The organism is Paraburkholderia silvatlantica, assembly GCF_003096715.1.
GTDB lineage: Bacteria > Pseudomonadota > Gammaproteobacteria > Burkholderiales > Burkholderiaceae > Paraburkholderia > Paraburkholderia silvatlantica.
On the sequence record NZ_QEOL01000002.1, the window covers coordinates 396,013 to 450,991 of the forward strand.

Sequence of the window (54,979 nt, forward strand, 5' to 3'; positions counted from 1 at the left end):
ACACGAACCAGTCGCCGGGCTGGAACGCATGCGCATGAAAACGGCCCGATCCGCGCGTCGTGAACGCGAACATGCGCGACGGGTCCGGTGCCTCCCTGGCGATGAAGGCGTCCCAGTCGGCGTGCACGTGCATCTGCGCGTACTCGTGGTAATCGAGGCCCGCGCGGCGCATTTTCGCGTCGTCCAGAGGAAAGCCGAGCGGCTCGATCAGATGAAGCCGCGCACCCGTGTTCGCGCACAGGCGGATCACGTTGCCGGTGTTCGGCGGAATTTCGGGTTCGACGAGAACGACGTTGAACATGACGATGAAACTCTCTCGATGTCTTGAACAGGGTGGGGCCGATCAGTCCTTCGACGTGCGCAGCGCGACGTAATTCGTCACGCGCCGTGCGCCTGCCGCCTTGAGCGTATGCGCGAGCGCGTCGAGCGTGGCGCCCGAGGTCATCACGTCGTCGACCACGCCCACGTGCTGGCCGCTGAGCGGCCGCGTGAGTGCAAACGCCCGGCCGACATTGCGGCGGCGCGTCTCGCGATCGAGCTTCGATTGCGGCGCCGTATGCAGGATGCGTCGGACGAGCGTGGCGTCCGCGTGCGTGCCCAGCCGGCGCGCGAGCGGCCGCGCGATCTGCCAGGCCTGGTTATAGCCGCGCTCGATGAGGCGTTCGCGCGAGAGCGGCACCGGCACGACGATCTCCGGCATGCCGTGTTCATCGCACATGTCTTGTGCGGCCAGTGCGAGGCGTCGCGCAAATTCCTCGCCAAGCGCGAGGCGCGCACGAAACTTCAGGCCCCGCGCGAGCAGGTCGAGCGGCGCGCGATAATCGGCGAGCGCGAGCGTGGCGTCGAAGGCGGGCGGCGCGTCGGCGCAGGCCTCGCAGCGGTAGCGCGCGCGCCCCGCCGCACTGCGCCTGCGCGCGAGCGGCATCGCGCAGACCGTGCAGCGCAGGCGCGGCTCATTCCAGTACGCGGCGTCGCAGCACACACAGAGCGTGGCTCGCGTCAAATTGCCGCATAATGGGCACAGATTGGGCAGCACGAAGTGGGCAAGCTGTGACGGCAGCGCCCGCGCTTTTCGCCAGACGCGCGCGATGCCCGCAGGATGAGTGCGGTGCGAAGCGGGCGGCGTGATACGCGCTGCATGGCGTGCATCACGTGAAGAAGGGCGCGGTGGCATCGAAGGACGGCCCGTGCAGCGGGCTCGCGTGACTGAAAGGAAAGGAGTGAGCGAGTATACTTCGCAGACTTCGCCAATACGACCGACATGTCTCCGTCTCCCGCAAGCACTGGCCGTCCGGACTATGACACCCGGCACCTTCGGCGCATCTTCGATCGCCGTGCGGCGACTTTCGACGACGTTGCGTTCCTGCCGCGTGAAATCGCGCAGCGCATGCGCGAGCGCCTCGAGTACATCAAGGTGAATCCCGCGGCCGTGCTCGACATCGCGTGCGGCCAGGGCGACGACCTGCCCGGCTTGCGCGAGCGCTTTCCCGAAGCGCCGGTGTTCGGCACCGATCTCTCCCTCGGCATGCTTCGCCACGCCCGCGAGCACGACGCCCCCGACACGAGCTGGCGGCGTTTTCTGCCCGCCTCGGTCGGCCGCGCGCTCGGTTCGCGCGGTCCGCGTGTTGCGCAGGCCGACTTTGCCGAGCTGCCGTTCGCGCACGGCGCGTTCGAACTGCTGTGGTCGAATCTCGCACTGCACTGGCATCCGCGTCCCGACCTCGTGTTCGGCGAGTGGCAGCGCGTGCTCAGGGTCAACGGCCTGCTCATGTTCAGCACGCTCGGGCCCGACACGCTCAAGGAACTGCGCGGCGCGTTCGCCGAAGTCGAGGCCGCGCACGGCGTGCCGACGCGCGCGCACGTCATCGATTTCGTCGACATGCACGATCTGGGCGACATGCTCGTCGAGAACGGTTTCGAAATTCCGGTGATGGACCAGGAAACGCTCACCATCACCTACAAGACGCCGGAGAAACTGCTCGCCGACGTGCGCCGCTGGGGCGCGTATCCGTTCGCGCGCAACGGCGATAGCGCGGGTGAGGGTGAGAACGGCGGCGGCACGCACGGCGCGCGGCGCCTGCACCGTGCGCTCGTGGCCGCGCTCGAGGCGCGCCGCCGCACGGACGGTCCGCACGCGGGCACGATTCCGCTGACCTTCGAGATCATCTACGGTCACGCGTGGAAGGCCGTGCCGCGCACGACTGCCGAAGGCCATGGCATCGTGCGCATCGAGGACATCGGGCGGGGTCCGGCAAGGAATCGGTAACGTGGTAAGGGGGCTTTCGTTATGCCTGAAATTAGCGCCTGAAAAGCCCCGGAAAAATGCCCGGAAAATCGCTGTAAGGCCCGTCTGGCATGGGTTCGCGGGCAATTGATGCTTGCTTGTTAGGGCAGGGGATCGCGCCTATAATGCGTCAGTTTGCTGCACGGAAGGGTCCCCAAAATCCATTGTGGCAAGTCCAGATGTTCCCGTAGTTGTGCGAGGCGCGACGCGGCGATAGTCTGGCGAGGTTGCAAGTGGGGGAAGCGGGCGATGCAGGCGTCTGATCTGCTGGCGAGTCCAGAGCCGGTCCTGAAAGACTGGACCATGAAGCGCAACTGTTCGGTTTCGCCCAGGCAATTCGTGTTCTTCTATGTTTCGCTGGCGCTGGTTTCCATCGCGATCGCCGTTCTGTTGTTGATCCACGGCGCCTGGCTGGTTTTGCCGTTTACCGGTATCGATCTGTTGGTAGTAGGCGGCGCTTTTGTCATTTATGCGCGCCATGCTGTCGATTACGAACGTATCAGGCTTTATCCGAACCGGCTGGTGATCGAACAGATGAGCGCCGACGTGCTCACGCAGTTCGAATTCAATCCCCGCTGGGTCCGGGTCGAGCCGGGCGCGACCCCACGCGACCCGGTGCGTCTCGTGTCCCGCGGCCAGGCGGTCGCTGTCGGGTTGCATCTGCCGCAATATCGGCGTGCGCAGTTCGCGCGGGAACTGCGCGCCTCGCTTGCGCGCGCGCTTTGATGCGCGGTGCGTGAGCTTGCCGGTTGGCGGTATGAGCGTCCCAGGGGGCGCCCTGGTTGCAAAACCTTCCTGCGGGGTCGAGGGTTTGAATGGAAATTATGGGTAAGGAAGCTATGAAAACAATCAAGCGAGCCCTCCAGGGCGTGCTGGCGTGCAGCGGATTCCTCGTCGCCGGCGCGGCACTCGCAGTTGGAGACAGCCCAGGCGGCCCTGCGGTGAACGAGATCAATTTCCAGCCGCCCGTCACGCGCATCGCCGAAGAGCTCTACAGCCTCCACATGATGATGCTGCTCTTGTGCGCCGTGATTTTCGTCGGCGTGTTCGGCGTCATGTTCTATTCGATCTACGCGCACCGTAAATCGAAGGGCCACAAGGCCGCTCACTTCCATGAGAGCACCACGGTCGAAATCATCTGGACGGTGGTGCCGTTCATCATCGTCGTGCTGATGGCGCTGCCCGCCACCAAGGCCGTCGTCGCGATGAAGGACACCTCCAACGCCGATCTCACCGTGAAGGTCACGGGCTACCAGTGGAAATGGGGCTACGACTACGTGAAGGGGCCGGGCGAGGGCATCAACTTCCTCTCCACGCTCAGCACGCCGCGCTCCGAGGTGAACAACCGCGTGCCGATCACCGATACGTACCTGCAGGAAGTCGACAATCCGCTCGTCGTGCCGGTCAACAAGAAGATCCGCATCATCACCACGGCCAACGACGTCGTGCACTCGTGGTACGTGCCCGCGTTCGGCGTGAAGCAGGACGCGATTCCCGGCTTCGTGCGCGACACGTGGTTCAAGGCCGACAAGGTCGGCACCTATCGCGGCTTCTGTACCGAGCTGTGCGGCAAGGAGCACGCGTTCATGCCGGTCGTCGTCGAGGTGCTTTCCGACGAGGACTACGCGAAGTGGGTCGATACGCAAAAGGCGAAGATGGCCGCCGCCAGCGACGACCCGAACAAGACCTACACGCTGGCCGAGCTCAAGGAGCGCGGCGAGAAGGTCTACATGTCGAACTGCGCGGTGTGCCACCAGCCCACCGGCAAGGGCGCGGGCGCGTTCCCTGCGCTCGACGGCAGCAAGATCGCCAACGGGCCGATCGCCGGGCACGTGAACATCGTCCTGCACGGCAAGAACGCCATGCCTGCGTGGGCGCCTACGCTGAACGACGTCGAGATCGCTTCGGTCATCACGTTCGAGCGCAATTCGTGGGGCAACCATACCGACGACATTCTGCAGCCGCGTCAGGTGGCCGACGCGCGTAACGGCAAGATGCCCGAAGGCGGCGACCATACCGCCGCGGCGGGTGCGGGTGGCGCGAGCGGCGCGGCCGCCGCAAGCGGTGCGCAAGAGGCTAGCGGCGCGGCCGAAGCGAGCGCGGCAAGTGGTGCGGCCCCCGCAAGCGGCGCGGATCAGGCGCCGGGCGCAGCCGCATTGCCGGCGAGCGTCTACTTCGAAGTGGGCAAGAGCGCGCTGCCCGCCGACGCGAAGGACGCCATCCAGGCTGCAGCCGACTACGCGAAGGCGCACCCGGACGCGAAGTTCACGCTGTCGGGCTACACCGATTCGAGCGGCAATGCCAGCACGAACGCCGAGCTCGCCAGGCGCCGCGCGCAAGCGGTGCGCGACGCGATGAAGGCGGCAGGCATCGCCGAAGACCACATCATTCTGAAGAAGCCGGAAACGATCACGGGCGGCGCGAACGCGAAAGAAGCGCGCCGGGTGGAGATCAGCGCGGCGGCCTGAGCGGGCCGGTGCGGGAAGGACAGGCAGCAACGGGCGCAGGGCAGGCGCTGCGCGAGCATAGAACAAGCAGGCAAACGCTGCAGCAAGAGACACAGGCAATTCGCTTCCGCAGTTAAATTGCATGGGGCCGGAGTCAGGCGTGAAAGCGCCAACTCCGGGCCGACAGGAGATAAGTCATGTCTAGCATCGGACACGATGTAGCTGGAGGGCACGGCCACGTGCACGGCGACCACGCGCACGCCACGCCCCACGGCTGGCGCCGCTGGCTGCTGGCGACGAACCACAAGGACATCGGAACGCTGTATCTGCTCTTCTCGTTCGTGATGTTCCTCTCGGGCGGCGTCATGGCGCTCGCCATTCGTGCGGAGCTGTTCGAGCCGGGCATGCAGATCATGCGCCCCGAGTTCTTCAACCAGCTCACCACGATGCACGGTCTCATCATGGTGTTCGGCGCGATCATGCCGGCCTTCGTGGGCTTCGCGAACTGGATGATTCCGCTGCAGATCGGCGCTTCGGACATGGCGTTCGCGCGCATGAACAACTTCAGCTTCTGGCTGCTGCCCGCCGCCGCGTGTCTGCTGGTCGGCTCGTTCTTCGCACCGGGCGGCGCGACCGCCGCGGGCTGGACGCTCTACGCGCCGCTCTCCACGCAGATGGGCCCGGGCATGGACTTCGCGATCTTCGCGGTGCACATCATGGGCGCCTCGTCGATCATGGGCGGCATCAACATTGTCGTGACCATCCTGAACCTGCGCGCGCCGGGCATGACGCTCATGAAGATGCCGATGTTCGTGTGGACGTGGCTCATCACCGCCTACCTGCTGATCGCCGTGATGCCGGTGCTCGCGGGCGCGATCACGATGCTGCTGTTCGACCGCCACTTCGGCACGAGCTTCTTCAACGCTGCCGGCGGCGGCGACCCGGTCATGTACCAGCACATCTTCTGGTTCTTCGGGCACCCCGAGGTCTACATCATGATCTTGCCGGCGTTCGGGATCGTCTCGCAGGTCATTCCGGCGTTCTCGCGCAAGCCGCTGTTCGGCTATAGCTCGATGGTGTACGCCACGGCATCGATTGCGATTCTCTCGTTCATGGTCTGGGCTCACCACATGTTCGCCACCGGCATGCCGGTCACGGGCCAGCTCTTCTTCATGTACGCGACGATGCTGATCGCCGTGCCGACGGGCGTGAAGGTGTTCAACTGGGTCGCCACCATGTGGCGCGGCTCGCTCACCTTCGAAACGCCGATGCTGTTCGCGGTGGGCTTCCTCATCGTGTTCACGTTCGGCGGTCTCTCGGGCCTGATGCTCGCCATGGCGCCACTCGACATCCAGTATCACGGCACCTATTTCGTGGTCGCGCACTTCCATTACGTGCTGGTGGCGGGATCATTATTCGCGTTGTTTGCGGGCTGGTACTACTGGGCTCCAAAATGGACCGGCTGGATGTACAACGAGATGCGCGGCAAGATCCACTTCTGGTGCTCGCTCATCTTCTTCAACCTCGCGTTCCTGCCGATGCACTTCGTCGGCCTGGCCGGCATGCCGCGCCGCTACGCCGACTATCCGGCCCAGTTCACCGACTGGAACCAGGTGATCACGATCGGCGCCTTCGGCTTCGGACTTTCTCAGGTGTACTTCCTGTTTGCGGTGGCGCTGCCTGCGTATCGCGGCGGCGGCGAACTGGAGAAGGCCGGCGACAAGCCGTGGGACGGTGCAACGGGCCTCGAGTGGACCGTGCCGAGCCCGGCGCCGTTCCACACGTTCGAGAATCCGCCGACGGTCGAGTGAGCCGTTGAGTCTGTGGCGTCCGGCTGTGCGCAGCCGGGCGCAAACGAAGTCAGCGGTCTTCACGCAGTCTTCATCGGAGCACGTACGAGAGGCCATTCACGATGCAAGGAGAAGCCGCGGCCGGCCGCGCTGAACGCATGACCCGGGATCCACAAAAAAGACGCACGCCCGAGCAGATCCGCGCGGGCAATCTGCGGCTCGGCCTCATTCTGTTGGCCGTCGTAGTCGGTTTCTTTGTGGCTGCCGTCGTCAAGCAGGTGTATTTCCCCGGCCACTGACGCGCAGCGCGTTTGCCGGAAGATCGTTCGAGGAAGTCCGATGTCCACGCAAGCTGGAAATGATCGCGCGTTCAACCGGTCGATGCTCATCAAGCTCGTCGTCGTGGCGCTGCTGATGTTCGGATTCGGCTTTGCGCTCGTGCCGATGTATCGCGCGATCTGCCAGGTCACCGGCATCAACAACCTGGTGCAGCGCGACGCCACCGGGCGCGAGGCGCGCAACACGCAGGTGGACATGACGCGCACGATCTCCGTGGAGTTCGACGCGAACGCACGCGGGCTGCTCGGTTTCAAGCCGGAGCAAACGAGCCTCGACGTGCATCCGGGCGAAGTCATGACGGTGATGTACGACATTTCGAACAACGAAGGACGCACGATCGACGCGCAGGCCATTCCGAGCTACGCGCCGAAGCAGGCGACGGAGTACTTCCGCAAGATCGAGTGTTTCTGCTTCACGCAGCAGGTCCTGAAGGCGAACGAGACGAAGCGCATGCCGGTGGTGTTCGTGATCGACCCCAAGCTGCCGAAGGACGTGAAGACGATCACGCTGTCGTACACGTTCTTCGAACTGAACAAGCCGGCCGTGCCGCCGCCGAAGCAGTCGGCGGGCGCATGAGGCTTCGGAGCCGGGATCAACGAGGCCAGGAGGCGAAAGGCGCATGAGCGACGAACGCGGCGGTGCAGATGCAGGGCCGGCGAAGAAGAAGGGCGGCATCCTGCAGGTGATGAAAGCGGTGGCGTGGTCCTTTCTCGGCGTGCGCAAGCGCGCCGACCTCGAAGACGACGCCGCGAACCTGCACCCCGTGCAGTTGATCATCGCGGGCATCATCGGTGCGGTGCTGTTCATCGTCGTGCTGCTGCTGATCGTGCACGCGGTGGTGGGATGAGTTTTTCGCGCGCAACGCCGCGCGCGATGCAGTGAATAACGAGGACACACTCGGATCAATGCAGCCGGCGATGTCCGGTGCAACTGGAAACTGGAGAAACTGGCATGAGCGGCCAAAACGATAGCCCGTACTACTTCGTACCGCATCCGTCGCGGCACCCGATCAGCGCGTCCATTGGGCTTCTGGTCATGCTCGCGTCGCTCGCCTCGTGGATCAACGGCGAGTCGTGGGCGCCGATCGGCGTGCTCGTCGGCTTGCTGTGGCTGCTCTTCACGCTGTGGCACTGGTTCGGCGACGCCATCGCCGAATCCGAGGGCGGCATGTACGGCAAGCGTGTCGACGTGTCGTACCGGTGGAGCATGAGCTGGTTCATCTTCTCCGAAGTGATGTTCTTCGGCGCGTTCTTCGGCGCGCTCTTCTACGCGCGCGCGATCGCCCTGCATCAGCTCGGCAGCCTCGACTACAAGCTGATCTGGCCGGACTTCTCGGCCATCTGGCCGAACAACGGTCCCGCGGCGCTGGTCTCGCACTTCCGCTCGATGACGCCGTGGCCCGTGCCGACCATCAACACGGCGCTGCTGCTGTCCTCGGGTGCGACGCTCACGGTTTCGCACCATGCGCTGCGCGACAACCATCGCTCGAAGGCCATCGCCTGGCTCGCCGCGACGATCGTGCTGGGCGTGTGCTTCCTCTTCCTGCAGGCGTTCGAATACATCCATGCGTACAACGAACTGAACCTCACGCTCGCTTCGGGCATCTACGGTTCGACGTTCTTCCTGCTCACGGGCTTCCACGGCTTCCACGTGTTCCTGGGCGGCACGATGCTGACTGTCGTGATGATCCGGCTCATTCGCGGCCACTTCACCGCGGAGCATCACTTCGCATTCGAAGGCGCGGCATGGTACTGGCACTTCGTTGACGTGGTGTGGCTCGGCCTCTACGTCGTCGTGTACTGGCTGTGATGCGTGGTGCGCCGCGCGCGTCGCGGCGCGCGGAACGGGAATGAAACCAGGCGCCGCCCGACCTCGTCGGCGCGGCGCCTTGTGTTTTCCGCAATGAAGTTTGCGCGGCAGTGTTCGGTGAGGGCCAGCCGCGCTCAGCGACCGTAAGGAATGCCGGTGGACTGGATCCAGCCCATCCAGTGCGCGAACAGGATGAACAGGAATAGCGAAATGGAAAGGCCCACGCGCGTGGCGAGCGACCAGACCATCCGCTTGGTGCGGCCCCGGTCGTGCATCATGAAGTAGAGCGCGGAGATCATGCTCGCGATGATCAGCGCGAACGCAACGGGGACGAGTATGTGCATGAAGTTCACGGAATTTGGCATGCCTGAAAACGTCTGTCTCATTATCGCACCACGCTGCGTGGCGCGGGGTTCGATCACGGGTATCTCACGCATCGGACGTGCCCAATGAAATTCCGGCTCGTCCCCGCGTTGCTCATCCTGATCGTGATGGCCGTGACGATCCGGCTCGGCTTCTGGCAGCGCGACCGCGCGCATCAGAAGGAGGCGCTGCAGGCACAAATCACGCAGTACGAATCGTCTGCGCCGCAGCCGGTGGGCGCCGCGCCGCTCGCGCTGAAGGACATCGAGTTCCATCGTGTGCGGGCGACGGGCACGTTCCTGCCCGAGCGCGCGGTGTATCTCGACAATCGGCCGTATAACGATCAGCCGGGCTTCTATGTCGTGATGCCGCTTAAACTCGAAGGCGGCGGCTACGTGCTGGTCAATCGCGGCTGGCTGCCGCGCAACATCGCGGACCGCGCCGCGATCGCGCCCTATGTCACGCCGCCTGGGCCGGTCGTCGTGGAAGGCATTGCGCGCGCGGACGCCTCGCGCGCGTTCGAACTCGGTGCGGGCGGCTCTGCAGCGCATCAGAAGATACGGCAGAATCTCGGCGTCGCTTCCTACGCAGCGGAAACCGGGTTGCCGCTGCAACCGTTCGTGATCCAGCAAACCGGTTTCGTGCCGGCCTTCAAGGACGGGCTCGTGCGCGACTGGCCGGCGCCGGATACCGATGTCGAGCGCAACTACGGCTACATGCTCCAGTGGTGGGGCATGGCGCTCGCTGCCCTCGGTTTCGGCCTGTTTGCGGCCCGTAAGGCTGCGAAAAGCGCTGCGAAAAGCGCTGCGACAAAAGCGCGCACCGAAGGCGAGGCCGGGCGGCACGCCGAAGCGCCCGGAAGGCCAGGCACAGGCAGCGCAAAGGACGCCCGATGATCCGTCGGACGAATCAATGGCATCCGACATGATCCGGACAACGGCGCCGCGCATGCAGCACATGGACAACCGACAGCGACAGAAGCGAGGTTTCACGAGAGTGTCGACGCAATCCCCCCGTTCCGCCCCGGTCGCACAGCCGGCCGCCACGTCCGCGCAGAAGGACGCGCACCAGGACGCGCACAAGAACGCAAAGCGGCGCGGCCGCTGGACGCTGCTCATCATTGCGCTCATTTGCGGCGCGCCGATCGCGATTTCGTACTTCACGTACTACGTGATCAAGCCAAAGGGCGGCACGACGAGCTATGGCGCGCTCATCGAGCCGCAGCGGCCCATTCCCGGCGCGCTCATGGTGACGGGCGAAGACGGTCATGAAGTGCCGCTCGCCTCGCTCAAGGGCCGCTGGCTGATGATCTCGGCGAATGGCGGGGACTGTGATGAAGCCTGCGCGACGAAGCTCTATTTCATGCGCCAGGTGCGCGCGACGCAGGGCCCGGAGCGCGAGCGCATCGTCACGGTCTGGCTGCGTACCGATGACGCAGGTGTCCCTGCGAAAGTGAAGGGCGCCTACGCGGACACGCGCATGCTGCGCGCCGATCCGGTCGCCGTTGCTGCGTGGCTGCCCGCGACGCCGACGACGAAAGACACCGACCACATCTATCTGGTCGATCCGAACGGCAACCTGATGATGCGATTCCCGGCGCACGCCGATCCGTCGAAAATCAAACAAGACGTCACTAAACTGCTCAAGTGGTCCCGCATCGGTTAAGGTGCGCAGCGCGAGTCTGACAGAGAAGAGTAAGAGAGATGTTTATCCTGGAGCTGGGCCTGATTGGCCTGTGCATCGCGTTGTTGCCGCTCTCGTGGGTCTGGGTGAAGGCCGACGACAACAAGTTTCGCAAGCTCGTGTGGCTCACGACGTTCATGACGCTCGACCTCGTGATGTTCGGCGGCTTCACGCGCCTGACCGACTCGGGCCTCGGCTGTCCTGACTGGCCGGGCTGCTATGGCACGTCGTCGCCATTTATCGCGCATGCGCAGATTGCCGCGGCGCATCTCGCCATGCCGAGCGGCCCCGTGAGCATGACGAAGGCGTGGATCGAGATGATCCACCGCTATTTCGCCATGGCCATCGGTGTCCTGATCATCGCGCAGATGGCGATTGCCTGGCGCGCGCGCATCAAGCGCCTGCCGCTGCATGTGTCGCCGTGGTGGCCCACCGCGCTGCTCGGGCTGATCCTCGTGCAGGGCGTGTTCGGCGCGTGGACGGTGACGATGAAACTGCAGCCCGTCATCGTCACCACGCACCTCCTGCTCGGCCTCACGCTGCTCGGCTCGCTCGCGTGGCTCGGCGCGCGCATGACGCCGCTGCCCGCCTACGAGCCCGATGCCGCGCGCTGGCGCGTGGCCGCGCTGGCGGCGCTCGGGCTGCTCGTTTTGCAGATCGCGCTGGGCGGCTGGGTGAGCACGAACTACGCGGTGCTCGCCTGCACCGACTTCCCGACCTGCAACGGCGCGTGGATTCCGCCGATGGATTTCCATCACGGCTTCCACCTGTGGCGCGCGCTCGGCATGGACGGCAACGGCGACGTGATCACGCAGGACGCGCTCGTCGCGATCCACTGGACGCACCGTACGTTCGCGTTCGTCGTGATCGCTTATCTGGTATGGTTCGCCCTCAAGTTGCGACGCTATGTCTCGCTGCGACGCCCGGCAAACTGGATCATGATCGTCATCTTTATCCAGTTTTTGACTGGGCTTTCCAACATCGTGCTGCAGTGGCCGCTGCCCGTCGCAGTGGCGCACAACGGTGGCGCGGCGGTCCTGCTGCTTTTGGTCGTCGTGCTAAACTTTCGAATTGCTTGTAGCCGCCCCGGCCGCGCCGTTCTCCCAGCGCGCGACACCGCTGCGGTGTGATCCCGCCCTATGGAAAGTACAACCTTATCCCAGACGCCCGGTAGCCGGATTTCCCAATATCTCGCGCTCACCAAGCCGCGCGTCACGCAACTCGCCGTGTTTTGCGCCGTCATCGGCATGTTCCTCGCCGTGCCGGGCATGGTGCCCTGGAAGCAGCTGATCGGCGGCACCGTCGGCATCTGGCTCACGGCCGGTGCGGCCTTCGCGATCAACTGTCTCGTCGAGCAAAAGGTGGATGCGCGCATGCGTCGCACTGCCTGGCGTCCTTCAGCGCGCGGCGAGATCACGAGCACCCAGATCCTGATCTTCTCGGCGGTGATCGGCGGCCTCGGCATGTGGGTGCTGTACACGTTCACCAATCCGCTCACCATGTGGCTTACGGTCGCGACCTTCATTGGCTACGCGATCATCTACACGCTGCTGCTCAAGCCGGCCACGCCGCAGAACATCGTGATCGGCGGCGCCTCGGGCGCCATGCCGCCGGCGCTCGGCTGGGCCGCGGTGACGGGCCACGTGCCCGGCGACGCCTGGATTCTCGTGCTCATTATTTTCGTGTGGACGCCGCCGCATTTCTGGGCGCTCGCGCTCTACCGCCGCAAGGACTACGAAAACGCCGGCCTGCCGATGCTGCCGAACACGCACGGCGAAAAGTACACGCGTCTGCACATCCTGCTCTACACCGTGATCCTGTTCGCGGTCACGCTGATGCCTTACATCTCGGGCATGAGCGGCGTGCTGTATCTGGCTGCGGCCGTGCTGCTCGGCGCGGTGTTCCTCGCCTACGCGTGGAAGATCTACGTCGAGTATTCCGACGCACTGGCGCGCAAGACTTTCCGCTATTCGATCGTCTACCTCTCGTTGCTGTTCGTGGCGCTGCTCGTCGACCATTACGTGCATGCGCTCATCGCGGCGTAACGACATGGCCCACCGCACGCTTGCGCGCCTTGCGCGCGCCACGGTCGTCGCGCTTGCCGCTGCAGGCGCACTCGGCGGCACGCTGGTTCTCGGGGGCTGCGGCCAGCAGCCGCCCTCGTTCTCGAACCTCGACATCACCGGCAATACGCAGTTCGGCAAGGACTTCGCATTGCCCGACACCAGCGGCAAGACGCGCACGCTCGCCGACTTCAAGGACAAGGTGGTCGTGCTGTTCTTCGGCTACACGCACTGTCCGGACGTCTGCCCGACCACCATGGCCGAGCTTTCGCAGGCGCTCCAGCAGTTGGGCCCCGATGCGGCGAAGCGCGTGCAGGTGCTGTTCGTCACCGTCGATCCCGAGCGCGACACGCCGCAGATCCTGAGCCAGTACGCGGCCGCGTTCAATCCGGCCTTCATTGGGCTGCGCCCGGCCAACGAGGACCAGCTCAAGCAGGTGGCGAAGGATTTCCGCGTGTACTACGCGAAGGTGCCCGGCAACACGCCGGACAGCTACACGATGGACCACACCGCTGCGAGCTACGTGTTCGACACGACCGGCAAGCTGCGCCTCTTTGCGCGCGACGGGCAGGGCGTCACGCCCTGGCTGCACGATCTGAAGATCCTCCTCGGCTCGAATCCCGACTAAGGGACGTCCGGCGTGTTCGCCTCGAGAGGCGCACACGCGCCGCGCGCTTCAGGGCCGCGCGGGCATACCAGTATGCGAATTCATTATTTCCGGCAACTGGTTCCATATGAGACGATTTATATTGTCCGGCAGACGGCGCACCACGCCGCGGAATCGGAGCAACACCAAAACCATGCAGGAACACCATCTTCATGCAGCGCAGAAATCTGATTAAAGCACTCCTCGCCGGCGTAGCCGCCACCACGCTCGCAGCCAGCTTCGGCGCACGCGCGGACGACCAGGTCATCAAGGTCGGCACCGTTGCGGGTCCGGACGCGCAAGTCTGGGCCGTCGTCCAGAAGGTTGCCAGGCGCGAAGGCCTGAACGTCAAGGTCGTCGAATTCAACGACTACGTGCAGCCGAACGCCGCGCTCGACGCCGGCGACCTCGACGCCAACAGCTTCCAGACCGGCCCGTATCTCGACAGCCAGATCAAGCAGCGCGGCTACAAGCTCGTGAACGCGGGCCTCACGTACATCTCGCCCATTGGCGTGTACTCGAAGAAGCTCAAATCCCTGAACGAGCTGCCGCAGGGCGCGAAGGTCGCCGTGCCGAACGACCCGTCGAACGAAAACCGCGCGCTGCTGCTCCTGCAAAGCAAGGGCCTGATCAAGCTGCGCGCCGGCGCGGGCACCAACGGCAATAATGCGACGCCGCTCGACCTCGCCGAAAACGCGAAGAAGATCAAGCTCGTCGAACTCGACGCCGCACAGCTTCCGCGCGCGCTCGGCGACGTGGACGCCGCCGTGATCAACACGAACTACGCGCTCGCGGCCGGCCTGCAGCCGACCAAAGACGCCATCGCAATCGAGGACATTCACAGTCCGTACGCGAACCTGATCGCCGTCCGCACCCCGGACAAGGACAAGCCGTGGGTGAAGAAGCTGGTTGCCGCCTACCAGTCGGAAGACGTGCGCCAGTTCATCAAGAACGAGTTCAAGGGCTCGATGGTTCCGTCGTTCTAAGGGACCTACGAGAAGCGGCTGTCCGCGTCCAGTCGACGCGAGAGCCAGCAGGACCCGAACGCCGTGGCGAGCGCCACGGCGTTTTTTATTGCGCGTGCGCTATCGGGATCCGCGCGTTCCTGCCTGCCGAAGCCGCGTCCTGGTCCTATGGCGGTACTACGGTGGGCTATGTCAGATAACCTGTTGATGCCACTTTGGTCCCATTGTGGCGTCCCGGGGTACCGTTCCAGGGTAAATCCCGATATCGCCCGTGTCCCGCCGGAGCCTTGTGTTTTTGTGCAATATATTGATTTTTAACGATATTTTTTGATGTCCTCCGGTGCTGCGGTATTGGTTGACTGGTCTTATTGTGGTTATATAATGGGCTCGATTCCGCACCGGACCAATCTGCACAACCGGCACTGCCGCGTAGCATGCCCGTCCGGCCCCCCACGATCGTCCAACCGCTGGCGCCAAGTCCATGGAAACCCGTTGGTCTGCCCTGATGCCCGATGCGCGCAACGTGACGCCGCTCTACCTGCAGCTGGCGCGCAACCTTGCCACGGCCATTCACTGCGGCGTATGGTCGGCCGGCGAGGCGCTGCCGTCGGAGCGCACGCTGTCGGACGCCATCGGCGTGTCGCGCATCACCGCGCGCAAGGCGATCGAGCTGCTCGTGGAGCAGGGGCTGATCCGGCGCGCGCGCGGCGCGGGCAGCTTCATCACGCCGCGCGTGGAAGATCCGCTTTCGCGCCTCACGGGCTTCACGAAGAAAATGGAGCAGCGCGGCTTCACGCCCGACTCGGTGTGGCTCGCGCGCGAGGTACGGCCCGCGCATCGCGAGGAGATCGTGCAGCTCGGCCTCTCGCCGGGCGCTTCGGTCGCGAGCCTGCGCCGCCTGCGCCGCGCCGACGGCACCGTGATGGCGGTCGAGCATTCGGCGCTGCCGGTATCGATCGTGCCGGACCCGCAAGCCATCGAGGGCTCGCTGTATGCGTATCTGGAGCAGCGCCGCGTGCCCGTGGTGCGCGCCCTGCAGCACTTTCGCGCGGTCAACGCGACGGGCGAGATCGCCGCGCTGATGGGCGTCGAGCCGCGCGCGGCGCTGCTCGTCATCACGCGCGTGGGCTTTTCCGCCGATCAGCGCGCCATCGAGCTGACCGACACCTATTGCCGCGACGGCTATTACGACTTCGTTGCGGAGCTGCGCCAGTGAACGCCGCCGCAGTCTCTCTCATGCACGTCACCGAACCGTCCTACCGCGCTTCGATGCGCCTCATCGGAAAACTCTCATGCTGAGCGGAAACATACTCACCCCTGAAGGCTGGATCCACGGCACGCTGTCGTTCGAGAACGGACGCATCACCGCGATCACGGGCGAGGCCACCGATCCGGCGAAGAACGACGCGCCTTACATCCTGCCGGGCTTCATCGACCTGCACGTGCATGGCGGCGGCGGCGCCGACGTGATGGAAGCCGGCGACGCGATCGAAACCATCGCGCGCACCCACGCCCGTTACGGCACCACGAGCCTGCTCGCCACCACCATGACCGCTCCGCGCGACGAACTGATGAACGTGGTCGCGGGCCTTGGCCACGTCACGCGCAACCGCACGGCGGGCGGCGCACGCGTGCTGGGCGTGCACCTCGAAGGCCCGTACATCAATCCGGGCAAGCTCGGCGCGCAGCCCGACGCCGCCGTTTCGGCCGTGCTCGACGAAGTGCTCAAGTACCTGTCGATCGCGCCGATTCGCGTGGTGACCGTGGCGCCCGAGATTGCGGGCCATATCGAGATCATCGGCGAGATGGCGGCGCGCGGCGTGCGCGTGCAGATCGGCCACTCGCTCGCGACCTACGACGACGCCGTGGCCGCGCTCAAGCACGGCGCCTGCGGCTTCACGCACCTCTTCAACGCGATGTCGCCGCTGCATCATCGCAACCCTGGCGTGGTCGGCGCGGCGCTCGCGCATGCCGAGTACGCGGAGATCATTCCGGACCTGCTGCACGTGCATCCCGGTGCGATCCGCGCCGCGCTGCGCGCCATTCCGCGCCTGTATGTAGTGACCGACAGCACCTCGGCCACCGGCATGCCCGACGGCGAATACCGCCTCGGCAGCCAGCACGTGACGAAATGCCTTGGCGGCGTGCGCCTCGCCGACGGCACGCTCGCGGGCAGCACCCTCACCATGGACCAGGCGCTGCGCAACCTCGTCTCGATCGGCCTGCCGATCGCGGACGTGTCCGCGCGCCTGTCGCGCTATGCCGCCGACTACCTCGGCATCGAAGACCGTGGCCGCCTTGCGCGCGGCGCATGGGCCGATGTCAACGTGTTCGATCGCGAGCTGGCGCTCACCGCGACCTATGTCGAAGGAGAATCGATTGTCGAATATGCTTAAGGAAGCGCTGGCCTCGGCCGGCGTCGTCGCCGCGCAGCTCGCGGACACCTCGCGCGTCGAGGCGCTCGCCCGCGCGCTGGCGGCCGAGCCGCGCCACGTCGCGCTGACCGTCGCGCGCGGCAGTTCGGACCATGCGGCGAGCTACTTCGCTGCGCTCACCATGAGCCGCATCGGCGTACCGGTGGCGACGCTGCCGATGTCGATCGCGACGCTCCAGCAGGCGCCCTTACGTGTGCGCGGCCAGTTTGCCCTCGCTTTTTCCCAATCAGGTAGGAGTCCTGACCTCGTCGCGACGATCAAGGCGCTGCGCGAAGCCGGCGCGCTGACGGCGGCGATGGTCAACGTCGCGGGCTCGCCGCTCGCCGAGGCCGCCGGCACGGAGCTGCCGCTCCTCGCCGGTCCCGAGCTGAGCGTGGCGGCAACCAAGAGCTATATCGCGATGCTCGCGATGTCGGCGCAGCTCGTCGGCTTCTGGCAGCGCGACGCCGCGTTCCTCGACGCCGTGCGCACGCTGCCCGACGCGCTCGATCGCGCGGGCACGCTCGACTGGTCGAAGGCCGTCGAAGAATTGCGCGACGTAAAACAGATGATTGTCATCGGCCGCGGTCCGGGCCTCGCCATTGCGCAGGAGGCTGCGCTCAAGCTCAAGGAAACCTCGGGCATTCAGGCCGAAGCGTTTTCGAGCGCCGAAGTGCGCCACGGCCCGATGGAGCTGATCGACCGCGATTACCCGCTGCTCGTGTTCGCCCCGCGCGGGCCGGAGCAGGCGGGTCTGATCGAGTTTGCGCGCGACATGGAAAAGCGCGGTGCGCGCGTGCTGCTCGCGGCACCCGCCGACGTGGCCAGCGCGGCACTGCCGCTCGAAACGGCTGCCGATGCGGCACTCGATCCCATCGCGGCCATTTTGTCGTTCTACGTGATGGCGGCCGGCCTCGCCGCCGCGCGCGGCCGCAATCCGGACGAGCCGCGGTACCTGAACAAAGTCACCGAAACCCACTAGATTGGAAAGCGAATGGAACGCATCGAGGAGTCTCGCCTGATGGATCCGCATACTCGCGTCGAGGGGCACATCGTATTGGCCTCGCCGCTCACCGGGCCGGTCGTGCCGCTCGCGTCGGTGCCCGATCCGGTGTTCTCGGAAGGGTTGTTCGGCGACGGAATCGGCGTCGATCCGCTCGTTGGCCGCGTCGTCGCGCCGTGCGACGGCATCGTCGTGCATCTCGCGCGCACGGGCCACGCGATCACGCTGCAATCGGCAGAAGGCGCACAGGTGCTCGTGCACGTCGGCATCGACACCGTCGAGCTGAACGGCAAGGGCTTCACGCCGAAGGTCACGCAGGGCGCGCAGGTGCGTCTCGGCGACACGTTGATCGAGTTCGATCTCGACGTGGTGGCGTGCAATGCGCCGAGCCTCGTTTCGGTCGTCGCGATCGCCAATTCGGATGCATTCGAAGTGATCGAGCGCGCGGGCGCGGGGCACGTCGAAGCGGGCAAGTCCGCGCTGCTCGTGCTGCGCGTGCGTGACGGCGTGGAGGTCGCGCCCGCCCACGAATTGATCGCAAACGAAGTGCGCCGCAGCGTCACGCTCACGCATGCGGGCGGCCTCCATGCGCGGCCGGCCGCGCGGGCCCGCGAAGCGGTGCGCGGCATCGATGCGCGCGTCGAGGTCCGCTTTGGCGAACGCAAGTCCGCGATCGAGAGCGTCGTCGGCCTGCTCGGCCTCGGCGCGGGCGAGGGCGCGACCATCGAGCTCGTCGGCATCGGCCTGGAGGCGCAGCGCGCCGTGGACGCCGTCGCGAACGAACTCCTGCGCGAAGCGCCCGGTGAGGGCGGCGCGGCAAGTGAATTGCCGGCGCGGCAGCAGTCGCCCGCACCGCTGATGCAGGAAGCCGCGGCCGCCGTGGCGTCGTCCGCCGAGCCGGGCGTGCTCGCGGGCGTGTGCGCGGCGCCGGGCGTCGCGGTGGGCAGGCTGGTGCGCTGGGACGAAGCCGAACTCACGCCGCCCGAATTCGCGGGCGGCACATCGGCCGCGGAAAGCCGCCTGCTCGACAAGGCGATCGCCGCCGTGGACGCCGAGCTGAATCAGAGCGTGCGCACGGCTTCGCAGCGCGGCGCGATCGGCGAGGCGGGCATTTTCACGATGCACCGCGTGCTGCTCGAAGACCCGACGCTCGTCGACGCCGCGCGCGACGCGATCAGCCTCGGCAAGAGCGCGGGCTACGCGTGGCGCGAGGCGATCCGCGCGCAGATCGCGGTGCTCGGCAAGGTGGACGATCCGCTGCTCGCGGAGCGCGCCGCCGACCTGCGCGACCTCGAAAAGCGCGTGCTGCGCGCGCTCGGTCTGTCTAATACGGCCGCGCGCACGCTGCCCGAAGAAGCCGTCCTCGCCGCCGACGAATTCACGCCGTCCGATCTCGCTTCGCTCGACCGCAAGCGCGTGATGGCGCTCGTGATGGCGCGCGGCGGCGCGACCTCGCACGCCGCGATCATCGCGCGCCAGGCCGGCATTCCGGCGCTCGTGGCGCTCGGCGACGCGCTTCATGCGGTGCCCGAAGGCACCGAAGTCGTCATCGATGCGGGTGCCGGCCGCTTTGCGTACACGCCGAGCGCGCTCGACATCGAGCGTGCGCGCAGCGAGAAGCAGCGCCTCGCCAGCGTGCGCGAAGCGAACCGCCGCACGTCGCAGGAAGCCGCAGCCACACGCGACGGCCATGCGGTGGAAGTCGCCGCCAACATCGCGACGCTGGAAGACGCCAGCACGGCGGTGGAAAACGGCGCGGACGCCGTGGGCCTGCTGCGCACGGAACTGCTTTTTATCCATCGCCAGGCCGCGCCGACGGTGGAAGAACATCTTCAGAGCTACCAGGCCATTACGGACGCACTCGCAGGCCGTACGGCGATCATCCGCACGCTCGACGTGGGCGCGGACAAGGAAGTCGACTATCTCACGCTGCCGCCGGAGCCGAATCCGGCGCTGGGTCTGCGCGGCATCCGCCTCGCGCAGGTGCGGCCCGATCTGCTGGACGACCAGCTGCGCGGACTCGTTGCCGTGAAGCCGGCGGGCAAGGTGCGCATCCTGTTGCCGATGGTGACCGACGTGGGCGAGCTCGTGCGTCTGCGCGAGCGCATCGATGCATTCGCACGCGAAGCGGGCCGCACGGAGCCGATCGAGGTGGGCGTGATGATCGAGGTGCCCTCCGCAGCCCTGCTCGCGGACCAGCTCGCGCGCCACGCCGATTTTCTCTCGATCGGCACCAACGACCTCACGCAGTACACGCTCGCGATGGACCGTTGCCGGCCTGACCTCGCGGCGCAGGCCGACGGTCTGCACCCGGCCGTGCTGCGTCTCGTGGCGGCGGCGGTCGAGGGCGCGAACAAGCACGGCAAGTGGGTCGGCGTGTGCGGCGCGCTGGCGGGCGATCCGCTCGCGGTGCCGCTGCTCGTCGGCCTCGGCGTGACGGAGCTTTCCGTCGATCCGGTTTCGGTGCCGTCGATCAAGGCGCGCGTGCGCAAGCTCGACTACAACGACTGTCGCGAGCGTGCGCAGCACGCGCTCGCACTCGAATCGGCGCAAGCCGTGCGTGCGGCCAGCCGCGAAAGCTGGCCGCTCGATTGATGGTTTCTGTTTCACCCACCCCAGGCAATCCTTAGAAACATGCCGGCGTGCGCAGCGATCGCGCGCCGGCTTCTCTCACCCCCACACGTCAAGCAAGAGATAAAGACTGGAGGCAGTTCAATGGATGGCAATCCGTTTCTCAAGATACAAAGCCTCGGCCGCGCGCTGATGCTTCCCATCGCAGTGCTGCCGGTGGCCGGCATCCTGCTGCGCTTCGGCCAGGCCGACATGCTCAACATCAAGATCATCGCCGACGCGGGCGGCGCGATCTTCGATAACCTGCCGTTGCTGTTCGCGATCGGCATTGCAGTGGGCTTCGCGAAAGACAACAACGGCGTGGCCGGCCTCGCGGGCGCCCTGGGCTATCTGGTCCAGACCGCCGTGATGAAGGACATCAACGACAAGCTCAACATGGGCGTGCTGTCGGGCGTGGTGGCCGGTGTCGTCGCGGGCATGCTGTACAACCGCTTCAAGGACATCAAGCTGCCCGAGTTCCTCGCGTTCTTCGGCGGCAAACGCTTCGTGCCGATCGTCACGGGGCTCACGTGTCTCGCGCTGGGCATCGTGTTCGGCTACGTGTGGGGACCGGTGCAGGGCGTAATCGACACCGCCGGCCACTGGCTCACCACGGCGGGCGCGATCGGCACCTTCGTGTACGGCTTGCTCAACCGGCTCCTGCTCGTTACGGGCCTGCACCACATCCTCAACTCGCTCGTCTGGTTCGTGTTCGGCTCGTTCACGCCGGCAGCCGGCGGCGCGGCCGTCACGGGCGACCTGCACCGCTTCTTCGCGGGCGACCCCACGGCGGGCAGCTTCATGGCCGGCTTCTTCCCGGTGATGATGTTCGGCCTGCCGGCAGCGTGCCTCGCGATGCTGCACGAAGCGCCGAAGGACAAGCGCGCAATGGTGGGCGGCCTGTTGTTTTCGATGGCGCTCACCTCGTTCCTCACGGGCGTGACGGAGCCGATCGAATTCACGTTCATGTTCCTCGCCCCCGTGCTCTACGCGATCCACGCGGTGCTCACGGGGCTGTCGCTGGCGATCTGCTCGCTGCTCGGCATCAAGCTCGGCTTTACCTTCTCGGCGGGCGCGATCGACTACGTGCTGAACTACGGGCTTTCCACGCATGGCTGGTATGCCATTCCCCTCGGCGCGGTCTATGCGGTCGTGTACTACGGGCTGTTCCGTTTCTTCATCCGCCGCTTCAATCTGCCCACACCGGGCCGTGAAGCCTCTGCGGGCGATACGGCAATCGCCTCGTCGATGTCGGGTGTGGCGGTCGCGGCTGGCGGCTCGGCAACGGCATCGCTCTCGCGTGCTGCGCGTTACATCGATGCGCTGGGCGGTGCGGCCAACCTCAAGGTGGTCGATGCCTGCACGACGCGTCTGCGTCTCACCGTGGCCGATCCGGCGCATGTTTCGGAGCCGGCACTGAAGGCAATCGGCGCGCGCGGTGTGCTCAAGCGCGGCGGCGAAAGCGTGCAGGTCGTCATCGGGCCGGAAGCGGACATCATCGCCGATGAGATTCGCGGCGAGATCGCACGCGGCGGTGCGGCGGCTGTCAAGCCGGCTGCGGCGGCGCAGCACGCTGCACAAGCCGTTGCGGCCGCTCAGGCGAACGCGGGTGCGGACGTCGCGCAGGGCCCGCTCGATCCGGCTCCGTCGCGCTGGCTCGCGGTGTTCGGCGGCGTTGCCAACATCGTCTCGCTCGACGCGGTGGCGGCCACGCGCCTGCGCGTGATCGTGCGCGACCCGGCGGCCGTGGATCGCGAGAAGCTCGGCGCGCTCGACGTGGCGTGGACTTCGGCGGATACGCTGCACATCGTGGTCGGCGCCGCCGCGCCGCGTTATGCACGTGAACTGGCGCTTCAGCCGGCGTAGTCGATTGGCTGTATGTCAATGAAAGACGCCGCGGCACATGCCGCGGCGTCTTCGTTTCCGGCGCCTTCGAACCGCTGGGACGCTCAGTACAACGTATGGTGGTTGTCCCGTATCGCATCGGCGGTGATCTTGCCGCGCATGACGCGATAGACCCATGCCGTATAACCGAGCACGATCGGCAGGAAAATGATGACGGCCACCAGCATGATCTCGAGCGTCATCTGGCTCGAGGTCGCGTCCCAGACCGTGAGGCTCGAGCGCGGATCGAGCGACGAGGGCATGATGAACGGGAACATCGAAAAACCGGCAGTCAGAATCACGCCGACGATCTGCAGCGCCGTGCTCAGGAACGCGAGCCGTTCGAAGCGCGAGCCCGCGAGTGCGAACGCGAGTACGCCGCCGAGCACGCCCACGGCAGGCGCGAGCGCCATCCACGGATAGAGCCCGTAGTTCGCGAGCCAGAGCCCGGGTCCCGAATCGACGCTTTTCAGGAGCGGGTTGGCCACCGTGTCCAAAGGCGCGGGCGACGTGATCGTATAGCCGCTGATGAGCGTCGCCACGAGCGCGCCCGCCACGAGGAACAACACGATCGTGAGCGCCGCGAAGAGGCGCAGCGCCTTCGAGGCGCGCATGGCGACAATGCCATCGCTTTTCATCTTCAGGAACGCCGCGCCGTGCGCGGTGAGCATGCAAAGACTCACGAGCCCGCAGACCAGCGCGAACGGATTGAGGAGTGCGAAGAAGCTGCCGTGGTACGTCACGCGCAGGTCCGTGTCATAGGCGAACGGCACGCCCTGGAGCAGATTGCCGAAGGCCACGCCGAACACGAGCGCGGGCACGAAGCCGCCGATGAAGAGGCCGCAGTCCCAGCCCTGGCGCCATCTCACGTCCACGCGCTTGCCGCGATAGTCGAAGCCCACGGGCCGGAAAAACAGCGAGAAGAGCACGAGCAGCATCGCGAAGTAAAAGCCCGAGAACGACGCCGCGTAGGCGAGCGGCCAGGCGGCGAACATCGCGCCGCCCGCGGTGATGAACCAGACCTGGTTGCCTTCCCAGGTCGCCCCCACCGTATTGATGACGATGCGGCGTTCCTCGTCGGTCTTGCCGACGAAGGGCAGCAACACGGCCGCGCCCATGTCGAAGCCGTCGGTGACGGCAAAGCCGATCAGCAGCACGCCGATCAGCACCCACCAGATCAACTTGAGCGTTGCGTAGTCCATGGCGTGTTCCCTCGCGTCTTTCGTTGTCTGGCAGCGATCACGAAACCCTGCCGTCGGCCGCAAGCGCAGCCGTCTGCTCGTGGAAGTAGCGGCCGGTATGCAGCGACGAAGGCCCGAGGCGCGCGTATTTGAACATCAGCGTGATCTCGATGATGAAGAGCAACGTGTAGAAGATCACGAAGCCCGCGATGCTCAGCATCACGTCGCCGGGTGCGAGGCTCGAAGCCGAAAGCCGCGTGGGCAGCACTTCCGCGATGGTCCACGGCTGTCGGCCCAGTTCCGCGACGACCCAGCCGAATTCGGCGGCGAGCCACGGCAACGGGATCGCCACCAGCGCCCAGCCGAGGAACCAGCGGCGGTTGTCCTTGAGCAGCGAGCGCTGCGCACAGAACCAGAAGGCGAGCACGAAGGTCACGAGAAAGAGGATGCCGAGACCCACCATCACGCGGAACGACCAGAACACGGCTGCGACGGGCGGGATCGCCGTTCGCGACGCGGCCCGGACCTGCGCGGAAGTCGCGTCGACCACCTTCGGCGTGAACTGCCGCAGGAGCAGGCCGTAGCCGAGATCGGCCTTGTGCGCCTCGAACACGTCGCGCGTTTCGGTGTCGGCGGTGCCTTCCTTCATCTTTTGCAGCGCGGCATAGGCGAGCATGCCGTTGCGGATGCGCACTTCGGCGCGGCCCATCAGGTCTTTCAGGCCGATCACGGGCGTATCGATCGAGCGCGTGGCGATGATGCCCATCAGCCAGGGAATGCGGATCGCGTAGTCGGTGCGCTCCTCCCTCTGGTTCGGCAGGCCGAACAGCGTGAACGGCGCGGGGGCGGGCGCGGTGTCCCATTCGGCCTCGATGGCGGCGAGCTTGACCTGCTGCACCGCGCCGTCGGTGTAGCCCGATTCGTCGCCGAGGATCAGCACGCACAGCGTGGACGCAAGGCCGAAGCCCGCGGCGATCGCGTACGAGCGCAGCGCGAACTCGACGTCGCGCCGGCGCAGCAGGTACCACGACGAAATGCCGAGCACGAACATCGACGCCGTCACGTAGCCGGCCGAAACCGTATGCACGAACTTCACCTGCGCGACGGGGTTGAAGATCACCGCGAACAGGCTGGTGAGTTCCATGCGCATGGTTTCATAGTTGAACGACGCGCCCACGGGGTTCTGCATCCAGCCGTTGGCGATGAGAATCCACAGCGCCGAGAGGTTCGAGCCGAGCGCGACGAGAAACGTGGTGAAGAGGTGCGCGCCTTTCGACAGGCGATTCCAGCCGAAAAAGAACAGCCCGACGAAGGTCGATTCGAGGAAGAACGCCGCGAGCCCTTCCACGGCGAGCGGCACGCCGAAAATGTCGCCCACGTAGTGCGAGTAGTACGACCAGTTGGTGCCGAACTGGAACTCCATCGTGAGGCCCGTGGTGACGCCCATCGCGAAGTTGATGGCGAAGAGCTTGCCCCAGAACAGCGTCATGTCCTTGTAGATCTCCTTGCCGGTCATCACATAGACGGACTCCATGATGACGAGCATCCACGAGAGGCCGAGCGTGAGGGGCACGAACAGGAAGTGATAGAGCGCGGTGATGGCGAACTGAAGACGCGAGAGTTCCACCGATTCAATCATGGGCATGACGGTCTCCTCGTTGTGGCGGCATGGTCTGAGATCGGGGCACGGACGGCTTGAGCGCCGAAGACGGGGGCACAGCCAGGATGGCCTGCGCGACGGCAGCAGGCGGCATGTTCATGTCTTGCGCCTGCGGGTGATTGAAGAACGCGTATTTGAGCGCCATCAAGAGGACGAGCTTGACGGCGAGAACGAGGGCAATATCGCGCGCGAAGGTGGGGCCGCGCATCCAATGGAGGATGCGCGTGCGTAGCAACGACGGCTGGCGCTGACCGGATGTCGGGAACATGACGACGGGTGCCCATGAACGCGTTACGAGGCCAGACCGCGGCGCGGCCTCTGGCTCACCTCGAAATCATCTTAGGGCGGAATCAGCGAGACCGGTGCGAACGTGCGCAGCTTGCGGGGGCGCAAAAGAAAAACCCCGTTCGCGGGAACGGGGTTTTCTGTTTTGGCACTGAGTGCCGGCGACGCTTACGCGTAGTCGGCGAGCGCAGCGCGCATCTTCTTCATGGCGCTCGCCTCGATCTGGCGAATGCGCTCGGCCGAAACGCCGAACTCGTCGGCCAGTTCGTGCAGGGTCGAGCCGCCCGAACCGTCGTCGTCCACGTTGAGCCAGCGCGCCTCGATAATGCGGCGGCTGCGAGCGTCGAGCGCTTCCAGCGCGCTCGCAATGCCGTCGGACTGCAGGCGGTCGCGCGAACGCGCGGCGAGCACGGCGCTCGGCTCGCTGTGCGAATCGGCGAGCCAGGCGATCGGGGCGAACGATTCCTCGCCGTCTTCGGTCTGGCCTTCGAGCGCAATGTCGGCGCCCGAGAGGCGCGTTTCCATTTCCACGACCTCTTCGCGCTTCACGTTCAGCTCCTGCGCGAGGCCGTCGATTTCCTCCGGCGTGAACGACTGCAGGCCCTGCTTGTGGCTGCGCAGGTTGAAGAACAGCTTGCGCTGCGCCTTGGTCGTGGCGACCTTCACCATGCGCCAGTTGCGCAGGATGTACTCGTGGATTTCAGCCTTGATCCAGTGCATGGCGTACGATACCAGGCGCACGTTCTGCTCGGGGTCGAAGCGCTTTACGGCCTTCATCAGGCCGATGTTGCCTTCCTGGATCAGGTCGGCGTGCGGCAGGCCGTAGCCGAGATAATTACGCGCGATCGACACCACGAGACGCAGGTGCGACAGCACCAGGCGGCGCGCGCCTTCAAGATTGTTCTGCTCGCGAAACTCGGTCGCGAACTGACGCTCTTCTTGTGGCGTCAGCATCGGGATCCGGTTCACGGCCTGAATATAGGCGTCGATGTTGCCCAGCTGGCCGGGCAACAGGGAAGCATTCGCGAGCGCCAATGAGCCCCCGGCCTTGGCCGACGACGGGCTCAGCGTACTCGGAAGGGTCATGGTCATTGCGTTGCTCACGTAGCGAACTCCTCAGGAATCTTGCAAAAGTCGGATACCGACTCCACGGTGGATGTTAGCACTCTGAATTCCCGAGTGCTAATACTTGGAGTCTGTAGGGGCTTCAGGGTTCCTTGATTCCTATCGAAATTGTTGTATCGATAGATTACACTAAACGCCGGCCATCAGGCAGGGCGGGGCCTGGCGCCCGGCGCAGGCCCGCACAGGGGGCGAGCCGAAGGAACACTCTAGAACGGGACAGCAGTCCGGCGCGAGGGCACGGGCTGTCGAGACGCCACGCGCGGTTTTCACCGGACCCGTGGCGCATGCGCCATACATGGAGGCGATGTCTTTGATCGCAAGTATCCTTGCGCCAAAACCTGGTATAAATTTCAGCCAGACGTATGCAGAAAATCTTCAGCGTAGATCCGCGCTCAGGCGCGGCCCGACGCGCAAGGGGTTCGAGCGATGGCGGCAAAACTAATCGATGCGATTCGCGGACTTGAGCGCGAGCGCTTTCGCGCGATGGTCGACGGCGACGGCACGTCGCTGGACCAACTGCTGTCCGATCACGCGACCTTCGTGCATACCAACGGCAAACGCGAGACCAAGCAGCAGTTCATCGAGGCGATCACGGCGGGCCGCCGCCGCTACCGCCAGATCGAGATCCAGTCGCAGGACGTGCTGCACGCGGGCAACGAGGCCTGCGTGGTCTCCGGCCGCGTGCTCATCGAGATGGAAGCGAACAACGGTGCGCTGCTCTTTCCCATTGCCTATACGGCGATCCAGACGCAAGAAGGGGGACACTGGCGTTTGCTCGCATGGCAGGCGACGCGCTGCGCGACCGAGTGACGACCGGTAAGTCCACTCGCCGAAGCGCCGCCCAGTCGCTTCAGGCGCGCGCCGGCGGCCCGTTTTGCCGCCGGCGCTCAACGATGCCGCCGATTTCCTGCTGAAACTCAAACTGCACCGCGCACACGCGCGCGGAAAGCGTCAAGCCGCGGCGCGCCGATCCACTTGCGGCCAGACCGCGCGGTTCACCGCGCTGACCACTGCCGCGACGCACGCATGGGCCGCGTCTTCGCCCACGCCCACGCCGTGGCGCAACGGCTGCCCGCCCACGCGCGCGCCGACGAACACGGCCGTGCCGCCCTGCGAGGTGCGCCCGGTCTCGAACGAAGTGATTTCGATGCGCTCGCCGGCCATCGACGCGATGGCGGCGGCCACGGCTTGCGCATGCGCTTCGTCGCTGCCCGCGGCAGCCGGCATGGCCACTTCACGGCCTTCCCAGCGCACACGGCCTGAACCGGCGCTGGCGGCCGGCCCGCGCGTTTCGAAGTACTCACGCGCGAACAGTGCGCAGACGGCATCGCCCGTGATTTCCTCGCCCGACGTATCGGCGACGGTCTGCACGGCATGGCTGAACTCGATCTGCACGCGGCGCGGCGGCGTGAAGCCCATGCCGCGCTCGAGCAGGTAAGTGGCGCCACCCTTGCCCGACTGGCTGTTCACGCGGATCACCGCGTCATAGCTGCGGCCGAGGTCGGCGGGATCGATCGGGAGATAGGGCACTTCCCAGACGGCGTCGGGCTGCTGCTGCGCGAAGCCCTTGCGGATCGCATCCTGGTGCGAGCCCGAGAATGCCGTGAACACGAGGTCGCCCGCGTACGGATGGCGCGGATGCACGGGGAGCTGGTTGCAGCGCTCGACCACGCGGCGCACGGCGTCGATGTCGGAAAAGTCGAGGCCCGGGTCGATGCCCTGGGTGTAGAGGTTCATCGCGAGCGTGACGAGATCGACGTTGCCGGTGCGCTCGCCGTTGCCGAAGAGGCAGCCTTCGATACGGTCCGCGCCCGCAAGCAGCGCCATTTCGGCGGCGGCTACCGCCGTGCCGCGATCGTTATGCGGATGCACCGAAAGCACGATGCTGTCACGGTACGCGAGATTGCGGTCCATCCACTCGATCTGGTCGGCGTAGACGTTGGGCATCGCTGCTTCGACCGTCGCCGGAAGATTCACGATCATCTTGTGATCGCGCGTCGGGCGCCACGTCTGCGCCACCGCGTCGCAGACTTCGCGCGCGAAAGTCAGCTCGGTCATGCTGAAGGTTTCGGGCGAATACTGATATGTCCAGTGCGTTTGTGGGTTTTTGTCGGCATGTTCGCGGATGATGCGCGTGCCTTCGACCGCGAGCGCTTTCACTTCGTCCCTGGACTGCCCGAACACGATCTTGCGGAACGACGGGCAGATCGCGTTGTAGAGGTGGACGATTGCGCGCGGCACGCCATCGAGCGCCTCGAACGTGCGCGCGATCAATTCTTCGCGCGACTGCACGAGCACCTCGATCGTCACATCGTCGGGAATGCGCTTTTCGTCGATCAGCTTGCGCACGAAATCGAAGTCGGTCTGCGAAGCGGACGGAAAGCCGACTTCGATTTCCTTGAAGCCGATCGCGACGAGCATTTCGAAGAATTCGGTCTTCTGCTCGATGCTCATCGGCTCGATCAGCGACTGGTTGCCGTCGCGCAGGTCGGTGCTCATCCAGACCGGCGCGCGCTCGACGGTGCGCGTCGGCCATTTGCGGCCATTCAAACGGATGGCGGGGAAGGGGCGGTACTTCTCGGCGGGGTTACGCAACATGACGAGCCTCGTTCTTCATGGTGTCGTTTGCGATGGCGGTCGGCAGCGGGCGGCTGGCGGGCTGGCGACGGAGCACGATGCGCGAAACTTCACGCGTACGGGCGGCAACCTCGGACGCGAAGAAGACGGCCACGGTGACGGCGGTAACCGGCGCGGCGAAAGCGGACGTGAACGATGCCCATGCAACGTGCATTTTGACCTCGCGACTCGTCCGAACGGTAAGCGGACGAATGCAGACGACAGGTTGTAGAGATACTGCGGATTTGGGGTACTGCGAAAACTGCTTTGGGAGGACCGCGGTGACCGGAGGAGGGGGTCGTTGCGGCGCTACACCAGCTTTAGGCCAGGCGTAGCGATAGGGCCGATAGTCGGCCGAAGGTAATTCGGAGGGTGTTCGGGTAGGAACGCATTCGTCCAATGTAAATCAGGGCAGACGCGCGTGTCAACCGCGAATTGGCAGATTGGCCGCGTGAAGATGCGTGGAGATGGCGGGCGTTGTGCGCCGATGCGTTGCTGGCGGAACGCGTGCGTCGCCCGCCCCGCGCGGCTTTTAGCGGCTTGCGCAGCCTGCTTCTGGCTCGATGCGTCAGCGCTTCGCGATGCGCTTGATCGTCTCGATCTGGCGCGCGATTGCATCCGGCACCGGCGCTTCGCCGCGCAACACGGCTTCGATCCAGGCGGCCGTAGTGGGCGCGTCGCGGCCTTCGGGGAGATCGACTTCGGGCGCGCCGGGCGACGAGCGCTCCGGTTCGACCAGCGTTTCGCAGAGGCCGTCGTGCAGCCAGTCGACCTGCACCTGGCGGCGGGTATCGGCGACGGCTTCTCCCTCGGTGCCGCGCGCAAGCAACGCGCCGCCCACCGCCGCTTCCGGATGCGCCGCGAAGAGGGCACTCAGGCTTTCGCGATACGGCGGGTGCGTGTAGTTCACGAGACGCAGGCCCGGATCCGCGAACGGCTGCAGCAGCTTCACGAGCGTATGCGTGGAGTTGCGCACGCCCATGCGCCGGCGCATCGAGAGCAACCGCGCGAGTTTGGGCGCAAGCGTTTCGATCGATGAAAACGCCACGCGGCCCGCTGCCAGTTGCGCCTCGACTTCGGCGTGATCGCGTGCTTCGGGCCGATTCAGCGCCGCGAAGATTTCCGCGCTCGTGACGCGGCCCGGATCGGTGACGACGCCGTGCACGAGCGTCGGCACGCCTTCGCGCGCAAGCAGCAAGGCGAGCAGCGGCACGAGATTCGGCTGCTTGCGCGCGCCGTTGTAGCTTGGGATCGACACAGGCCGATAGCCGCCTCGCGGCGCCGCGAGCGGCGCGAACGAGGCGTGCGCCGCACAGAGCATGGCGGCCAGCTCATCTGCGGTTTCGCCCTTGAGGCGGTAGGCGAGCAGCACCGCGCCCAGTTCCAGCTCGGGCACGCGGCCGTCGAGCATGGCGGTGTAGAGGGCGTGCGTGTCTTCGGACGAGAGCGAGCGGGCGCCGTGCGGTCCGCGGCCGATCTCCTTGATGAAGCGGGCACACGGGAAGGTGTCGGTGGAGTCGGCGGTGGTCATGGGCGAGCGCGGTTCGTTCGGCGGCGTGTGGCAGCCCGCCGTCATATTGAAATGGGGGATGCGGGAAGTATCGCACGAGCATGCCGCACCTCGCCTCGCCTCGTCGGCCGCGCCTGACCGGCCGTGCCCGTCCAGCCACCTGAAGGCTCCGCCGCGCACGCCCACCGCCGCGCGTTACACTCGCGATTGTTCTGACGGCGCTAGCCGTGCGATCTACAGGCCCGCGTGCCTCGCGCACGCCCCATCACAAAGACGGAGAACTCCATGACGTACGTATTCGAGCCGGCGGCGCCCGCCTCGGTGCCGGTGGCCGGCAGCGACACGCGTTTCCCGGTGCGGCGCATCTACTGTGTTGGCCGCAATTACGAAGCGCATGCGCGCGAGATGGGCCACGATCCGAACCGTGAACCGCCGTTCTTCTTCTCCAAACCCGCCGACGCGGTGCTCTACGTTGCGCCCGGCTCGACCGCCGAATTTCCGTATCCCGCGCAGTCGCAGAACGTGCATTTCGAGATGGAACTCGTCGCGGCCATCGGCAAGGGTGGCAAGGACATTCCGGTCGCGAGCGCACTCGACCACGTGTATGGCTACGCGCTCGGCCTCGACATGACGCGCCGCGACTTGCAGGGCGAGGCGAAAAAGCTCGGTCGCCCGTGGGATACGGCCAAGGGCTTCGACCATTCGGCGCCCATCGGCCCGATCCATCCGGTTGCGAAGATCGGCCATCTCGAGAAGGGCGAAATCTGGCTCGCGGTCAACGGCGAGGAGAAGCAGCGCTCGGACATCTCGCAGATGATCTGGCCGGTAGCCGACACGATCGCGTTCCTTTCGACGCTGTTCGAGCTCAAGGCCGGCGACTTGATTTACACGGGCACGCCCGAAGGCGTGGGCGCCGTGGTCAAGGGCGATCTGATGACGGGCGGCGTGGCGGGGATCGGCGAGTTCGCCGTGCGGGTCGTCTGAGCGGCGCGCGCCGCATCACGATTCAAGAGGAGCAAGAGAGGAGCATGAAGCTTTACAGTTATTTCCGCAGTTCCGCATCGTATCGGGTGCGAATTGCGCTGAATCTGAAGAATCTGCCGTACGAATACATTCCGGTCCACCTCGTGCGCGATGGCGGCGAGCAGCTCAAGCCCGCCTACCGCCGGGTGAATCCCGACGCGATCGTGCCGTCGTTCGTCGACGACGAAGGACACACGCTGCAGCAGTCGCTCGCGATCATCGAATATCTGGAAGAGACGCATCCCGAGCCGCCGCTGCTGCCGAAGTCGCCTGCCGATCGCGCTCACGTGCGCTCGCTCGCGTTGCAGGTGGCGTGCGAGATCCATCCGGTGGACAACCTGCGCGTGCTCAGGTACCTCAAGCACACCGTGGGCGCGGACGATGCGACCAAAGACGCGTGGTATCGCCACTGGATCGAGGCGGGGTTCGCGACGCTCGAACAGCGGCTCGCCAGCGATCCGCGCACCGGCAAGCTCGCTTTCGGCGACACGCCGACCGTCGCCGATCTTTGCATCGTGCCGCAGGTCTATAACGCGAACCGCTTCAAGATCGACACGTCGCGCTATCCGACCATTCAGCGCATCAACGACTACGCGCTCACGCTCGACGCGTTCGCGCGCGCCACGCCGGGCGTGCAGCCGGATGCGGAGTGAGCGTTTGAGCGGCTAATGCCGGCCGCGCGAATGAAAAAGGGCGTCGTTCGCGAGAACGACGCCCTTCGTGCATCTAAATCCGGGTAAAAGCGCGCTTTCAGCTGCCAAGCAGCGCGTCGGCGAATTCTTCGGCCACGAATGGCTGCAGGTCTTCGACCTTTTCACCCACGCCGATGAAATACACGGGAATCGGGCGCTGCCGCGCGATTGCAGCGAGAATGCCACCCTTGGCGGTGCCGTCGAGCTTCGTGACGATCAGGCCGGTCAGGCCGAGCGCGTCGTCGAAGGCCTTGACCTGCGTGAGCGCGTTCTGGCCCGTGTTCGCATCGATCACGAGCAGCACCTCGTGCGGCGCGCCGTCGAACGCTTTGCCGATCACGCGCTTGACCTTCTTCAACTCGTCCATCAGGTGCAATTGCGTGGGCAGGCGGCCCGCGGTGTCGGCCATCACCACGTCGATGCGGCGCGCGCGCGCGGCGCTCACGGCGTCGAAGATCACCGCTGCCGGGTCGCCGCTTTCCTGCTGGACGACCGTCACGTTGTTGCGCTGACCCCAGATGGCGAGCTGCTCGCGCGCGGCGGCGCGGAACGTGTCGCCGGCGGCGAGCAGCACGCTCTGCTCGAAGCTCTGCAGATGCTTGGCGAGCTTGCCGATGCTCGTGGTCTTGCCCGCGCCGTTCACGCCCGCGATCATCATCACGAGCGGCTGCGCGCGGCCGAGCATGAGCGACTTTTCGAGCGGCTTGAGCAGGCCGATGAGCAGTTCGCGCAGGGCATTCTTCACCTGCTGTGCGTCGGTCAGGCGCTCGGCGCGCACCTTCTGGCGCAGCGTTTCGAGCAGATATTCGGTCGCGTCGACGCCCGCATCCGACATCAGCAGCGCGGTTTCGAGCTCCTCGTAGAGATCGTCGTCGATCTTCGCGTTGACGAAGATGCTCTGGATGTTCGAGCCGGTTTTCGAAAGCCCCGACTTCAGGCGCTTGAGCCACGATTGCTTTGCGGCAGGCTCGAGCGCGGGCGGCGGGACGATTTCGACGGCTTCCGGTTCGTCGTCGTTGCCGTCGGCGGCTTGCTGCGGCACGGCCAGCGGAGCGGTCGGCGCAGGCGACGGTTCGCGCGCCGCGCCGGCAGGCGCATCAACGGACGCGTCGGGCGTCTCGAGGGTGGCTTCGTTCTGCGCGTTCTCGGCCGGCGCGTTCTCGGCATCCTTCGAGCCGCGGAATCGTTTGAAGAAACTGAACATGGTCTGGGTGGGTCAGGCGCGCTGCGGGTCGGACCGAGGGGCGGTCAACGACGGCAAGGGAAGAGGTAACGCGCGGAAAACATGGCATTTTATCAGGCGCGTCCCCTGGAGTCGCTGCGGCATCGCCGTAGGGGCGTGGCGGCGCGCGCGAGGCACCTGCGCGCCCCTGTGGTAACGTGCGCGCATTGGAGGGCGCGATGCGAAAGCGTCGAACTCCACAGTCGAGTTCCGCCGGCAAATTGACTGCCGGCGGTCAAATGCACGCAGCCGTACGACCCAACGCATGACCCGTTCCTCACCTTCACGTGGCCCAGGCGGCCGCTCCCATCAGTCCGATCCGCGCGCACGTGGCGGCGGCGGCGCGCACACGATCCGCATCATCGGCGGCGACTGGAAGCGTACGCCGCTGCCCGTGCTCGACCTCGACGGTTTGCGCCCGACCCCCGACCGCGTGCGCGAAACGCTCTTCAACTGGCTCGGCCAGCGCCTCGACGGCCTGCGCTGCCTCGACCTCTTCGCGGGCAGCGGCGGCCTCGGCTTCGAGGCGGCCTCGCGCGGCGCCGCGCGCGTCGTGATGGTGGAGCGTAGCGCGCGCGCCGCCGCGCAGCTGCGCGCGAACCAGGCGCGCCTTGGCGCGCGCACGATCGAAATCGCGGAAGCCGATGCACTGCGCCTCGCGGCCAATCTCGCGCCAGGCTCGTTCGATGTGGTGTTCCTCGATCCCCCGTTCGGGGATACCGCGTTGCTCGGGCGTTCGCTCGAACTGGCCGCTCCGCTCGTCGCCCCGGACGGCTGGCTTTACGTGGAGTCGGGCGAGCCCATCGATCCGGCTGTGCAGCCCGCGCTGGCGGGCTGGAGCGTGGTGCGCGAGGGCCGGGCGGGTGCGGTTCACTATCATTTGCTGCAGCGCGAAAATGAGGAATAATGCGCGTTCGATAAGAAGCGGCGGGCGGCCTGGCCGTCACGCACGCACGTGTGATGCGTCGCCACGGGACTGCATTGCGCCCCATTTCTGTTGAGAGGAGAAGCCTCATGGTAGTCGCCGTGTACCCCGGTACCTTCGATCCGCTCACGCGCGGCCACGAAGATCTCGTGCGGCGCGCGTCGAGCATTTTCGACACGCTGGTAGTCGGCGTTGCGGACAGCCGCAACAAGAAGCCTTTCTTCTCGCTCGACGAGCGGCTCGAGATTGCCCATGAGGTGCTCGGCCACTATCCGAACGTGCAGGTCATGAGCTTCAAGGGGCTGCTGAAGGACTTCGTGCGCACCAACAACGCACGCGTGATCGTGCGCGGCCTGCGCGCCGTGTCGGACTTCGAGTACGAATTTCAGATGGCCGGCATGAACCGCTACCTGCTGCCCGACGTCGAGACGATGTTCATGACGCCTTCGGACCAGTATCAGTTCATTTCGGGCACCATCGTGCGTGAAATCGCCCAGTTGGGCGGCGATGTGAGCAAGTTCGTGTTTCCGTCCGTGGAAAAGCGCTTGCAGGACAAGGTCGACTCGATGGGCGGCCCGGTTACGAAGGGGTGAACGCGCGGCGAAAGCAGCGTAAACTATGAGGCTAAGCAACGTATGAGAGTCGGCCTTCGCGCCGGCAGGAAGTGAGAACAGCATGGCCCTGATGATTACCGACGAGTGCATCAATTGCGACGTGTGCGAGCCCGAGTGCCCGAACGACGCGATCTCGATGGGCCCGGAAATCTATGTGATCGACCCGAACAAGTGCACCGAATGTGTCGGCCATTTCGATGAGCCGCAGTGCATCCAGGTGTGCCCGGTGGAGTGCATTCCCAGGAATCCGGAGCATGTCGAGTCCCCCGAGCAATTGATGCAGAAGTACCATGCGCTGACGGCGGCGAAGAACAACGCCTGAACCGCTGGATCTTCGGAAATAAAAAAACGCGCCAACTGGCGCGTTTTTTTATTCATCTTGTCGTCTTCTTACCCGACGATCGCCTTCAATGCATCGACGAGCGTATCGCATTCGGCGTCGGTGCCGATCGAGATGCGCAGATATTGGTTCACGCGCGGCGCGTTGAAATGGCGCACGAAGATCTCTTTTTCGCGCAACCTGGCCGCAATGGCTGCCGCGTCGTGCGCGGGATGCGTCGCAAACACGAAGTTCGCCGCCGAAGGCACCACGTCGAAGCCGAGCGCCGTGAGCGCGGCCGTCAGGCGCTCGCGGCTTGCAATCACGCGCGCGCGGGTGGTCCTGAGCCATTCGCCGTCTTCGTAAGCAGCAGTCGCGGCGGCTTGCGCGAGGCGGTCGAGCGGGTACGAATTGAAGCTGTCCTTCACGCGGTTGAGCGCGTCGATGAGATCGGGGTGGCCGAACGCGAAGCCCACGCGCATACCCGCGAGCGAGCGCGATTTCGAGGTCGTATGCACGACCAGCAGGTTCGGATAGCGGTCAATCAGCGCGATCGCCGATTCGGCGCCGAAATCCACATACGCTTCGTCGATCACCACCACGGATTCCGTGTTCGCCGCGACGAGCCGCTCGATTTCCGCGAGCGGCAGCGCGTGACCCGTGGGTGCATTCGGATTCGGGAAGATCACGCCGCCATTGGGCTGGCGGTAATCGTCGACGCGAATCGTGAACTGCCCGGTGAGCGGCACGGTGCGGTACTCGACTTCGTAGAGCCGCGCATAGGTCGGGTAGAAGCTGTAGGTGATGTCGGGAAAGAGGATCGGTTTGTCGTGCTTGAGCAGCGCCTGGAACGCGTGAGCGAGCACCTCGTCCGAGCCGTTGCCGACGAACACCTGCTCCGCGCGGATGCCGTGATGCGCGGCCACGGTGGCGCGCAGACGCTTCGCGACGGGGTCGGGATAGCGGCGCAGCGACTCGCCCGTCTCGCCCAGCTCGTGGCGGATCGCCTCGAGCACGCGCGGGGAGGGCGCATACGGATTCTCGTTGGTGTTGAGCTTGACCGGCTTCGCGAGCGCGGGCTGTTCGCCCGGCACATAAGGCACGAGCCGGTTGACGATGTCACTCCAGTAACGACTCAAGACGCTCTCCTTGTTTCAACCATTGCGATGCAGCTGCATCACCGCACGTTCGGCCTCGCCCTTCACGAACGTCGGCATCACCGCGAGCGCGCGTTCGATCGAGGCGTCGATCGCCTCCTGCTCCTCGCGGCGCGGCGGCTTGAGCACGAAGTTCGCGACGTCGGGCTTCGCACCGGCGCGCGCGCCTTCGGGAATCAGGTCGCGCGGATGGCCGATGCCGATGCGCAACCGCCAGTACTGCTGCGTCGACAGATGCGCGGAAATGTCCTTCAGGCCGTTGTGGCCGCCGCTGCCGCCGCCGAGCTTGAGCTTGACGGTGCCGGGCGGCAGATCGAGCTCGTCGTGCGCGACGAGGATCTCATCGGGCAGGATCTTGAAGAAGGCCGCGAGTGCGACGACCGATTGCCCCGAGCGGTTCATATAGGTCTGCGGTTCGAGCAGATGCACTTCCTCGCCGTAGAGGCGCGCCTTTGCGTAGTGGCCGTGGAAGCGCCGCTCGTCGCGCAGCGTCGTGCCGGCTTCGCGCGCGAGCTGGTCCACGAGCCAGAAGCCCGCGTTGTGACGCGTCGCCGTGTATTCGGCGCCCGGATTGCCGAGCCCGACGATCAACCTGATCATTGTGATGTTCCGCTTGCGTAAATCGATGAACTGACCCGCAAGTGTACGAAAAAGTGCGAAAAAAAACCCGCCGGGGCGAACCGCGGCGGGTCACGTCGTCCGTTTCAGGGAAACGGATCGAGAGGATCGGCTCGTTGAAGCCGCTGCGTTTTACTCAGCAGCCGGTGCTTCTTCGCCTTCGGCTGCCGCCTGGGCGCCAGCCGGCACCGGTGCCGACGCGACGACCGGGTTTTCAGCTTCCACGTGCGGGACGAGCGTCACGCCGGCGGGCAGCGTGATGTCCTTGGCGTGCAGCGACTGGCCAGCTTCGATCTTGGCGAGGTCGACTTCGAGGAATTCCGGCAGTTGGCCCGGCAGGCACTGGACTTCGATTTCAGCCAGAACGTGCGAGATGATCGCGCCGCCCAGCTTCACAGCCGGGTTGGTTTCCTGGTTCATGAAGTGCAGGGGCACCTTCGTGTGGATCTTCTTGCTCGGATCCACGCGCTGGAAGTCCACGTGCAGCACGAGCTGACGGAACGGGTGGTATTGCACGTCGCGCAGCAGCACTTGCTGCGACTTGCCGGCCACTTCGAGGTCGAGGATCGACGAGTGGAAGGCTTCCTTCTTGAGGGCGTGCCACAGCGCGTTGTGATCGATTTCGATCAGTTGCGGCTCGGCGCCGACACCGTACACGATGCCAGGAGTCTTGCCGGCATTGCGCAGGCGGCGGCTCGCACCCGTACCTTGCAGGTTACGCTCGAAAGCGATGACTTTCATTTGATTCTCCAATGCACTGCCCGCGACCAGGCAGTAAAACGGGGCCTTTTCAGCAGAATGCCTGTCTTCTGGCCCCCAGCGATGCAGCGCGAACCATCGTCCGTTCGCGCCGATTACGTGCAAAAGCGCGGCGTCCTTGCGAACACCGCGCCTTGCGCGTCAATTCCTGTCAGCTTTCCGCGAAGAGCGACATGACCGAGTCGCCGCGACGGATCCGCGAGAACGTTTCGGCGAGAAGTCCTGCGCTCGTGAGCGAGCGGATCTTCGGGCACGAACGCGCTTCGGCGCCGAGCGGAATCGTGTCGGTCACGACGAGTTCGTCCAGAGCCGAGCTGGCGATACGCTCGCCCGCGCCGCCCGAGAGAACCGGGTGCGTGGCGTAAGCGAATACCTTCTTCGCGCCGCGTTCCTTCAGCACTTGCGCTGCCTTGCAGAGCGTGCCGGCGGTGTCGACCATGTCGTCCATGATCACGCAGGTGCGGCCTTCGACTTCACCGATGATGTTCATCACTTCGGCGACGTTCGCCTTCGGACGACGCTTGTCGATGATGGCGAGATCGCAATTCAGCTGCTTGGCGAGCGCACGGGCGCGCACCACGCCGCCGACGTCTGGCGAAACGACCAGCAGGTTCTCGTAATTCTGCTTGCGCAGATCGCCGAGCAGCACGGGCGTTGCGTAGATGTTGTCGACGGGAATATCGAAGAAGCCCTGAATCTGGTCGGCGTGCAGATCCATCGTGATGATCCGCTCGACGCCGGCGATTTCCAGCATGTTCGCCACGACCTTCGCCGAGATGGCGACGCGCGCCGAACGGGGGCGGCGGTCTTGACGGGCATAGCCGAAATAGGGGATGGCTGCGGTGATCCGGCCTGCGGATGCGCGCTTGAGCGCATCGACCATGATCATCAGTTCCATCAGGTTGTCGTTGGTCGGCGCGCAAGTCGACTGAAGGACGAAGACGTCCTTGCCGCGCACGTTTTCCTGGATTTCGACCTGGATTTCACCGTCGGAAAACCGGCTAACCATAGCCTTGCCGAGGGGAATACCGAGGATCTTGACGACTTCCTGGGCAAGCGCGGGATTTGCGTTGCCAGTAAAAACCATCAGGCCGTCATGGCTGCTCATCATGCACCTGCTGCGGACTTTGAGGGGGCGAGAGGAACTACTTGGGCGAACGGCCCTGGGTAACCCACAGAGCGAACTGCCTGGAATTTTTGGCAGGGGAGGAAGGACTCGAACCCTCGCATGCCGGAATCAAAATCCGGTGCCTTAACCAACTTGGCGACTCCCCTACACTCAACTTCGAGCCTGGCTGACCGGTAGGTCGATCAACCACGCAAAACTATGCCGCGAAAGCGAAGAGTGGATGCGTATTCAGACTCGAGGCCACCGCGCTTCTCCAGTCCGGTTGTTCCGCAAGCAGTCTGGCTTGTGCCGATTCTGCTTCGGACCGACTGGCGAATGCTGCAAAAACGCTGGCACCCGACCCGGTCATCCGCGCGGGTGCGATGCTGTTCGAGATACCCTCAAACCATCGAAGCACCTGCGCTACTTCCGCGTATTTTCCTGCGACAACCGCTTGCATATCGTTATGACCGAAGCTGTCCGGCCATCCGTCTAGCGCTGCTTGCTGTGCAAGAAAGACTGCTATTTTGCAGGTCTTTGTGTCCCTTGTCAATGACTTTTCGGAAAAAATCTCGGCAGTAGGTACATGAACCTGCGGCGTCACGACCAAAAAATGACGCGGGGGCAATTGTACAGCCTCGAGGGCTTCGCCAACACCCTCCGCGAACGCATTTTTTCCGAACACGAAGAAGGGCACGTCCGCACCCAGCTTGAGTGCGAGCGCCTGCAATTCCTCGCGCTGCAGGTTGAGCTTCCAGAGGCGGTTGAGCGCGAGCAGCGTCGTGGCTGCGTCCGAGCTGCCGCCGCCGAGACCCGCGCCCATCGGCAGACGCTTCTCGATATCGATCTCGACGCCCTCGCTCGTGCCCGTATGTTGCTTGAGCAGCGTCGCGGCGCGCACGGTGAGGTCGTGCTCGGCCGGTACGCCTTCCACTTCCACGGTGCGCATGATGCGGCCGTCGTGGCGGCGAGTGAAATGCAGCGTGTCGCCCCAGTCGAGCAACTGGAACACGGTCTGCAGATCGTGATAGCCATTGGGACGGCGGCCCGTGATGTGCAGGAAGAGATTGAGTTTCGCGGGCGCCAGGCAGTCGCGCAGCGAGTCCTGAGTTTCGATCATGATGCTCTTGGGGGGATGCCCTGGATTCTGGCCGGCGCGTGCCGGCCAGATATTGCTGATGAGAGACGGTTGCTGGACAGTCTGCGGCCCGCTTACTGGTCGAGCACGAGCTTGATCTGGAGCGGCGGGACTTCGCGCGTGAGATTGACGCGCTTCACGTCATTGGACGGCGCGTCCGCGTAGGCGACGTAATCGATGGTCCAGCCGTCCTGTTCGATCTGCGAAAGCCGCTGCGGATTCTGCGGGTCGGGCATGGTGCGCGCGTGCGACGTGGGCGCGACCGAAGGCTGCAGCCAGTAGCGCAGCCCTTCCACGGGCAGGGCGAAGCCGAGCGCCTGCTGCATGAGCGTGCTCACGTTGTCGGCCGTGAGCGGCTGGCGGTTAGGCAGTTCCAGCGTGGCTTGCGATGGTGCGGAGGTGACGAGCGCGAGTGTCTGGCCGAGCGGATTGAGCAGTTGCAGCGTTACCGTCGAATCGGTCTCGTGCCAGTCGAAGTTGCCGTACGCATTGCGCTGCTGGCCGTTCTGGTCGACGTATTGCACGGCGAAGCGGCCATGATAGGCGCGACTCGTCTGCGTAGTGAGCGAGGTCGTGGCGTTCGAGGTGGACGGCTGGCGCGGCGGTTGTTGCGTCGCGCAGCCCGCGAGTACGAGGAGCGCAGCCGCCGCTGCGCCGAGCGACGCGCGCCGTACGAGGCGGGCCGCGCGCGCAGCGGGGAGGACCTTGGGGGAAACCGAAGTGAAAAAATCTGCCATCAGAGATCGTTGACCTGGAGGCGCTTGAGCGTTTTCAGGAGCGTGTCGTTGTCGGGTTCGAGCTTGCGGGCCTCGCGCCACGCGGCGCGCGCGCCGTCCTGGTCGCCGTTTTTCCACAGCACTTCGCCGAGGTGCGCGCCAATTTCCGCGTTCGGCTGGAGGCTGTAGGCCTTGCGCAGGAGCTTGATCGCGTCGGCATTGTCGCCCAGGCGGTATTTCACCCAGCCCACGCTGTCCATGATGAACGCGTCGTCCGGTGCGAGCGACGAGGCTTTTTCCACCAGTTTGTCGGCTTCCTGCAGGCGCTGATTGCGGTCCGCGAGCGAGTATCCGAGGGCGTTGTAGGCCTGCGGATTGTCGGGCTGCGTCTTGATCAGCTTGCGCAGCTGCGCTTCCATGACGTCGTATTGGCCGGTCTTTTCCGCGGCCATTGCGTAGTCATAGGTGAGGTCCGGGTCGTCCGGGAAATCGGCGGTCGCCTTCGCAAGGCGTGCCTCGGCCTCCGGGTAGCGCTTCGCGTCGAACAGGATCGCGGCATCGGTGCGCGCGATCAGCGCCTGGTCGCGCGGATCGTCGGCATGAATGCTCGCGAGCTGACGGCGCGCGTCGTCGGTCTTGCCTTCCTTGTCCAGGATCTGCGCGCGCGTGATCTGGGCCGGCACATACTGCTGGCTGTTCGGCTGGATCTTGTCGAGCCACTTTTGCGCGCCGGCGTCGTCCTTCTGCTCGACCGACAGTTGCGCGAGATAGATATAGGCCTGACCGGGGTCGGCGGCCGGATTCTTCTCGGCAAGTTGTGCGTATTGCGTCAGATACTTCTGCGCCGCGTCGAACTTCTTTTGCTGCACGTTGATGAGCGCGAGCGCCATGAGCGGCATCAGGTCGTTCGCGTTGTCCTTGTGCAGGATCTCGAACTGCTTCTGTGCGTCGTCGAGGCGGTCGGCTGCGAGATAGGTCTGTGCGAGCGCGAGACGGCCTTCGCGCGACTTCGGGTTCTGCTGGACGTACTTTTCGATCGACGCAATGCCTTCGGCGCGCTCCTCCGGCCCCATCTGCGCGAGCATCAGCGCGGCGGGAAGGTAGTCGGGCTTGAGCGTGAGCGCCTGCTCGAACGACTTGCGCGCACCGGGCGCGTCGTCGGCGAGCAGTTGCTGGCGGCCGATCGCGAGCTGTGCCTCGGGGCGGCTCATGTCGTCCTTGAGCAGCGCTTTGAGCACGTTCAGGCCGCCCACGCGATTGGGGCCGCGCGAAAGCAGAAGCTGCAGCGAGAGGATGGCCTGGCCGCGGCTGTCGGCGGGTACTTTCGCCAGTTCGCGCGCGAGCAGCGGCTGGGCGTCGTCGGGCCTGCCGGCGAGCACGAGCAGCGAAGCGTCGAGTTGCGCCGCGCGCTCGGAGTCGGGCGCGTACTGCTGCCAGAGCTGGACCGCGGTCAGGGCGTCGGACGGGCTTTGCGCCGCGAGCGCGATTTCGGTCGCGCGCTGCGCCATGCGCGGATCGTGCGTGTCGCGCGTGAGCGCGAGATACGTTTGAAAGGCGGGCGCAGGCTGGTCGCGCTGCAGCGCGATCTCCGCGGCGAGCACCTGGAAGACGATCTGGCTCGACAGCGCAACGCCCGGCAGGTCCTTCTTCTCGTCGGGCGAGGTGGGGCCGAAAGCGTCCGGCATGCTGACGGAAGTGTCGTCCGTGTCGGGGGACGGATCCTGCGCATACGCGCTCGACGTGGTCAAGGCCCAGGCGGCGAGAACCGCGGCGCCAACGAGGCGACGCGCGAAGGAGGCAGGCACGCGCGGCGTCGCGGGACGCTTCGCGAACAGCTTAACGAAAGACAGTTCCATGGAATTCCGTCGAATGTTTCGGTCGATTGTAACGCGCTGGCTACAATACGCGCACAACGCGCACACACGTTCACGCAAGTTGCAGACCAACCCGGACCAGCATCCGAATCAGGCCGCCAGACATGCCAGAGTTGCCAGAAGTTGAGGTTACCCGAAGGGGGATCGAACCGTGGGTCGCGGGCCGCCGCGTCGAGCGTGTGGAGGTGCGCAACCCCGCATTGCGCTGGCCTGTGCCTGCCACGCTCGCCCGTACGCTGCGCGGCCGCACGATACGTTCGGTTGGCCGGCGCGGCAAATATTTGCTGTTCGAGGTCGACGAGGGCTGGTTCATCGTGCACCTCGGCATGACCGGCACGCTGCGCGTGCTGCGCAATCTGCCGAAGCCGCCTGCCGCGGAGAAACACGATCACGTCGACTGGTTCTTCGACGACTTCACGCTGCGCTTTCGCGACCCGCGCCGTTTCGGCGCCGTGCTCTGGCACCCGCGCGAGGCCGGCGACGTGCTCGGCCATCCGCTGCTGGCGGGGCTCGGCATCGAGCCGTTCATGCCGGCCTTCGACGGCGCGCTGCTCTTTCGCGAGACCCGCGGCCGCAAGGTCGCCGTCAAGCAGGCGCTTCTCGCGGGCGATATCGTGGTGGGCGTTGGCAATATCTACGCTTCGGAAAGCTTGTTCCGCGCCGGCATCCGGCCGACGACACCGGCGGGCCGCATTTCGCTCGCGCGTTACGAACTGCTCGCGGATGCCGTGCGCGCCGTGCTCGCCTCGGCCATCGAGAAGGGCGGCAGCACGCTGCGCGACTTCGTCGGCAGCAACGGCGAAAGCGGCTATTTCCAGCTCGAATACTTCGTTTATGACCGCGCAGGCCAACCCTGCCGCGTGTGCGGCACGCCGATCAAACAGATCGTGCAGGGCCAGCGTTCCACTTACTTCTGTCCGCGCTGCCAGCGTTGAGCGCCAGGCTTTTCCATGTACCGAACATCGTCCACTTCCGCGCCGCTGCCGGCTGGCGCGTATCCCGCTGAACTGCTCACCGGTTTCGCGCCGCGCCTGATCGCCTGGCAGCGCGAGCATGGCCGTCACGACCTGCCATGGCAGAACACGCGCGACCCGTACCGCATCTGGCTCTCGGAGATCATGCTGCAGCAGACCCAGGTCTCGACCGTGATTCCGTACTATGCGCGTTTTCTCGAGCGCTTTCCCACGGTCGAGGCGCTCGCCGCCGCACCCGACGACGACGTGATGGCGCTCTGGGCCGGTCTCGGCTATTACTCGCGCGCGCGCAATCTGCACCGCTGCGCGCAGGTCGTGGCCGATACCTGCGGCGGCAAGTTTCCTTCGACGGTCGAGGCGCTCGCAGCGTTGCCCGGTATCGGCCGATCGACGGCGGCGGCGATCGCGTCGTTCGCGTTCGGCGCGCGCGAGACGATTCTGGACGGCAACGTGAAACGCGTGCTCGCGCGCGTGTTCGGCGTGGAAGGCTTTCCTGGCGAAAAGCGCATCGAGAACGCGATGTGGGCGCTCGCCGAAACGCTCGTGCCGGGTCCCGAAGCGAGCGACGCCGACGTGAGCGCATACACGCAAGGCTTGATGGATCTTGGCGCGACGCTGTGCGGGCGCGGCAAGCCCGACTGCGAGCGCTGCCCGTTCTCCGGCGACTGCGTGGCGAAGACGACGGGACGTCAGCGCGCGCTGCCCGCCGCGCGCCCGAAGAAGGCCGTGCCTACGCGGCGCACATGGATGCTCGTGCTGCTCGACGGCGATGCCGTCATGCTGGAGAAGCGCCCGCCATCGGGTATCTGGGGCGGATTGTGGAGCTTGCCCGAGGCCGCGGACGAACCCGCGCTCGCCGAGCGCGCGCGCGACTTCGGCGTGACGCAGGAGGGCGCGGCGTCGAGCTCCGCGCTCATGCCGCTCACGCATACGTTCACGCACTTCAAGCTCGACATCGAGCCGCGCGTGATCGAACTCAAGCGTAATGCCGCGCCGCTGGAAGCCAACGATGGGCAGACAGCATGGGTGCCGCTCGGCAAGATCGACGCGTATGGCGTGCCCGCGCCGGTGCGCAAGCTGCTCGACGGTTTGCGTGGACCGCTGATCTAAGTCGGCGAGTCAGCGGCATCAACGCTGCGTCAAAGCAGCTGATGCTGCTGCATGTAGTGATGCACGATTTCGATACGCGCGCCCGCGTCGCTCAACTCCATGAGCTTCTGACGCGCGCGCAGCGCGATCGGCAGCACCTCGGCCAGACGGTTCGATACCCACGAGGGATCGTCGAAGCGGAACGGCTCGGCGAACGGCAGGCTCGCGGGATCGCGCTCGCGGATCGTCGCGATGATGCGCTCGAGCACTTCCGCACACGCGCCGAATTGCGCGAGCTGTTTGCCGCCTTCCAGCGGAATGTCTTCGGGGATCAGTTCGGCCATGCCCACGAGCAGGCCGTCGGCTTCCACGCGATGCGAGAGCAGATGAAAGCGCTGCGTGCCGTGAGCCTGGATGTGCAGCATGCCGACGGTCTCGACATCGCACTGCTCGATGAGCGCGAGGCAGCCAACGGATTCGGGTACGGCAGCCGTCTCGTCGGGCTGGGCGACTTCCGCGCCGCTTTTGAGCAGGCACACGCCGAACGGCGTGTGCTCGCGCAGGCACTCGCTCGCCATGTCCAGGTATCGCGCTTCGAAGATCTTCAGCGGCAGCAGGCCGCCGGGAAACAGCACCGTATGCAGCGGGAACAACGGCAAATCGGCAAGCACGGCAGGAGACGAGGACATGGCGCAACGCTTTCGGTTAAGGGCCGCGCGATGCGCAGCCGGTTAGGCGATCAGCCGTGACGACTCTCCGACATCGAGAGGCGCGTCGCGGTGGCGCACGATAACGTTCGACTCGCCGGCAAAGCGTGTGGCGAGTGTCTGGGCGATGTACACCGATCGATGCTGTCCGCCCGTGCAGCCAATTGCAACGGTGAGATAGCTGCGGTTGTCGGCGCGAAAATGCGGCAGCCATTTCGCGACGAACGCGTAGACATCGTCGATCATTTCATGGACGGCCGGCTGCGCATTCAGAAAGTCGATCACGGGCTGATCGAGCCCGGTGAGCGGCCGCAGGCGGGCGTCGTAATGCGGGTTCGGCAACGTGCGCACGTCGAACACGAGGTCCGCGTCGAGCGGCACCCCGCGCTTGAAGCCGAACGATTCGAACGTGAGCATGAGCGAGCCGCGCTCGCCTTCGACGAACACCTTCACCCACTGGCGCAGCGCGTTGGCGCTCAGGTTGCTCGTGTCGACCTGATGGCCGAATTCGGCGAGATTCGAGACGAGTTCGCGCTCGTGCTCGATCGCTTCTTCGAGCGACTTGAGCATGCCCACGTTCGCGTCGTGCGCAGCGGAGCCCGAAAGTGGATGGCGGCGGCGCGTTTCCGAGAAGCGCTGGATGAGCGACTGCGTGCTCGCATTGAGAAAGAGTACGCGCACGTCGTGGCGAAGCGCGAGGTCGCGGATCATCTCCGGCATGTCGTCGAACGACGAACTCGAGCGCGCATCGATAGCGACGGCGAGGCATTCATAGCCGTCGTCGCTAAGATATTGGGCGAGTTGCGGCAGAAAGCGTGGCGGCAGATTATCGACGCAATAGTAGCCGACGTCTTCGAGCGCATTGAGCGCCACTGACTTGCCGGAACCCGAAATGCCGGTGATCAGGATGATACGCATGGGAGAGTCGATGAACCCGATTGGGTCATCATAGCATCCGGGCCGCGCGCCTGTACGGGCTCTCCGGGCCGCAGGCGCTCGTTTCGAGCGCGCGCGCCTCGCCGGCCGCGCCTCGCCGGCCGCCGCGTCGGGCGTCAGATCAGCTTGCCGGGAAACTGGCTGTCGGGGTCCTGCATGGCGAGACGCTGGCGGTCCATGAAGTCGCGCAGGGTGTCGATGCCGCGCAACTGCAGGATCGTGTTGCGCACGGCGGCCTCGACCAGCACGGCGAGGTTGCGGCCCGCGGCCACCTGGATCGTGACCTTGCTGATGGGCAGGCCGAGCACGTCGACGGTCTGGCTCTCCAGCGGCAGACGCTGGAATTCGCCGTCCGGGCGGCGCACGAGCTGCACGATGAGCTTGAGCTTCATCTTCCGGCGCACGGCCGTTTCACCGAAGATCGTCTTGATGTCGAGCAGGCCGAGGCCGCGCACTTCGAGCAGGTTCTGCAGGAGCGGCGGGCAGCGGCCCTCGACGAAATCGGGGCCGAGGCGCACGAAGTCCACGGCGTCGTCGGCCACGAGGCCATGGCCGCGGCTGATCAGCTCCAGACCCAGCTCGCTCTTGCCGAGGCCCGAGTCACCCGTGAGCAGCACGCCCATGCCGAGAATGTCGAGAAACACGCCGTGCAGCGTCGCGCGCGGCGCGAGTATGCGCGACATGTAGAGGCGCAGGCTGTCGATGACGGTGGCCGCCGACATCGGCGTGGTGAAGAGCGGCGTGGAGGAACGCGTACAGCGCAGCACCAGTTCGGGCGGCGCGGTCATGCCGTCGGCAACCACGAGGAACGGCGGTTCGAGCGCGATCAGCTCCGCCATGTGGCGCGAGCGGTCTTCGTCGGTCTGGCGCTGGTAGTAGTGGATTTCGGCGTCGCCGAGCACCTGGATGCGGTTCGGGTGGATCAGGTTCAGGTGGCCGACGAGGTCCGCGCTCGCCGTGGCCGTGGCCACCGTCTCGGTCGAAAAGCCGCGTTCCCAGCCTTCGTGCCCCGTCAGCCAGCTCAGTTTCAGCGTGGTGGCGTTGTCGTCGAAGATGCTTTGGGCGTTGATGCTGGAAGTGTCCATGAGTCGGTGACTCCGCGAGATGACTCGCTTAACGGCTGACTGAATTGCTGGCTAAATAAACCGCGCGGCCTGGATGATTGACGGCTGCCGGCGCCCGGCGCTTCACCCCTGCAACGAGCGTCGAGCGCGCTGTTCGGCCGCGCGTAGCGCGACCGCGCCCCGCAAGACGCCGCACATTACATCAAGGTTGCCACTGGGTGAGCAGGCGATGCAACGTTTCGCGGTCTTCTTCCGTATGGAGCCGCTCACGCGTTTCGCGATCCGACAACAGTTGTGCGATCTCGGACAGGATTTCAAGATGCTGCTGCGTCGCCTGTTCGGGCACGAGCAGGAAGATCAGGAGCGAGACGGGCTGACCGTCTGGCGCTTCGAAGGCGATTGGCTCAGCGAGGCGCACGAAGGCGGCCTGCGGCTGCTTCAGGCCCTTGATGCGGCCGTGCGGGATCGCGACGCCTTCGCCGAGGCCCGTGGAGCCGAGGCGCTCGCGCGCGAAAAGATTATCGGTAACCGTGCTGCGGGCGATGCCGTTCTGGTTTTCGAAGATCAGGCCAGCCTGTTCGAAGACGCGTTTCTTGCTGGTGACGGACAGGCCGACGACGACGTTCTCGATGGGAAGTATTTTGGCTAAACGATTCATGTTGGCAGGCGAAAACGTGGCCTGAATGCTCCGCACCCCGACAGCTGACCGCTTTGGCGGAAGCTTTGGATCTGGCGACGAAGCCCGGTGCCGGGACCGTGGGGACCTGTTGGCGCGTTAGACCCCGTAATACGACTGGACCATTATAGAACAAGCGTCCACCCCGATGGTGCGATGCGCCACGCATGAGCGCAACCCTCGTTGCCCGGTTGCACCCAGCGGTAAAACCCTGCATTGGGCGTACTCACGAAAAAGCCGCCCGGTCCGGGCGGCTTCGCTTCGAGGGGCGGAGGATCAACTATCGACTCCAGCCCCGGTTCATGGCGTGAATCGCCACAGACGACATTGTGGGATCACTGCGGCGGGATTTCGATGATGGGCGCAGGCTGGTGCTTGATCGCCTCATGTTGATGTCCCTGCACGCGGTCCTTGTGACGTACGACCTGGCGGTCGAGCTTGTCGACCACGAGATCGATGGCGGCGTACATGTCGCCGTTCGCGCTCTCCACAAATATGTCCTTGCCTTTCAGATGAAGGTTCACTTCGACCTTCTGTCTCTTATCCTTTTCCTTATGGTTGTCGACCGAGAGGACCACATTGCCATCGATTACCTGATCGAAATGTCTTAGCACCCTGTCCAGTTTGGTGATCACGTATTCTCGCAACGCTGGCGTTACTTCGAGATGGTGTCCACTGATCTTCAGATTCATAGTGCTTCTCCAGGCTGATGGCCGCGTAACGCGTGAAGTGCGGCAATGCCGGTCGACTGTCTGCCTGTGCGCGGCTCCCCGAAAAGGCCTGCGACGGCGGGCTAACTCGGCCGGCCATGTCCGCCAACGGGCGTAGCGGCCGGAAAACGCCTGCTCCGTAAAAGCCGGAACAGGCTAAAGAGACTTGCGCAGATTGACCGCTGGAATCTTCAGTGCCTCGCGATACTTCGCAACGGTGCGTCGCGCGACCACGAAACCCTGTTCCGCCAGCAGTTCGGCGATGCGGCTGTCTGAAAGAGGGGATTTGGTGTTCTCGGCTCCTATGAGTTGCTTGATGAGGGCGCGGATGGCGGTGGACGATGCAGCGCCGCCGGTGTCCGTCGATACATGCGATCCGAAGAAGTACTTAAATTCAAGTGTCCCGAATGGAGTCAGCATGTATTTACCGGTTGTCACACGCGAGACAGTCGATTCGTGTAGGCCCAGCGTATCAGCAATCTCCCTCAAAACCAAGGGGCGCATGGCGATTTCGCCGTGCACGAAAAAGTTCTTCTGACGCTCGACGATAGCCTGTGCGACACGCAGGATCGTCTCGAAGCGCTGCTGGATATTCTTGATGAGCCAGCGCGCTTCCTGCAGTTGCTGGCGCAGCGAACCGCTGCCCGGGTCGCCCCGGTTGTTGCGCAGGATATTCGCGTACAGGTGGTTGATGCGCAGCTTCGGCACCACCTCGGGGTTCAGTTCCGCATGCCAGTTCTGGCCGGTCTTCTTCACGATGATGTCCGGCACCACGTAATCGGCTTCGGCCTTGCCATACGACGCACCGGGGAACGGTTCGAGCGAACGGATCAGCGCATGCGCCTCGCGCAGCTCGTCGTCGCCTGTCTTCAGTTGCTTGCGCAACCGCGTGAAGTCGCGCGCGGCGAGCAGTTCGAGATAGTTCGACACGATCTCGAGCGCGAGCGTGCGCGTGGGCGACGACGTGACGCGCAGCAACTGCAGCTTGAGGCACTCGGAGGCCGAGCGCGCGCCCACGCCCGCGGGGTCGAAGCTGTGCAGCAGCGCTAGCGCCGCATTGAGTTCGTCGGCGTCGACTTCGAGTTCTTCGGGAATGTCGGCAAGAATTTCCTCGCACGTCGCGCTGAGGTAGCCGTCTTCGTCGAGCGATTCGATCAGGAAGGTGATGAGCGCGCGATCGCGCTGGCTCGCGTTCGTTTCGCGCAGCTGCGCCATGAGATGGTCGCGCAGCGTAGTGGTCGATTCGTGGATCTGCAGCGGCGGCAGGTCGTCGTCGTCGGAGGCGTTGCCCGAGCGGCCGTAGTCGTCCAGGTTCCACTGGCTTGCGTCGCCGTTCGCGTCGCCGCCAAGGCCGTCGTATTCGTCCACGCCTCGCGGCTCGCTCTCGCTGTTCTCGGCGCTGCCGTTGGACGCCGAGGTGGCGCTGTTCGCGCCCTGCATCGGCTCGGCGCCCGAGGGCGTGGGCGGCTGCGCGATGACCGAGCCGTCCGCGGCCACGCGCAGCGGGCTCGCGATCCAGTCGTCCTCGTTCTCGAGCAGCGGGTTCTGCGAGATCGCGGTCGCGACCTCCTGCTGCAGTTCGAGCGTCGACAGCTGCAGCAGCCGGATCGACTGTTGCAGTTGTGGCGTGAGCGCAAGATGCTGCGAGAGGCGGAGTTGGAGGCTGGCTTTCATGGCGGTGTGCGGACCATTGTAAAGAGTTTGCCACGCGGACGAAACCACAGGGCACTCGCAAAAACGAGCGTGCGCCGCGCCGGTGCGTGCCCGGAATTTGGTGCGCAAACAGGGACGCTGCCCGGCCTGCCGTGCACCGTTTTGGGGGCAAGGTCGATACCGCGGAGTTACGCGGGGAAACGCGAAAGATGAGGCCGGAAAAACGCGAAAGCGGATCGCGCGCGCCCGGGTGGGCGCTGCGGGACTGCGGTGAACGGGCGCGCGAGGCGCGCCCGGGGGCTTACATGCGGAAGTGCTCGCCGAGATAAACGCGGCGCACGTTCTCGTTCTCGATGATCTCGCCGGGTGCGCCGGCCGCAAGCACGGTGCCGTCGCTGATGATGTACGCGTGATCGCAGATGCCGAGCGTCTCCCGCACGTTGTGGTCGGTGATCAGCACGCCGATGTTGCGCTGCTTGAGGAACTTCACGATCTTCTGGATTTCCAGCACGGCGATCGGGTCGACGCCCGCGAACGGCTCGTCGAGCAGGATGAAGCTCGGATCGGTTGCGAGCGCGCGCGCGATTTCGACGCGCCGGCGCTCGCCGCCCGAGAGCGACAGCGCCGGATTCTCGCGCAGATGCGCGATCTGAAGCTCGTCGAGCAGCGCTTCGGCGCGCTCGGTGATGATGTCTTTCGACAGACGTTTGCCGTTGCCGTCCACCTGTAGCTCGAGCACCGCGCGGATGTTCTCCTCGACGGTGAGCTTGCGGAACACCGAAGCTTCCTGCGGCAGATACGAAAGCCCGAGCGCCGCGCGCTTGTGGATGGGCAGAAGGCTGATGGACCGGCCGTCGAGGTCGATCTCGCCGGCGTCAAGCGGCACGAGACCCACGATCATGTAGAACGACGTGGTCTTGCCGGCGCCGTTGGGGCCGAGCAGCCCGACCACTTCGCCGCTCTTCACGTCGAGCGACACGTCCTTGACGACGGTGCGCGAGCCGTAGCGCTTCTTCAGGTTGCGCACGACGAGCGTGCTCGTCTTGCCGGCCAGCTGGCGGCCGTAGCTTTGGGGGGCGGTGACGGTATTCACTGGGGCGGCGCTTCCTGCAGCTTGGTGGACGGCGTGAGTGCGGCCGGGGCGCCGGCGGGCGGCTGTGCGCCGGTCGTGGCGTTGCGCGGCGAAAGCATCGCGCGAACGCGGCCGCCGGGGTTGCCGGGACCTGCGACGTCCTTTCCGGAGCGCGCCGTATAGAAGTCGTTCTGGCCGTCGTACGTGACGACGCTGCCGTGCACCTGATCCATCACCGTCGACAGACCCTGCAGGCGGCGCACCGTGGCGCGCGTCGTGAGTGTGGTGAGGTCCTGCTTGCCGTCGTAGTCGATGCGCTCGGCCGTGCCGTCGACGTATTCGTCGAGGCCTTCGCGCTTCTGGCGGAAGTAGGCGAGCCGGTCGGCGGGCGTGCCCGGCGCGACGGTGCCGGTCGCGAACTGGTAGCCCTGCGGGTCCTGCGTGACGACGAGCTTGTCGGCCTTGATGAGGATCGTGCCCTTGGTGGCGACCACGTGGCCCGTGAAGACGGTCTGCTGCTTCAGATCGTCATAGGTCATGTTGTCCGCTTCGATATTGAGCGGCTTGTCCTTGTCGGCGCGCTCGGCGTGGGCCGCGGGCGTGAGGCCGGCGAACAGCAGCGCGCTGGCGAGCGCCATCAGCGCCGCGCAGCGTGCGCGGCGCGCGTCGGGCGAACGGCCGTTCAGTGGACGGGGAAGCGAATCGTTCATGCAATCGTGCCTTGCGTGGACGGCCCGGCGTTCAGGACGAGCCGCCGGAGTCGGCCGGGGCGATGGCTCCACGGACGTTGCCGAAGAGCTGGATGACCCGGGAGACATTGTTGTAGTTCATGCCGCTGGTGGCCGTCATGACCGACTGGCCGCGTCGAAGTTTAACCGGCTTTTCGGTCAGGATCACATCGTCGTTCACGAGCACTTTGAAATGCTCGGAATCAGCCTGCATTTCGGGGTCGCCGGCGCCGGCCGCGCGCAGAATGCGCGCGTTGTCGTACAGGTTGACGATCGAGGCGTCGGCGTTGACCGTGCCGCGCAGCCCGGTGGCCGTGACGATCGGCTTGCCGGGCTGGAACGCGCGCACGGCCGGGTTCGTGAGATCGCTGTTCTCGTCGTCCTCGTAGTGAACCATGTGCGTGGCCGTGAGCCGATACTGCGTGGCGCCCGACTGGTCGAGCTCGGACACCGAGAAGTTGTCGGCGAAATAGTCGGGCGTATGCGTGAGCGGACGCGGCGCCGCCTCCTTCTCGCGCGGCTGGACGGCCTGCAGCAGCCACCACGTGAAACCGGCGAGCGCGGCGACGCACACGAGCGGCACGAGCGAGGTGAGGCGGAACTTCTGGTTCATCGCGGCATCCCGGCGAGCGGCGCGCAGGCCGCGGCGAGCATGGCGTCGTAGCGGTTCTGCGCGCGCAGGATCAGGTCGGTGACTTCGCGCACGGCGCCGTGGCCCCCCACCTTGCCGGACACCCAGTGGGCGCGCGAGAGCACGTCGGGATGGGCGTTCGCGGGCGCCGCGGCGAAGCCGCACTGGAGCATGACGGCGAGGTCGGGCCAGTCGTCGCCCATGTAGCCGCACGCTTCGGGCGCAATGCCGGTTTGCGAGAGCAGTTCGGCGAACGCGACACGCTTGTCCTCTACGCCTTGCCACAGGTGCGTGATCTTCAGTTCCTTCGCACGCACGGCGACGATCTCCGAGCGGCGCCCCGTGATGATGGCCGTGTCGATGCCGGCTTCGCGCAGCAGCTTCGCGCCGTGGCCGTCGAGCGAGTTGAACGCTTTCATCGTGTCGCCCGCGCCGGTGAAGAGCAGGCCGCCATCGGTGAGCACGCCGTCGATGTCGAAAATCATGAGGCGCACGCGCGCGGCGCGCGCGGTTGCATCGAGTGGGCTAGCCATCAGATCACCTTCTTGGAGAACAGGTCGTGCATGTTGAGGGCGCCGATCAGCGAGCCCTCGGCATCGACGACCAGCATCTGATTGATGCGATGGCGCTCCATCAGTTCCACGGCTTCGACGGCAAGGTGGTCCGGGCCGATGGTGCGCGGAGCTTTCGTCATGACCTGCGCGATCGGCAGTTCGCGGAAATCGCCCACGCGCTCGAGCACGCGGCGCAGGTCGCCGTCCGTGAAAATGCCCTGCACCTGGTCGTCGGCGTTGACGATCGCCGTCATGCCCATGCGTTTGGCCGTGAGCTGGAAAAGGGCGTCGCGCACGGTGACGTCGTCGCGCACCTTCGGAATTTCGTCGCCCGTGCGCATCACGTCGCGCACGTAGGTCAAGAGGCGCCGGCCGAGCGCGCCGCCCGGATGCGAGCGCGCGAAGTCGTCGGCGCCGAAGCCGCGTGCGTCGAGCACCGCGACCGCGAGCGCGTCGGAGAGCGCGAGCGCCGCCGTCGTGCTGGCGGTGGGGGCGAGGTTCAGCGAGCAGGCCTCCTTCTCCACGCCGGCGTCCAGATGCACGTCGGAGAGCTGGCCGAGCGTCGACTGCGGCCGACTGCCCGTCATGCCGATGAGCTTCGCGCCAATGCGTTTGACGAGCGGCAGGATCGCCACGAGTTCTTCGGATTCGCCCGAGTTCGACAGGCCGATGAAGACGTCGTCGGCAGTGACCATGCCGAGGTCGCCATGGCTTGCTTCCGCCGGATGCACGAAGAACGCGGGGGTGCCCGTGGAGGCCAGCGTGGCCGCGAGCTTGCGGGCAATGTGGCCCGATTTGCCGATGCCGGAAACGACCACGCGTCCGCGGCAGCTGAGGATGAGGTCGACCGCGCCGACGAAGTTGTCGTCGAGCCGGTCGCGAAGCCCGCGCACGGCGTCCGCTTCGATGTCGAGCACGTTGCGAGCGAGCTTCAGCGCCCGGTCGCCATTGATTTTCGCTATCATCCGCGGAGTATAGCAAAGGCGTCTGCGCGCCGCGCCAGCGCCCCCAGCGCCAAAACCCCGTGCGTGCGCCGCCGGATTTGCCCCAGGCGTGTCTCCGTAGCCCTTCCCATTTAGCCCGTTATTAATGTAAACAGGCCCTAGCCGCCTTGCGTCGATCATCGACACGGCGCGGGCAGAATTTGCATCGCCGCTCATGCAGACCGCGGCTGACGAACGAGGACGCTTCACACGATGATCTCCCCGCTGGAAATGACGCTGTTCCTGCTGCTCGCCTCGGTGGTCGGCGTCGTGCTGTTTCGTTATCTGAATCTGCCGCCGATGCTCGGCTACCTCACGGTGGGCATTCTGGTGGGCCCGCGCTCGCTCGGCATCGTGCCG

General features: G+C 65.4%; 56 protein-coding genes and 1 tRNA gene (2 of these 57 running past the window's edge). 28 read left to right on the top strand and 29 right to left on the bottom strand.

All coding sequences use genetic code 11. From position 1 onward, the window contains the following. Together trmL and C7411_RS04145 are read right to left on the bottom strand one after the other, a co-directional pair. Positions 1-301, bottom strand: partial view of a tRNA (uridine(34)/cytosine(34)/5-carboxymethylaminomethyluridine(34)-2'-O)-methyltransferase TrmL gene (gene trmL, locus C7411_RS04140; RefSeq protein ID WP_110383018.1) — the 5' portion only. 170 nt of this gene lie to the left of the window's left edge; 301 of the gene's 471 nt are visible here — the first part of the coding sequence; it begins with the start codon at positions 299-301; its stop codon lies beyond the left edge, outside the window. A gap of 42 nt (positions 302-343) precedes the next feature. After that, positions 344-1,003 carry a ComF family protein gene (locus C7411_RS04145; RefSeq protein WP_373682557.1) on the bottom strand — a complete coding sequence of 220 codons (660 nt, stop codon included), beginning with the start codon at positions 1,001-1,003 and terminating at the stop codon, positions 344-346. Between the two features lie 258 nt (positions 1,004-1,261). On the opposite strand from C7411_RS04145, the gene C7411_RS04150 reads away from it, so the two are divergent. The 8 genes from C7411_RS04150 (at position 1,262) to C7411_RS04180 (ending at position 8,669) form a co-directional block, all read left to right on the top strand. Then, positions 1,262-2,266, top strand: a complete 1,005-nt coding sequence (locus C7411_RS04150) for a methyltransferase domain-containing protein (RefSeq protein ID WP_110383017.1) — start codon at positions 1,262-1,264, stop codon at positions 2,264-2,266. A gap of 267 nt (positions 2,267-2,533) precedes the next feature. Further along, positions 2,534-3,010 carry a DUF2244 domain-containing protein gene (locus tag C7411_RS04155; protein WP_110383016.1) on the top strand — a complete coding sequence of 159 codons (477 nt, stop codon included), beginning with the start codon at positions 2,534-2,536 and terminating at the stop codon, positions 3,008-3,010. A gap of 89 nt (positions 3,011-3,099) precedes the next feature. Continuing rightward, entirely contained in the window at positions 3,100-4,752 is a 1,653-nt protein-coding gene (coxB, locus tag C7411_RS04160; protein WP_110383015.1) for a cytochrome c oxidase subunit II, read from the top strand. 176 nt (positions 4,753-4,928) lie between these two features. Beyond that, a complete protein-coding gene (ctaD, locus tag C7411_RS04165; protein WP_110383014.1) occupies positions 4,929-6,542 on the top strand; it encodes a cytochrome c oxidase subunit I in 1,614 nt (537 codons plus the stop codon). A 137-nt stretch (positions 6,543-6,679) separates the two neighbouring features. Further along, positions 6,680-6,820 (top strand): cytochrome oxidase small assembly protein, encoded by a 141-nt coding sequence (locus C7411_RS37305; protein ID WP_208867222.1) that lies wholly within the window; start codon positions 6,680-6,682, stop codon positions 6,818-6,820. Positions 6,821-6,860: 40 nt separating this feature from the next. Beyond that, positions 6,861-7,436 (top strand): cytochrome c oxidase assembly protein, encoded by a 576-nt coding sequence (locus C7411_RS04170; RefSeq protein ID WP_110383013.1) that lies wholly within the window; start codon positions 6,861-6,863, stop codon positions 7,434-7,436. A gap of 109 nt (positions 7,437-7,545) precedes the next feature. Then, entirely contained in the window at positions 7,546-7,707 is a 162-nt protein-coding gene (locus C7411_RS04175; protein ID WP_373682561.1) for a DUF2970 domain-containing protein, read from the top strand. Positions 7,708-7,811: 104 nt separating this feature from the next. Beyond that, positions 7,812-8,669 carry a cytochrome c oxidase subunit 3 gene (locus C7411_RS04180; protein WP_110383011.1) on the top strand — a complete coding sequence of 286 codons (858 nt, stop codon included), beginning with the start codon at positions 7,812-7,814 and terminating at the stop codon, positions 8,667-8,669. Positions 8,670-8,803: 134 nt separating this feature from the next. On the opposite strand, the gene C7411_RS04185 is transcribed toward C7411_RS04180, so the two are convergent. Further along, entirely contained in the window at positions 8,804-9,013 is a 210-nt protein-coding gene (locus tag C7411_RS04185) for a twin transmembrane helix small protein (protein WP_028201826.1), read from the bottom strand. Positions 9,014-9,118: 105 nt separating this feature from the next. Between C7411_RS04185 and C7411_RS04190 the strand changes: the two genes are divergently transcribed. The 11 genes from C7411_RS04190 to nagE all read left to right on the top strand — a co-directional run bounded on the left by C7411_RS04190 (position 9,119) and on the right by nagE (position 22,282). After that, positions 9,119-9,928 carry an SURF1 family protein gene (locus C7411_RS04190; RefSeq protein ID WP_110383010.1) on the top strand — a complete coding sequence of 270 codons (810 nt, stop codon included), beginning with the start codon at positions 9,119-9,121 and terminating at the stop codon, positions 9,926-9,928. Positions 9,929-10,028: 100 nt separating this feature from the next. Then, the gene (locus tag C7411_RS04195; protein ID WP_110383295.1) at positions 10,029-10,697 is read left to right on the top strand and encodes an SCO family protein; all 669 of its coding nucleotides are present in this window, start codon (positions 10,029-10,031) and stop codon (positions 10,695-10,697) included. A gap of 38 nt (positions 10,698-10,735) precedes the next feature. Beyond that, on the top strand, positions 10,736-11,845 hold the full coding sequence (locus tag C7411_RS04200) for a COX15/CtaA family protein (RefSeq protein ID WP_110383009.1): 1,110 nt from the start codon (positions 10,736-10,738) through the stop codon (positions 11,843-11,845). A gap of 9 nt (positions 11,846-11,854) precedes the next feature. Beyond that, positions 11,855-12,760: a heme o synthase gene (gene cyoE, locus C7411_RS04205; protein ID WP_110383008.1), complete on the top strand. Its 906-nt coding sequence runs from the start codon at positions 11,855-11,857 to the stop codon at positions 12,758-12,760. 4 nt (positions 12,761-12,764) lie between these two features. Next, a complete protein-coding gene (locus C7411_RS04210; RefSeq protein ID WP_110383007.1) occupies positions 12,765-13,406 on the top strand; it encodes an SCO family protein in 642 nt (213 codons plus the stop codon). A gap of 191 nt (positions 13,407-13,597) precedes the next feature. Further along, positions 13,598-14,410: a MetQ/NlpA family ABC transporter substrate-binding protein gene (locus C7411_RS04215; RefSeq protein ID WP_110383006.1), complete on the top strand. Its 813-nt coding sequence runs from the start codon at positions 13,598-13,600 to the stop codon at positions 14,408-14,410. 460 nt (positions 14,411-14,870) lie between these two features. Then, a complete protein-coding gene (locus C7411_RS04220) occupies positions 14,871-15,605 on the top strand; it encodes a GntR family transcriptional regulator (RefSeq protein WP_110383005.1) in 735 nt (244 codons plus the stop codon). A gap of 76 nt (positions 15,606-15,681) precedes the next feature. Beyond that, complete coding sequence (gene nagA / locus C7411_RS04225) at positions 15,682-16,785, top strand: N-acetylglucosamine-6-phosphate deacetylase (protein ID WP_110383004.1); 1,104 nt, start codon at positions 15,682-15,684, stop codon at positions 16,783-16,785. Beyond that, positions 16,778-17,785 (top strand): SIS domain-containing protein, encoded by a 1,008-nt coding sequence (locus C7411_RS04230; protein ID WP_110383003.1) that lies wholly within the window; start codon positions 16,778-16,780, stop codon positions 17,783-17,785. Before nagA ends, C7411_RS04230 begins: the two co-directional genes overlap by 8 nt. Before the next feature lie 12 nt (positions 17,786-17,797). Further along, positions 17,798-20,401: a phosphoenolpyruvate--protein phosphotransferase gene (gene ptsP / locus C7411_RS04235; RefSeq protein WP_110383002.1), complete on the top strand. Its 2,604-nt coding sequence runs from the start codon at positions 17,798-17,800 to the stop codon at positions 20,399-20,401. Between the two features lie 120 nt (positions 20,402-20,521). Further along, complete coding sequence (gene nagE / locus C7411_RS04240; RefSeq protein WP_110383001.1) at positions 20,522-22,282, top strand: N-acetylglucosamine-specific PTS transporter subunit IIBC; 1,761 nt, start codon at positions 20,522-20,524, stop codon at positions 22,280-22,282. 83 nt (positions 22,283-22,365) lie between these two features. On the opposite strand, the gene cydB is transcribed toward nagE, so the two are convergent. From cydB to rpoH, 4 genes are all read right to left on the bottom strand, one after another. Then, positions 22,366-23,502 (bottom strand): cytochrome d ubiquinol oxidase subunit II, encoded by a 1,137-nt coding sequence (cydB, locus tag C7411_RS04245; RefSeq protein WP_110383000.1) that lies wholly within the window; start codon positions 23,500-23,502, stop codon positions 22,366-22,368. A gap of 37 nt (positions 23,503-23,539) precedes the next feature. Beyond that, complete coding sequence (locus C7411_RS04250; RefSeq protein ID WP_110382999.1) at positions 23,540-25,126, bottom strand: cytochrome ubiquinol oxidase subunit I; 1,587 nt, start codon at positions 25,124-25,126, stop codon at positions 23,540-23,542. Then, the gene (gene cydP, locus C7411_RS04255) at positions 25,113-25,409 is read right to left on the bottom strand and encodes a cytochrome oxidase putative small subunit CydP (RefSeq protein ID WP_243413035.1); all 297 of its coding nucleotides are present in this window, start codon (positions 25,407-25,409) and stop codon (positions 25,113-25,115) included. Before cydP ends, C7411_RS04250 begins: the two co-directional genes overlap by 14 nt. A gap of 185 nt (positions 25,410-25,594) precedes the next feature. Continuing rightward, the gene (gene rpoH / locus C7411_RS04260) at positions 25,595-26,530 is read right to left on the bottom strand and encodes an RNA polymerase sigma factor RpoH (RefSeq protein ID WP_110382998.1); all 936 of its coding nucleotides are present in this window, start codon (positions 26,528-26,530) and stop codon (positions 25,595-25,597) included. A 447-nt stretch (positions 26,531-26,977) separates the two neighbouring features. On the opposite strand from rpoH, the gene C7411_RS04265 reads away from it, so the two are divergent. Continuing rightward, positions 26,978-27,361: a nuclear transport factor 2 family protein gene (locus C7411_RS04265; RefSeq protein ID WP_110382997.1), complete on the top strand. Its 384-nt coding sequence runs from the start codon at positions 26,978-26,980 to the stop codon at positions 27,359-27,361. A 141-nt stretch (positions 27,362-27,502) separates the two neighbouring features. On the opposite strand, the gene leuA is transcribed toward C7411_RS04265, so the two are convergent. Together leuA and ybiB are read right to left on the bottom strand one after the other, a co-directional pair. Then, positions 27,503-29,149 (bottom strand): 2-isopropylmalate synthase, encoded by a 1,647-nt coding sequence (gene leuA / locus C7411_RS04270; RefSeq protein WP_110382996.1) that lies wholly within the window; start codon positions 29,147-29,149, stop codon positions 27,503-27,505. A 586-nt stretch (positions 29,150-29,735) separates the two neighbouring features. Next, a complete protein-coding gene (gene ybiB, locus C7411_RS04280; protein ID WP_110383294.1) occupies positions 29,736-30,698 on the bottom strand; it encodes a DNA-binding protein YbiB in 963 nt (320 codons plus the stop codon). Between the two features lie 264 nt (positions 30,699-30,962). Between ybiB and C7411_RS04285 the strand changes: the two genes are divergently transcribed. Both C7411_RS04285 and maiA read left to right on the top strand, forming a co-directional pair. Continuing rightward, positions 30,963-31,661 carry a fumarylacetoacetate hydrolase family protein gene (locus tag C7411_RS04285; RefSeq protein ID WP_110382994.1) on the top strand — a complete coding sequence of 233 codons (699 nt, stop codon included), beginning with the start codon at positions 30,963-30,965 and terminating at the stop codon, positions 31,659-31,661. A 44-nt stretch (positions 31,662-31,705) separates the two neighbouring features. Continuing rightward, positions 31,706-32,353, top strand: coding sequence for a maleylacetoacetate isomerase (maiA, locus tag C7411_RS04290; protein WP_110382993.1), 648 nt, complete (start codon positions 31,706-31,708; stop codon positions 32,351-32,353). Positions 32,354-32,450: 97 nt separating this feature from the next. On the opposite strand, the gene ftsY is transcribed toward maiA, so the two are convergent. After that, on the bottom strand, positions 32,451-33,596 hold the full coding sequence (ftsY, locus tag C7411_RS04295; protein ID WP_110382992.1) for a signal recognition particle-docking protein FtsY: 1,146 nt from the start codon (positions 33,594-33,596) through the stop codon (positions 32,451-32,453). A gap of 283 nt (positions 33,597-33,879) precedes the next feature. Between ftsY and rsmD the strand changes: the two genes are divergently transcribed. From rsmD to C7411_RS04310, 3 genes are all read left to right on the top strand, one after another. Further along, positions 33,880-34,521 carry a 16S rRNA (guanine(966)-N(2))-methyltransferase RsmD gene (gene rsmD, locus C7411_RS04300; RefSeq protein ID WP_110382991.1) on the top strand — a complete coding sequence of 214 codons (642 nt, stop codon included), beginning with the start codon at positions 33,880-33,882 and terminating at the stop codon, positions 34,519-34,521. Between the two features lie 107 nt (positions 34,522-34,628). After that, on the top strand, positions 34,629-35,132 hold the full coding sequence (gene coaD, locus C7411_RS04305; protein WP_110382990.1) for a pantetheine-phosphate adenylyltransferase: 504 nt from the start codon (positions 34,629-34,631) through the stop codon (positions 35,130-35,132). A gap of 82 nt (positions 35,133-35,214) precedes the next feature. Then, a complete protein-coding gene (locus tag C7411_RS04310; protein ID WP_110382989.1) occupies positions 35,215-35,475 on the top strand; it encodes a YfhL family 4Fe-4S dicluster ferredoxin in 261 nt (86 codons plus the stop codon). 68 nt (positions 35,476-35,543) lie between these two features. Here C7411_RS04310 and hisC read toward each other — a convergent pair whose 3' ends face one another. The 8 genes from hisC to C7411_RS04350 form a co-directional block, all read right to left on the bottom strand. Further along, positions 35,544-36,611 (bottom strand): histidinol-phosphate transaminase, encoded by a 1,068-nt coding sequence (gene hisC / locus C7411_RS04315; RefSeq protein ID WP_110382988.1) that lies wholly within the window; start codon positions 36,609-36,611, stop codon positions 35,544-35,546. A 15-nt stretch (positions 36,612-36,626) separates the two neighbouring features. Then, positions 36,627-37,229 carry an aminoacyl-tRNA hydrolase gene (gene pth / locus C7411_RS04320; protein WP_110382987.1) on the bottom strand — a complete coding sequence of 201 codons (603 nt, stop codon included), beginning with the start codon at positions 37,227-37,229 and terminating at the stop codon, positions 36,627-36,629. A gap of 150 nt (positions 37,230-37,379) precedes the next feature. Further along, on the bottom strand, positions 37,380-37,988 hold the full coding sequence (locus C7411_RS04325) for a 50S ribosomal protein L25/general stress protein Ctc (protein WP_110382986.1): 609 nt from the start codon (positions 37,986-37,988) through the stop codon (positions 37,380-37,382). 169 nt (positions 37,989-38,157) lie between these two features. Continuing rightward, positions 38,158-39,114: a ribose-phosphate pyrophosphokinase gene (locus C7411_RS04330; protein ID WP_110383293.1), complete on the bottom strand. Its 957-nt coding sequence runs from the start codon at positions 39,112-39,114 to the stop codon at positions 38,158-38,160. Between the two features lie 90 nt (positions 39,115-39,204). Further along, positions 39,205-39,281, bottom strand: a tRNA-Gln gene (locus C7411_RS04335). Between the two features lie 50 nt (positions 39,282-39,331). Beyond that, entirely contained in the window at positions 39,332-40,234 is a 903-nt protein-coding gene (ispE, locus tag C7411_RS04340) for a 4-(cytidine 5'-diphospho)-2-C-methyl-D-erythritol kinase (protein WP_110382985.1), read from the bottom strand. Positions 40,235-40,326: 92 nt separating this feature from the next. Further along, positions 40,327-40,989: a lipoprotein insertase outer membrane protein LolB gene (lolB, locus tag C7411_RS04345; RefSeq protein WP_110382984.1), complete on the bottom strand. Its 663-nt coding sequence runs from the start codon at positions 40,987-40,989 to the stop codon at positions 40,327-40,329. Beyond that, positions 40,989-42,824, bottom strand: a complete 1,836-nt coding sequence (locus C7411_RS04350) for a tetratricopeptide repeat protein (protein WP_110382983.1) — start codon at positions 42,822-42,824, stop codon at positions 40,989-40,991. Before C7411_RS04350 ends, lolB begins: the two co-directional genes overlap by 1 nt. 122 nt (positions 42,825-42,946) lie before the next feature. On the opposite strand from C7411_RS04350, the gene mutM reads away from it, so the two are divergent. Then, a complete protein-coding gene (mutM, locus tag C7411_RS04355) occupies positions 42,947-43,777 on the top strand; it encodes a bifunctional DNA-formamidopyrimidine glycosylase/DNA-(apurinic or apyrimidinic site) lyase (protein ID WP_110382982.1) in 831 nt (276 codons plus the stop codon). 15 nt (positions 43,778-43,792) lie between these two features. Continuing rightward, on the top strand, positions 43,793-44,926 hold the full coding sequence (gene mutY / locus C7411_RS04360) for an A/G-specific adenine glycosylase (protein ID WP_110382981.1): 1,134 nt from the start codon (positions 43,793-43,795) through the stop codon (positions 44,924-44,926). A 29-nt stretch (positions 44,927-44,955) separates the two neighbouring features. Here mutY and C7411_RS04365 read toward each other — a convergent pair whose 3' ends face one another. The 11 genes from C7411_RS04365 to kdsD form a co-directional block, all read right to left on the bottom strand. Continuing rightward, entirely contained in the window at positions 44,956-45,594 is a 639-nt protein-coding gene (locus C7411_RS04365; protein WP_110382980.1) for an LON peptidase substrate-binding domain-containing protein, read from the bottom strand. Positions 45,595-45,636: 42 nt separating this feature from the next. Beyond that, positions 45,637-46,530: an RNase adapter RapZ gene (rapZ, locus tag C7411_RS04370; protein ID WP_110382979.1), complete on the bottom strand. Its 894-nt coding sequence runs from the start codon at positions 46,528-46,530 to the stop codon at positions 45,637-45,639. A gap of 134 nt (positions 46,531-46,664) precedes the next feature. Beyond that, entirely contained in the window at positions 46,665-47,633 is a 969-nt protein-coding gene (gene hprK / locus C7411_RS04375; RefSeq protein WP_028201859.1) for an HPr(Ser) kinase/phosphatase, read from the bottom strand. 181 nt (positions 47,634-47,814) lie between these two features. Then, on the bottom strand, positions 47,815-48,270 hold the full coding sequence (gene ptsN, locus C7411_RS04380) for a PTS IIA-like nitrogen regulatory protein PtsN (RefSeq protein WP_028201860.1): 456 nt from the start codon (positions 48,268-48,270) through the stop codon (positions 47,815-47,817). Positions 48,271-48,623: 353 nt separating this feature from the next. Further along, the gene (gene hpf, locus C7411_RS04385) at positions 48,624-48,980 is read right to left on the bottom strand and encodes a ribosome hibernation-promoting factor, HPF/YfiA family (RefSeq protein WP_028201861.1); all 357 of its coding nucleotides are present in this window, start codon (positions 48,978-48,980) and stop codon (positions 48,624-48,626) included. Positions 48,981-49,154: 174 nt separating this feature from the next. Continuing rightward, complete coding sequence (locus C7411_RS04390; RefSeq protein ID WP_110382978.1) at positions 49,155-50,672, bottom strand: RNA polymerase factor sigma-54; 1,518 nt, start codon at positions 50,670-50,672, stop codon at positions 49,155-49,157. A 280-nt stretch (positions 50,673-50,952) separates the two neighbouring features. Further along, positions 50,953-51,744, bottom strand: a complete 792-nt coding sequence (gene lptB, locus C7411_RS04395) for an LPS export ABC transporter ATP-binding protein (protein ID WP_110382977.1) — start codon at positions 51,742-51,744, stop codon at positions 50,953-50,955. Continuing rightward, positions 51,741-52,433 carry a lipopolysaccharide transport periplasmic protein LptA gene (gene lptA / locus C7411_RS04400; protein WP_110382976.1) on the bottom strand — a complete coding sequence of 231 codons (693 nt, stop codon included), beginning with the start codon at positions 52,431-52,433 and terminating at the stop codon, positions 51,741-51,743. Before lptA ends, lptB begins: the two co-directional genes overlap by 4 nt. A gap of 31 nt (positions 52,434-52,464) precedes the next feature. Then, on the bottom strand, positions 52,465-53,064 hold the full coding sequence (gene lptC / locus C7411_RS04405) for an LPS export ABC transporter periplasmic protein LptC (protein WP_042269979.1): 600 nt from the start codon (positions 53,062-53,064) through the stop codon (positions 52,465-52,467). Beyond that, positions 53,061-53,615, bottom strand: a complete 555-nt coding sequence (locus C7411_RS04410) for a KdsC family phosphatase (protein ID WP_110382975.1) — start codon at positions 53,613-53,615, stop codon at positions 53,061-53,063. Before C7411_RS04410 ends, lptC begins: the two co-directional genes overlap by 4 nt. Next, positions 53,615-54,601, bottom strand: a complete 987-nt coding sequence (gene kdsD, locus C7411_RS04415) for an arabinose 5-phosphate isomerase KdsD (RefSeq protein ID WP_110382974.1) — start codon at positions 54,599-54,601, stop codon at positions 53,615-53,617. The genes C7411_RS04410 and kdsD overlap by 1 nt, the downstream gene beginning before the upstream one ends. 231 nt (positions 54,602-54,832) lie before the next feature. Between kdsD and C7411_RS04420 the strand changes: the two genes are divergently transcribed. Next, positions 54,833-54,979 carry the 5' portion of a monovalent cation:proton antiporter family protein gene (locus C7411_RS04420; protein ID WP_110382973.1) on the top strand. Its footprint extends 1,869 nt past the window's final position, so only the first 147 of its 2,016 coding nucleotides appear in the window; the start codon lies at positions 54,833-54,835; its stop codon lies off the right edge, out of view.

What these genes read in the sequence shown, in the direction of transcription:
- C7411_RS04150 (WP_110383017.1), top strand. Translation starts at nt 1,262, where the DNA reads ATGTCTCCGTCTCCCGCAAGCACTGGCCGTCCGGACTATGACACCCGG.
- C7411_RS04155 (WP_110383016.1), top strand. Translation starts at nt 2,534, where the DNA reads ATGCAGGCGTCTGATCTGCTGGCGAGTCCAGAGCCGGTCCTGAAAGAC.
- coxB (WP_110383015.1), top strand. Translation starts at nt 3,100, where the DNA reads ATGGAAATTATGGGTAAGGAAGCTATGAAAACAATCAAGCGAGCCCTC.
- ctaD (WP_110383014.1), top strand. Translation starts at nt 4,929, where the DNA reads ATGTCTAGCATCGGACACGATGTAGCTGGAGGGCACGGCCACGTGCAC.
- C7411_RS37305 (WP_208867222.1), top strand. Translation starts at nt 6,680, where the DNA reads ATGACCCGGGATCCACAAAAAAGACGCACGCCCGAGCAGATCCGCGCG.
- C7411_RS04170 (WP_110383013.1), top strand. Translation starts at nt 6,861, where the DNA reads ATGTCCACGCAAGCTGGAAATGATCGCGCGTTCAACCGGTCGATGCTC.
- C7411_RS04175 (WP_373682561.1), top strand. Translation starts at nt 7,546, where the DNA reads ATGAAAGCGGTGGCGTGGTCCTTTCTCGGCGTGCGCAAGCGCGCCGAC.
- C7411_RS04180 (WP_110383011.1), top strand. Translation starts at nt 7,812, where the DNA reads ATGAGCGGCCAAAACGATAGCCCGTACTACTTCGTACCGCATCCGTCG.
- C7411_RS04185 (WP_028201826.1), bottom strand. Translation starts at nt 9,013, where the DNA reads ATGCACATACTCGTCCCCGTTGCGTTCGCGCTGATCATCGCGAGCATG.
- C7411_RS04190 (WP_110383010.1), top strand. Translation starts at nt 9,119, where the DNA reads ATGAAATTCCGGCTCGTCCCCGCGTTGCTCATCCTGATCGTGATGGCC.
- C7411_RS04200 (WP_110383009.1), top strand. Translation starts at nt 10,736, where the DNA reads ATGTTTATCCTGGAGCTGGGCCTGATTGGCCTGTGCATCGCGTTGTTG.
- cyoE (WP_110383008.1), top strand. Translation starts at nt 11,855, where the DNA reads ATGGAAAGTACAACCTTATCCCAGACGCCCGGTAGCCGGATTTCCCAA.
- C7411_RS04210 (WP_110383007.1), top strand. Translation starts at nt 12,765, where the DNA reads ATGGCCCACCGCACGCTTGCGCGCCTTGCGCGCGCCACGGTCGTCGCG.
- C7411_RS04215 (WP_110383006.1), top strand. Translation starts at nt 13,598, where the DNA reads ATGCAGCGCAGAAATCTGATTAAAGCACTCCTCGCCGGCGTAGCCGCC.
- C7411_RS04220 (WP_110383005.1), top strand. Translation starts at nt 14,871, where the DNA reads ATGGAAACCCGTTGGTCTGCCCTGATGCCCGATGCGCGCAACGTGACG.
- nagA (WP_110383004.1), top strand. Translation starts at nt 15,682, where the DNA reads ATGCTGAGCGGAAACATACTCACCCCTGAAGGCTGGATCCACGGCACG.
- C7411_RS04230 (WP_110383003.1), top strand. Translation starts at nt 16,778, where the DNA reads ATGCTTAAGGAAGCGCTGGCCTCGGCCGGCGTCGTCGCCGCGCAGCTC.
- ptsP (WP_110383002.1), top strand. Translation starts at nt 17,798, where the DNA reads ATGGAACGCATCGAGGAGTCTCGCCTGATGGATCCGCATACTCGCGTC.
- nagE (WP_110383001.1), top strand. Translation starts at nt 20,522, where the DNA reads ATGGATGGCAATCCGTTTCTCAAGATACAAAGCCTCGGCCGCGCGCTG.
- cydB (WP_110383000.1), bottom strand. Translation starts at nt 23,502, where the DNA reads ATGGACTACGCAACGCTCAAGTTGATCTGGTGGGTGCTGATCGGCGTG.
- C7411_RS04250 (WP_110382999.1), bottom strand. Translation starts at nt 25,126, where the DNA reads ATGCCCATGATTGAATCGGTGGAACTCTCGCGTCTTCAGTTCGCCATC.
- cydP (WP_243413035.1), bottom strand. Translation starts at nt 25,409, where the DNA reads ATGTTCCCGACATCCGGTCAGCGCCAGCCGTCGTTGCTACGCACGCGC.
- C7411_RS04265 (WP_110382997.1), top strand. Translation starts at nt 26,978, where the DNA reads ATGGCGGCAAAACTAATCGATGCGATTCGCGGACTTGAGCGCGAGCGC.
- leuA (WP_110382996.1), bottom strand. Translation starts at nt 29,149, where the DNA reads ATGTTGCGTAACCCCGCCGAGAAGTACCGCCCCTTCCCCGCCATCCGT.
- ybiB (WP_110383294.1), bottom strand. Translation starts at nt 30,698, where the DNA reads ATGACCACCGCCGACTCCACCGACACCTTCCCGTGTGCCCGCTTCATC.
- C7411_RS04285 (WP_110382994.1), top strand. Translation starts at nt 30,963, where the DNA reads ATGACGTACGTATTCGAGCCGGCGGCGCCCGCCTCGGTGCCGGTGGCC.
- maiA (WP_110382993.1), top strand. Translation starts at nt 31,706, where the DNA reads ATGAAGCTTTACAGTTATTTCCGCAGTTCCGCATCGTATCGGGTGCGA.
- ftsY (WP_110382992.1), bottom strand. Translation starts at nt 33,596, where the DNA reads ATGTTCAGTTTCTTCAAACGATTCCGCGGCTCGAAGGATGCCGAGAAC.
- rsmD (WP_110382991.1), top strand. Translation starts at nt 33,880, where the DNA reads ATGACCCGTTCCTCACCTTCACGTGGCCCAGGCGGCCGCTCCCATCAG.
- coaD (WP_110382990.1), top strand. Translation starts at nt 34,629, where the DNA reads ATGGTAGTCGCCGTGTACCCCGGTACCTTCGATCCGCTCACGCGCGGC.
- C7411_RS04310 (WP_110382989.1), top strand. Translation starts at nt 35,215, where the DNA reads ATGGCCCTGATGATTACCGACGAGTGCATCAATTGCGACGTGTGCGAG.
- pth (WP_110382987.1), bottom strand. Translation starts at nt 37,229, where the DNA reads ATGATCAGGTTGATCGTCGGGCTCGGCAATCCGGGCGCCGAATACACG.
- C7411_RS04325 (WP_110382986.1), bottom strand. Translation starts at nt 37,988, where the DNA reads ATGAAAGTCATCGCTTTCGAGCGTAACCTGCAAGGTACGGGTGCGAGC.
- C7411_RS04330 (WP_110383293.1), bottom strand. Translation starts at nt 39,114, where the DNA reads ATGAGCAGCCATGACGGCCTGATGGTTTTTACTGGCAACGCAAATCCC.
- ispE (WP_110382985.1), bottom strand. Translation starts at nt 40,234, where the DNA reads ATGATCGAAACTCAGGACTCGCTGCGCGACTGCCTGGCGCCCGCGAAA.
- lolB (WP_110382984.1), bottom strand. Translation starts at nt 40,989, where the DNA reads ATGGCAGATTTTTTCACTTCGGTTTCCCCCAAGGTCCTCCCCGCTGCG.
- C7411_RS04350 (WP_110382983.1), bottom strand. Translation starts at nt 42,824, where the DNA reads ATGGAACTGTCTTTCGTTAAGCTGTTCGCGAAGCGTCCCGCGACGCCG.
- mutM (WP_110382982.1), top strand. Translation starts at nt 42,947, where the DNA reads ATGCCAGAGTTGCCAGAAGTTGAGGTTACCCGAAGGGGGATCGAACCG.
- mutY (WP_110382981.1), top strand. Translation starts at nt 43,793, where the DNA reads ATGTACCGAACATCGTCCACTTCCGCGCCGCTGCCGGCTGGCGCGTAT.
- C7411_RS04365 (WP_110382980.1), bottom strand. Translation starts at nt 45,594, where the DNA reads ATGTCCTCGTCTCCTGCCGTGCTTGCCGATTTGCCGTTGTTCCCGCTG.
- rapZ (WP_110382979.1), bottom strand. Translation starts at nt 46,530, where the DNA reads ATGCGTATCATCCTGATCACCGGCATTTCGGGTTCCGGCAAGTCAGTG.
- hprK (WP_028201859.1), bottom strand. Translation starts at nt 47,633, where the DNA reads ATGGACACTTCCAGCATCAACGCCCAAAGCATCTTCGACGACAACGCC.
- ptsN (WP_028201860.1), bottom strand. Translation starts at nt 48,270, where the DNA reads ATGAATCGTTTAGCCAAAATACTTCCCATCGAGAACGTCGTCGTCGGC.
- hpf (WP_028201861.1), bottom strand. Translation starts at nt 48,980, where the DNA reads ATGAATCTGAAGATCAGTGGACACCATCTCGAAGTAACGCCAGCGTTG.
- C7411_RS04390 (WP_110382978.1), bottom strand. Translation starts at nt 50,672, where the DNA reads ATGAAAGCCAGCCTCCAACTCCGCCTCTCGCAGCATCTTGCGCTCACG.
- lptA (WP_110382976.1), bottom strand. Translation starts at nt 52,433, where the DNA reads ATGAACGATTCGCTTCCCCGTCCACTGAACGGCCGTTCGCCCGACGCG.
- lptC (WP_042269979.1), bottom strand. Translation starts at nt 53,064, where the DNA reads ATGAACCAGAAGTTCCGCCTCACCTCGCTCGTGCCGCTCGTGTGCGTC.
- C7411_RS04410 (WP_110382975.1), bottom strand. Translation starts at nt 53,615, where the DNA reads ATGGCTAGCCCACTCGATGCAACCGCGCGCGCCGCGCGCGTGCGCCTC.
- kdsD (WP_110382974.1), bottom strand. Translation starts at nt 54,601, where the DNA reads ATGATAGCGAAAATCAATGGCGACCGGGCGCTGAAGCTCGCTCGCAAC.